The sequence below is a fragment of the Brucella cytisi genome, assembly GCF_038433355.1.
Lineage (GTDB): Bacteria > Pseudomonadota > Alphaproteobacteria > Rhizobiales > Rhizobiaceae > Brucella > Brucella cytisi.
Genome location: NZ_JBCAUP010000016.1, coordinates 57,672 through 115,024, shown reverse-complemented (window position 1 = coordinate 115,024; position 57,353 = coordinate 57,672). Strand labels below are relative to the sequence as shown.

The following is a 57,353-nucleotide window of genomic DNA, read 5'->3' as shown; positions in this document are numbered from 1 at the left end:
CGGCAGCGGTCGATGTTGATCGAACATCTCACCAATATCGGATGCCGCGCGGCGTTCGTCCGAACTGCGCATCTGTTTCTGGAGCTTTCCGACCGCGTGAAATCGAGCGGAATGGGCGATCCGAATTCGTTCTACTGCCCACTGACGCAATATCAGCTTGCCGATGCTCTTGGGCTAACACCGATACATCTCAATCGGATGCTGCGTGACCTGCGCGAAGAAGGACTGATCCTGTTCCGCTCGAATCGTGTGGAGATCTTGGACCGTAAACGCGTGGTCGCCCTCGCCCAGTATGATGGGGAGTTCATGCGCATGTCGGTTTTTGGGAGACAAGAGTAAGTCGGAATTTTCGGGAAAATGGTCGGAGTGAGAGGATTCGAACCTCCGACCCCCTCGTCCCGAACGAGGTGCGCTACCAGGCTGCGCTACACTCCGTGACCACGTGGTCTTGACCATTGAGGCGGCTTATAACGTCCCCAATTTCAAGCTGCAAGTGCATCGTGTCGTTTTTTTAAGTGCCTAACCCCAAAAGTTGGAAATGGTTTCAGACGAGTTGCATATGAGAGCAAGGCGGCGCTATCCGTTTGCTTCCAAAATCTATTAAAGCATAGCAAAAACAGGCTTCGTACCACCACCAAAAGCCACGAAATTGGGGTTTGCAAAACCCGCAACACCTTCATTGGCACGCTGGCCATAAGAGAGCGGCGTTCCCTCGAAAGTCGTGGTAAGGCCACCAGCGGCGCGTAACACGGCATCGCCCGCCGCCGTATCCCATTCCATCGTCGGGCCGAAACGTGGATAAATATCGGCCTCTCCACTGGCAATCAGGCAGAATTTCAGCGACGAACCGATGGAAACACAGCTGCTGATCCTGTTGTCGTTCAGGAACTTTTCCGTTTCCGGGTTCTTGTGTGACCGGCTGCAGACGGCCACCCGCTCTGGCCCGTGAACACGCGCCGCTATCCCACGCCTTGTTCCGATTGCATGATCTTTGGTTGTCGTTATTTCTTCAGCACCATTGCTGTTGCCAATAAACAAGCGATTACGAACTGGTGCATAAACGATGCCGAGAACCGGAGCGCCGTCCTCGATCAGGCCGATATTCACCGTAAAATCGCCGTTTCGCAACAGAAACTCACGGGTGCCGTCGAGAGGATCGACCAATAAAAATCGCCGCCCCAAATGTGAAGGCAAACGTCCCGCTGCCACTTCTTCTTCAGCCACAACCGGAATATCCGGAACAACGGAAGCGAGTGCCGCAAGAATGATGGCTTCCGCGTCACGGTCTGCTTCCGTGACCGGGGAAGAATCTTTCTTACTCTGAACAGCGCAACCATTGGCATAGTGCTTCATGATAACGCGCCCCGCCTCAAGTGCAGCTTCCTGCAGGACGGTCAGTATTGCATCGTCGTTCGGATCGGCTTTCGGGGAGGCTGAAATCTTCATTGCTCAGATTGACCAGGAATCGCTGCCATAACTGCCGATGATACCACGTTCGGCAAGATACTTTTCTACTTCTGCGACGAGTTCGTCAACGTCACGACCTGCCGTGCTAAGGCGTAATTCCGGTGAAACTGGCGCCTCATAGGGAGAATCGATCCCGGTGAAAGCCTTGATCTCGCCACGCAAAGCCTGCGCATAGAGCCCCTTCGGGTCACGCGCGATGCATTCCTCTATCGGTGTATCCACGAAAATCTCGACAAACTCGCCTTCAGGCAGGCGAGCGCGAATCCGATCACGCTCAGCTTGAAATGGCGAGATGAAGGAAACCAGCACCACCAGTCCGGCATCAGTCATCAATCGGGCGACTTCGCCGACACGGCGGATATTCTCCGCCCTATCCTCATCGGAGAAGCCCAGATCGCTGTTGAGGCCATGACGGACATTATCACCGTCTAGCAGATAGGTGTGCTTGCCAAGCGCGTGGAGCCGCTGTTCCAGCCGGTTCGCGATGGTGGATTTGCCGGAGCCTGACAGCCCCGTAAACCAGAGCACAGCCGGTTTCTGGAATTTCTGTGCTGCGCGTGTCTGCTTGTCGAGGTCGAAGGACTGCAGATGCACATTCGTCGCCTGACGAAGAGCACTATCGATCATCCCAGCGCCCACAGTCGCGTTGGTAAGCCGATCGATCAAGACGAACGAGCCCGTTACGCGATTATCGGCGTAAGGATCGAACGCAACCTGATCCACCGTCTGGAGATGGCAAAGTCCAATCTCGTTGAGGTCGAGGCGGGATGATTCCTGACGGGTGAAACTGTCAATATCGGTTCTGTATACGATCTCGTTGATCGTTACCGGCGTCTGATCGGTCTCGGTACGCAGGATATAGGAACGGCCGGGATGCAATGCCTCCTCGCCGAACCAGACTATATTGGCTGAAAACCGATCAGCAACTTCGGGCCGGACCTCCGTCCCGACCAGCATATTGCCGCGTGAAACCTCGATCTCGTCCTCCAGCACCAGTGTGACAGCCTGTCCTTCGGAAGCACGTGGCAGATCACCGTCATAGGTGGCGATGCGTTTTACGCGGGAGGTTTTGCCTGATTTGGCAACCACCACGGCATCACCAGCGCTGATCGAACCGGATGCCACTGTGCCGGAGAAGCCGCGAAAATCGAGATTGGGCCGGTTCACATACTGCACCGGAAAACGAAACGGCTTGGCCGCTGCCTCCGTGTCGATGCGCACCGTCTCCAGATGTTCGAGCAGATGCGGCCCTTCATACCAGTCCATGCGTGGCGACGGCAGGGTGACATTGTCGCCGAAACGCGCCGAAAGCGGGATCGGCTGGATGCTGACAAAGCCTAATTCATTGGCGAAACTCAAATAGTCGGCAACGATGTGCTCGAAAGCCTTTTGCGAAAAGTCGACCAGGTCGATCTTGTTCACGGCCAGAACGATGTGACGAATACCAAGTGCCGCGGCAATGAAGGAATGGCGTCGTGTCTGCGTCAGTACACCCTGACGGGCATCGATGAGCACGATAGCAAGATCGGCTGTCGAGGCACCAGTCGCCATGTTGCGCGTATATTGTGCATGACCGGGTGTATCAGCGACAATGAATTTACGACGTGGCGTCGAAAAGAACCGATAGGCGACATCGATGGTGATGCCCTGCTCCCTCTCGGCCTCCAGACCGTCAACCAGCAATGCGAAATCGAAATCGTCATCCGTGGTACCGAACTTGCGGCTATCGTTCTTCAACGATGCGAGCTGGTCCTCGAAGATCAGCTTCGTGTCATAGAGCAGGCGTCCGATGAGCGTTGACTTGCCGTCATCCACCGATCCACAAGTAAGGAAGCGCAAGAGTGTCTTGCGCTCCTGATCGGCCAGGAAGTCGCTGACTGCAGCATTGGTCGCAACAGGCTTGATTATCGCATTCATCAGAAATAGCCCTCGCGCTTCTTTTTTTCCATCGATCCGGCTTCGTCACGGTCAATGGCGCGGCCCTGCCGCTCGGATGTACGGGCAATCAGCATTTCTTCGACAATATCGGAGAGGTCAGCCGCACTGGATTCAATAGCGCCGGTCAACGGATAGCAGCCAAGTGTGCGGAACCGCACCAGCCGGTTTTCCACCGTTTCACCCGGACGCAACTTCATGCGGTCGTCGTCGAGCATGATCAGCATGCCGTCACGTTCGACCACCGGACGATGCGCTGCGAAATAAAGCGGGACGATGGGGATATTCTCTTGCAGGATATATTGCCAGATATCGAGCTCAGTCCAGTTCGACAACGGAAAGACGCGGATCGATTCCCCTGCAGAAACGCGGGTATTATAGATCTTCCACATTTCCGGACGCTGATTCTTGGGGTCCCATCCATGCTGTGCGTTACGGAAGGAAAAAATGCGCTCCTTGGCGCGCGATTTCTCCTCGTCGCGACGGGCGCCACCAAAAGCAGCATCGAACTTGTACTTGTCGAGCGCTTGCCGCAAGGCGACCGTCTTCATCACATGAGTATGGACATTCGATCCATGGCTAAAGGGGCCAACCCCCTCGCGCACGCCGTCCTCATTGATATGCACGAGCAGCTCAAACCCCTTTTCACGCGCCTGCGCATCGCGAAACTCAATCATCTCCCGAAACTTCCATGTCGTATCAACATGCAGAAAGGGAAAAGGCGGCGGAGCGGGATAGAATGCCTTCATCGCCAGATGCAGCATGACCGACGAATCCTTACCGACCGAATAAAGCATTACCGGGTTGGAAAAACTTGCCGCAACCTCGCGAAAAATATGGATAGCTTCCGCCTCAAGGCGCTGAAGATGCGTCAGGTTCTTGGTCAGGGATGCATGATGCACGACTACTTACTCCCGGCAACCGGATGGGGGCTCGATACTGGCGGGAGGGATGGCGAATGCCTTCATCCGGCGCAGGTGTGGCAAAAGCCACGGTGCGCGCATTGTCGTGAAATGATGCGGAAAAGTGAAAGAAACCTATCGCGTATTGCAACTCGCTTGCGCGAAAAACTTACCGTATTTGCACGCATGGCCGGAACAAACTTGCGCGTGCCGGGAAAAGCCGCTTTTTGGCCAAGTCACGGAAAATCATACAATTTTTGTGATATTTAACAGGGTTTTGCTCTGGAACTGCCCGTTATTCGGACAGCTCCAGAGCAAATTATTACCTGGTGAGGCTTGCCTGAACATCGTTCAGCGTCGCCTCGAGCGCGGACACCATCGTATCAACCTGCTGATCGTTGATGATGAGCGGCGGGCAGAAGGCAAGCGTATCGCCCATTGCGCGGGAAATGACGCCGCGCTCCTGAAGAACGGCGTTTGCCTTTGCGCCCAGAGCGCCGGTTGGTTCAAGGCCCGTCTTGGCCTGCTTGTCGGTGACAAGCTCGACACCGGCTATGAGACCAACGCCACGCACTTCGCCGACCAGAGGATGATCCTGCAACTCACGCAGGCGCTTCTGCATATAGGTGCCGCGGTCGCGCGCATTGGCGACCAGATCACGCTCTTCAATAATGGTGAGGTTTTCCAGCGCTACCGCTGCCGCCACCGGATGACCGGATGCCGTGAAGCCCGTGCCAAGCGTGCCGATCTTGTGGCTTTCTTCAGCAATCGGTGCGTATACGCGCTCATTGATGAGAAAGGCCGAAATCGGCAGATAGGATGACGAAAGCTGCTTCGACATAACCAGAATGTCCGGTTTCATATCGAAAGTCTGGCTGCCGAACAGATTGCCTGTCCGTCCGAAGCCGCAAATAACCTCGTCGGCGATCAGCAGAATATCGTAGCGCTTGAGAACAGCCTGCACTTTTTCCCAATAGGTTTTGGGCGGCACCACCACGCCACCGGCACCCATGACCGGCTCTCCGATAAAAGCGGCGATCGTGTGCGGGCCTTCTGCGATGATCAACTGTTCCAGCTCATCCGCGAGCCGCGTTGCGAATTGTTCCTCACTCTCGCCAGCCTGTCCTTCGCGATAATAATGCGGGCAGCCCGTATGCAGGATACGATCGATCGGCAGATCGAAAGAACGGTGATTGTTGGGCAAGCCGGTCAGGCTGGCAGAGGCAATCGTCACACCGTGATAGCCGCGCTTGCGTGAGATGATTTTCTTGCGCTCCGGTTCACCCAGCGCATTGGAGCGATACCAGATCAGCTTGACGACCGTATCGTTGGCTTCGGAACCTGAATTGGTGAAGTAGGCCTTGCTCATCGGAACAGGAGCCATTGAGACAAGCTTTTCAGCCAGATCAATGACAGGACCATGTGAACGGTAGGAGAATGTATGGTAGAAAGGCAGCTTCTTCATCTGTCGTGCAGCTGCTTCGGCCAGACGCGGTTCGGAAAAGCCCACGCCAACACTCCACAGTCCTGACATTGCTTCGATATAGCGCTTGCCCGATACATCTTCGACGTAAATACCATCGCCACGCTCGATGACGAGCGGACCTTCCGCTTCGAGGCGGACAGCATCGGTATAAGAATGGAGATGATAACGGATATCGCGAGCTTCAAGGGAGTTTGGCTGAGCAGTCATTCATTGATCCTCCGGGAAAGATAATGAATTTGTAGCCCGTTTCAGAAAAAGCGCAAACCGGAAAGCCGCTGAAAAATGCCCTTCGGATCAAACCGCCAAGGGACTTGGAAGATATTTACAGAAGACCGAAAGTGCGGGCCTTGGCGACGGTCTGAACCTTATTCACCGCAACAAGCTTTGTGAGCACGTTGCTGATATGGAAATTCACCGTGCGTGTCGAAATATTGAGGATCGTGCCGATGATCTCGGCAGTCTTTCCCTCACTCGTCCAGCGCAGGATTTCCCGCTCGCGCATTGTCAGGTTCACTTCAGAAACGCAGTTCATCGTCGGAACATCAAGATGTTCATACATGGACAAATGCAGCAGATTGGCTGCGATCTGCATCTGGCGCCGCAACATCGAAATCTCGCCGGAAGATAATGCCGGGCCAGTTCTCAGGAAAGACAGCATTCCGAACACGCCTTGAGCAGCCCAACACGGCTGGGAAATCCCAGCCTTGAGGCCGAAGCGCTGTGCATCCGCCCATATCTGTGGAGCTTCCGCAAAGAGCTTCGACGACCAGACCAATGGCTCTATGCTGTTCAGTGCCTTGCGAACCAATGGGTCAACATCCGCATATTTTCGGGCTGTATAGTGATCGGTCCATTCCTGCGGCAACGACCCAAAGCTGAGCCATTTGACCACGCCGTTCAACAAGGGAACGCGCATGACATAAGCCGTATGTGCAAATCCGCACTGCCTGGCATAGGTGCCTATATATTCAAGGAGCTGTCCGGCATCGTCAGCAGATTGCATGGATTCATAAATTTGTTCCCATTTCATTGCAGACTTCCCAACGAAAAATATAACTATTGATGATTATTGAAATTCGAAGCATTTAAATAAAACACCAACAAATCACTAACAAATCTATGTATTTTTCTCTATATTCCAATCAGAAATGCATACATCTACACAGGTTAAATATTACAGTGATATAAATTATAAATTACTTTAATAAATACTTCATTATTACATGAAACAAGACCAGCTCTAAAACGCCAAATAAATCAGCGGTTCTGGAACATGGAATGCCGAGCCGACGCAGTTACGTCTGCTGGTTTGTAGTCGACAAGCAACTACAAACCAGTCAAACGCGCCCAATACATCTGTCAGAAATACGAGTATATGAGATTAAGCTAATCGAGTTGCGGCATTTGTCACGCCGCAGCCTCTTCGGGAGTTGCACCTGGGGTATAATTAAGGATCGGTGCGAGCCAGCGCTCGACTTCCTCTATCGTCATTCCCTTGCGGCTCGCGTAATCCTCGACCTGATCCCGTTCGACTTTGGCCACGCCGAAATAATAGCTTTCCGGATGGCCGATATAGAGACCCGATACGGAAGAACCTGGCCACATCGCATAGCTTTCCGTCAATTCCACGCCCGTGTTCGCGGTCGCGTCCAGAAGGCGGAAAAGGGTCGTCTTTTCCGTGTGATCGGGCTGCGCCGGATAGCCAGGAGCCGGACGAATGCCCTTATATGGCTCACCAATCAGTTCTTCAGGCGTGTAAGTCTCGTCAGATGCATAAGCCCAGAACTCCTTGCGCACGCGCTCATGCATCAGTTCTGCAAAGGCTTCCGCGAAACGATCAGCCAGCGCTTTCACCAGAATGGCCGAGTAATCGTCATTGGCGCGTTCGAAACGTTCGGCTATGGCCACTTCACCAATACCTGCCGTCACAACGAAGCCGCCGACATAATCCTGCTTTCCGCTTTCGGCGGGTGCGACAAAGTCGGACATCGCCATATTCGGACGACCATCGCGCTTGCTCAATTGCTGGCGCAGTGTGAAGAAAGTGGCAAGTTCCTCGTTCCGGCTTTCATCGGTGAAAAGACGAATATCGTCGCCGACCGCATTGGCGGGCCAGAAACCGACAACAGCTTTCGGCGTGAACCACTTTTCGTCGATAATCTTTTTCAGCATCGCCTGAGCGTCGTCCCAGAGTTGCCGGGCTGCCTCGCCCTGCTTCTCGTCTTCAAGAATTGCCGGATAGCGGCCTTTCAACTCCCAGGTCTGGAAGAACGGCGTCCAGTCGATATAGCGGGCGATTTCGGCCAGATCGTAATCATCGAAGGTCTTCGTGCCGGTGAATGTCGGCTTTGCCGGAACAAAATTATCCCAGTCGAGCTTATGCGCATTGGCGCGGGCACGAGCGATCGACAGGCGCTGCTTTTCCGCTTCATTACGCGCATGGGCGGCTGCAACCTTGGCATATTCCCCGCGCAGACCGTCAACATAGGCCTGCTTGCCTTCCGGTGACAGCAGGCTCGAAACCACACCGACGGCACGGCTTGCATCGATGACGTAGACCGCCTGTCCGCGTTCATAGCGCGGATGAATCTTCACCGCCGTATGGACACGGCTCGTGGTCGCGCCGCCGATCAGAAGCGGAATATCGAAACCTTCGCGCTCCATTTCTGCTGCCACATGCGCCATCTCATCCAGCGAAGGCGTGATGAGGCCGGAAAGGCCAATGATATCCACCTTTTCGTCACGCGCTACCTGCAGAATCTTCTGCGATGGCACCATCACGCCAAGATCGATGATCTCGTAATTGTTACAGGCCAGCACAACGCCAACGATATTCTTGCCGATATCGTGCACATCGCCCTTCACGGTCGCCATCAGCACCTTGCCGGCGCTCTGACGTTCACCGCCGCCAATGCCTTTTTCAGCATTGAGGCGCTTTTCTTCTTCCATATATGGCAGGAGGACGGCCACGGCCTGCTTCATCACGCGGGCGGATTTGACCACCTGTGGCAGGAACATCTTGCCGGCGCCGAACAGGTCGCCAACCACATTCATGCCAGCCATCAGCGGGCCTTCGATGACATACAGCGGACGTTCGGCAGACTGGCGCGCCTCTTCCGTATCGGCTTCGATATATTCGGTAATGCCGTTGACCAGCGCATGTTCGAGGCGCTTTGCCACCGGCCATTCGCGCCAGGTCAGATCCTGCACCTTGGCTTCCTTGGAGCCGGAGTCGCGGAAACGTTCGGCGATTTCCAGCAAGCGCTCGGTCGCATCGGAGTGGCGGTTCAACACCACATCTTCGCAGGCTTCGCGCAGTTCCGGATCGATGGCATCGTAAACCGCCAGCTGACCGGCATTGACGATGCCCATATCCATACCCGCCTGAATGGCGTGGTAGAGGAAGACGGCATGCATCGCCTCGCGCACCGGCTCATTGCCGCGGAACGAGAAAGAAAGGTTCGACACGCCGCCCGAGACATGGACATGCGGCAAGGTCGCCATGATCTTGCGCGTCGCTTCAATGAAATCGACACCGTAATTATTGTGTTCTTCGATACCGGTCGCCACTGCAAAGATGTTCGGGTCAAAGATGATGTCTTCCGGCGCGAAACCGACCTGCTCGGTCAAGATCTTGTAGGCCCGGGTACAGATTTCGATCTTGCGCGCCTCGGTATCGGCCTGCCCGGTTTCATCGAAAGCCATGACGACAACCGCCGCACCATAAGCACGAACGAGCTTAGCGTGATGGATAAAGGCTTCCTCGCCTTCCTTCATCGAGATGGAATTGACCACCGCCTTGCCCTGAACGCATTTCAGGCCAGCCTCGATCACTTCCCATTTGGAGCTGTCAATCATGATCGGCACGCGAGCGATATCCGGCTCGGCAGCAATCAGATTGAGGAACTCGACCATTGCCTTTTCGGAATCGATCAGGCCTTCATCCATGTTGATGTCGATGATCTGGGCGCCGTTGACCACCTGATCGCGCGCGACGTCGAGCGCAGCAGCAAAATCGCCAGCCTTGATCAGCTTGCGGAAGCGTGCCGAGCCGGTCACGTTGGTGCGTTCGCCGACATTGACGAAAGGAATATCCTCTGTGAGCGTGAAGGGTTCGAGGCCCGACAAGCGCATTAGCGGCGCAACCTTTGCAGGCTTGCGCGGCGGATGTTTCGCGACAGCCTCGGCAATGGCGCGGATATGCTCCGGCGTCGAACCACAGCAGCCGCCGACCACATTGACCATACCGTCGCGGGCAAAGCCTTCGATCTGGGCAGCCATAGCTTCCGGCGTTTCGTCATACTGGCCAAACTCGTTCGGCAAACCGGCATTCGGATAGGCGCAGATGAAGGTGTCGGCAATGGTCGACAATTCGTCGAGATGCGCACGCATAGCGTTCGCGCCGAGCGCGCAATTGAGGCCGATGGTAAATGGTTTGGCGTGACGCAGCGAATGCCAGAATGCCGTTGGCGTCTGGCCGGACAGGGTGCGGCCGGAAAGATCGGTGATCGTGCCGGAAATCATCACCGGCAGGAAGATGCCCTTTTCCTCGAACACTTGTTCCGACGCGAAGACGGCAGCCTTGGCGTTGAGCGTATCGAAGATGGTTTCAATCAGGATGATGTCGGAACCGCCGTCGATCAGCCCCCGGATCTGCTCGGCATAGGCGATGCACAGATCGTCGAAGGTAACAGCGCGGTAGCCGGGATTGTTGACATCCGGCGAAAGGGAAGCGGTGCGGTTTGTCGGCCCCAGAGCGCCCGCAACGAAACGGCGGCGACCGTCCTTCTGCTCGGCGCGCAAGGCCGCGCGACGGGCCAGACGCGCACCGTCGCGGTTCAGTTCATAGACCTGCTCTTCCATGCCATAATCGGCCTGGGCAATTGTCGTGGATGAAAACGTATTGGTTTCGAGAATATCCGCGCCCGCAATGGCGTAGGCATAATGGATTTCCTCGATAGCCTTGGGCTGCGTCAGGGTCAGAAGGTCGTTATTGCCCTGAAGCTGGCAATCGCAAGCGCCGAAACGCTCGCCGCGGAAATGCTCTTCATGAAAACCAAGCCCCTGAATCTGGGTTCCCATCGCGCCGTCGAGGATCAGGATGCGCTCACGCGCTGCCTTGGTGAGAGCTGCGAGCACTTCTGAGCCATCCGGCTGCGCAGCCGTTGCACCAAAAAGACCATCGAGGGAAGAGGCCATAAAACACCGCCTATATTCAATCTGTTACCAGGCAGCAGGTCTGTTCGGACACATAAACCTGAATTGCCCTTTATACGCACATCACGAAAGTCGCTTAATGACATAAACATATCTTTATGTCAATTCTAGGCGACTAATTCCTACCCCAAAATCAGAGCATCACCCATCTGTTGCCGCAACGAAGAAATCGTGACTTCGCAGGGCCACTGCTCCGCCACAATGTCCGGCCAAAAATAACGGCAGGGACGATATGTGTTGTTTATTATTACGCGCATCTTATCCGAAAACCGTTTCACATTTTTCGGTATGCGCTGTGAGGAGAAACCGATGAAAAGGTTTGCTTATTCCCTGTTTGCCGCATGTTTGTCACTCGGCATGGGACTATCGGCTGCTGCCGGAACTGCAAATGCGGCGCCGCCGTCTTTGATGGCGACACCGTCCGCCCAGGCGCTAGCACCGAATGTTCAAAACGTTCAGTATTACGACTATCGTGGTGACCGCCGCTATTGGCGGGAGCATCGTCGACACTGGCGGCATGATCGTCCGCGTTACCGCCCATACTATCGCTATGATCGCCGTTACTGGGGGCCGCCGCCTGCTTATCGCTACCGTCCGGCGCCGGTCTATCGCGGCGGCAACCCGCATGTGCGGTGGTGCTACAACCGTTATCGTTCCTATCGAGCCTACGATAATACGTTCCAACCCAATTATGGGCCACGGCGCCAGTGCTATTCTCCATATCTCTAAAACGAAAAATCCCCGGAAAACCGGGGATTTTTTCTTAATCATACGGTTCAAAAATCAGGTGACATAAGCACCGATTGAAGCCGCAACCAGACCGATCGCAACCGCAATCATCACGCCATAAACGCGTGGCTTGTCAAACAGGACGGCAAAAGCCGCGAACCAGCTGACAACCGCAGCGCCCAGCGCGAATAAAAAGCCCGGCTTGTCGCCGTGGTACAGGTTAGCCGCCATGAGGCCGCCGATAATCAGCGCGCCAAAAACGATCATCAACCCTGTGGCATATCGCTCGTAATCGTCCATTTAAATTCCTTGGTTCCGCGCCCGCCGTGACAGGTGCCGGAAACTCTCGTCAATCCGTTTGGCCATTTAAGGGCATTGGCCGGTCGCCATCACACAATCATTATTCGTGTCGTTCTTCAACCATTTCGCTGCGCCATTTTTCGCAATTGTTACGACTTTTCACGTGAACGTTCCTATCGTTGCCCGATAACCGGCATTTGTCCCGTTCAAAACCATGTTAATATGACTTCCATGGAATCGTCAGGCGTCACCATTTTTGAAACAGAGATCGGACCGTGCGGCATTGCCTGGCGCGGCCAGAAGATTGTGGGCGTCGAGATCGGGGATGCTGACGAGAAGGAAACCCGCTATCGGCTCGGCGAGCGGTTCCCCGGCACCGAAGATATCAACGAGCCCTCCTTCGTCAGCAATGCAATCCAAAGTGTGCGCGCGCTTCTGGCAGGCGCCAATGTTGATTTTTCAGGTACACCGCTGGCGCTGGATGACCAACCCGATCTCAACCGGCAGGTCTATGAAATTATCCTTGAGCTGAAACCGGGCGAGACAACGACCTATGGTGCGATTGCCCGACGGATCGGTGACGTAAGTCTCTCGCAGGCTGTCGGTTATGCACTGGGCAAAAACCCGTTTCCAATCATTGTGCCCTGTCACCGGGTGCTCGGTGCCAATGGCAAGGTCGGCGGTTTTTCGGCAGCAGGCGGAACGGCAACAAAACTCAAGCTCCTCAATATCGAACGAGCGAGAACGTCCAGCGAGCCCGATCTTTTCGGCGGCCTGCCGCTACAGGAAAGACCACAGGCAGACTGGTAGTTATTTTTTCACATTTCCGAACGCAAAACCGCTTCGCAACTTTTGCTGGACATGCTTTAGCGCTTGTCTGTCACGACATCGGCTGAAAAGCGCAATTCGCGCATCGGACGTACCAGTCGCGTCGTCGCGTCATAGGTCAGATGCTTCTTGAAAGCGAAAAGCGCTTCCTCATCTTTGAACTCGGCATAGACCACGAGATCAATGCGGTCGCACATCGGATCGACCCTGGAATTCGGCAGAACTTCAAACAGGTCAGCATGAGGAATGGTGCCGAGTTGCTCCAATCCTTTTTTGACCGTCTCTATATCCTGACCTTCTTTGACGCTGAAGAAAACAATATGCCGGATCACGCCGCGACTCCCTGAAGTTGGTGAGGCGTGTCTAGCGCATCAAGGTTCGCAGAAAAATGGCAAATTTGAGCGATGTGCCTAACTTGCCTTGACCCGACGCCAGGCGAACCCAGCCTCTTCCGGCACAGAACCGCGTCCCGGCTGGTAATAGCCGGGCGTATCGACCAGACGATTTTCGCCAAGACGGCCCTGCGCCACCTTGTTGGTCACCTGAAGGCTGTCGAAACCGGTCCGCAGCATCAGGGCGGCCTGATCGATCAGCACGTCGCCAACGGCGCGCAACTCACCCGCAAAGCCTTCGCGGCGCAAAATCTCCGCCTTGGAATAGGAACGCCCGTCATTAAAGGCCGGAAACTGCAAGGCGATCAGCGGCACGCTGCCCAGATCATCCAGAAGCGGATCAATGGCTTCGCCCGGCGCCACCGAAATGCCGATCCGGCGATTGGAGGCGCGGCGGCGCTCCTCATCCAGTCCGAGCCAGACGGCCAGCGGAATGATGATTGCCGGGGCATCGCCCGCCGTTTCAAGATCGTCGGCAAAGACATAGTCGTCCTCGCGAAAGCCCTCGGTAAACCAGAGTTTGGTTTCGTTGATATCGCTCATTTCCGGTCACCTGCTCCCAAATTCTTCAAACTATCGGACAGACCCGACAGATGGATGCCGCATTCTGTCTTTTCCGATCCGGCCCAGCGTCCGGCTCGCTGATCCTCGCCCTCGCTCACGGGCCGTGTGCAGGGCATGCAGCCGATGGAACGATAGCCCTGCGCGATCAGCGGATGCGGCGACAGGTCGTGTTTTTCGGCATAGGCCTTGAGATCGGCTGCCTGCGAACGCGCCAGCGGATTGATACGAATGCGCGAACCGACCGATTCGAATACTGGCAGGCTTTCGCGGGTCGATGCCTGAAACTGCTTGCGGCCCGTCATCCAGGCCCGATAAGGGGTCACAGCGCGCGCCATCGGCTCGACCTTGCGGATGAAGCAGCAGCGATCCTTGTCGGTCATCGACAAAGCGCCAAACGGGTCTTCCGTCCTGACACTGTCTTCCAGCGGCAGAATATCCTGCACATCGGTCAATCCCAGCCGGTCCACCAGATCATGACGATAATCAAGTGTCGCCCGAAAATGCTTGCCCGTATCGAGAAACAGAACCGGCGTCGCCGGATCGATTTGCGAGATCATATGCAAAAGCACAGCCGATTCCGCGCCAAAGGAAGACACGACCGCGATCTGCCCCTCATAGAGTTCACGCGTGACGAGCGCGATCACATCCTGCGGGGAAGACGCACCGTGGCTTGCCTCCAAAAGGCGGGCTTCGGCGGCAGCGCTTTCTTCAGCATCAAGCTGCACGGCTTATTTCTCCATAAAGCGCGCGTTTGAACGGCTCCATGCCAACCCGGCGATAAGCGGCGAGGAAGTTTTCCTCCGGGCTTTCGCGCAAGCCCAGATAGGTATCCACGACCGTTTCGATGGCATCCACCACTTCTTCCGACGAGAAGCCGCGACCGGTGATTTCACCGATGGTCGAATGCTCGTCCGCCGATCCGCCAAGCGTGATCTGATAAAGCTCTTCGCCCTTCTTCTCGACGCCCAGAATGCCGATATGGCCGACATGGTGATGACCGCAGGCATTAATGCAGCCGGAAATCTTGATCTTGAGATCGCCGATCTCAAGTTGGCGCTGCTGGTCGCCGAAGCGCTCCGAAATGCGCTGCGCCACCGGAATGGAGCGTGCATTAGCAAGGGCGCAATAATCGAGACCGGGGCAGGCGATGATATCGGTGATGAGGCCGGCATTCGGCGTCACCAGACCGTCCGATTGCAGCAGATCGTAAACGGCTGCGAGATCGGCCTTGGCCACATGCGGCAGAACCAGATTCTGCTCGTGGCTGACGCGGATTTCATCAAAGGAATAGGTCTCGGCAATATCCGCCACCAGTTCCATCTGCTCGGCGCTCGCATCGCCCGGAATGCCACCAATAGGCTTGAGCGAAATGGTGACGACCGCATAATCCGGGTTCTTGTGCGGCGTGACATTGCGCGCCACCCAGCTTGCAAATTCCACATCGGCCTTCTGCGTGACGGCCAGCACTTCCCAGCCTTCCGGCCGTTGTGGCAGGTTCGGCATGCGGAAATAGCTTTCGATGGCGTCGATATCGCGCTGCGGCAGCTTCAATTCACCATTGCGGATTTCGTCCCACTCGGCATCGATCTCGCGGGTCAGCTCTTCAACGCCCGTTTCATGGACGAGAATCTTGATGCGCGCCTTGTATTTGTTGTCGCGACGGCCATGCAAATTGTAAACGCGCACGATGGCCGTCACATAGGTCAGCATGTCCTCGATGGGCAGGAAGTCGCGGATTTTCTTGGCCACCATCGGCGTGCGGCCCTGGCCGCCGCCAATATAGACAGCCAGCCCCAGATCGCCCGCCCCGTTCTTCTTCAACTGCAAGCCGATGTCATGCACCTGAATGGCGGCGCGGTCATGGTCCGAGCCGACGATGGCAATCTTGAACTTGCGCGGCAGATAGGAAAATTCCGGATGCAGCGACGACCACTGGCGCAAAATTTCGGCGAATGGGCGCGGATCGGCCACTTCGTCGGCGGCAGCGCCCGCGAAATGATCGGCGGTCACGTTGCGAATGCAATTGCCGGAGGTCTGGATGGCGTGCATCTCGACTTCCGCCAGCTCTTCCAGAATGCGCGGAACGTCCTTCAGGGCAGGCCAGTTGTACTGGATGTTCTGGCGCGTTGTGAAATGGCCGAAGCCGCGGTCATAGACGCGGGCAATGTGACCGAGCTTGCGTAGCTGACGGCTCGACAGCGTGCCATAGGGAATTGCCACGCGCAGCATATAGGCGTGCAGTTGCAGATAGAGACCGTTCATCAGACGCAGCGGCTTGAACTGGTCTTCCGTCAGCTCCCCGGTCAAACGGCGCTCGACCTGGTCCTTGAACTGGGCAACGCGGGCCGCAACAAAATCGCGGTCGAATTCATCGTAACGATACATAGGCTAGGTCCAAATCCACAATCAGGAGGCGCGCTTCAATTCAGACTTTTCGAGCGGAAAATCGCCGAAGGTCACGATGGTCGGGCCGGAAAGGCGGATGCGCTCGCGCAGGCGGATCGGGTAAAGCCCCTCCTCGCGCTCCTCAACATCGATCACGTTCACATCGACAACCAGATTGGCTTTCCCTGCAACCTTGCCCGCGTCTTCAAGCGCTTCAACGGCCTCCACGTGGCGAGCGACCAGCGCGCCGTCGATGGTCTCCTGCCACGAACCGTCTGCACCGAGCCACACAGCCTGCCCGTCGATCAGCCGGTTTGCAGTGAGAACTTTTACGACCATTTCCAAACTCCAAACTTTTGTTAACCGCGCATCGTGCGGATTTAGGCTGCGACGGAAACCGGCCTGAGGGCCAGCGCTTCGGCTTTGTCGATTGCGGCACCAGCGACAGCATCGCCAATGATCACCATGACCGGGCCGGAAAGTTCCTTGCGGTTTTCCAGATCCGGCAAATCCTTCAGCGTGCCGTGGAACAGGCGCTTGTCCTGTCGACTCGCATTTTCGACCACCGCCACGGCGGTATCTTCGTGCAGCCCCGCACCAATCAGGCGCGCAGCAACCGATGCCGCGACCGTGGAGCCCATATAGACGGCAATCGTTGCACCCGAGACGGCAAGCTTCACCCAGCCCGGCAGCACATCGCCCGTCATGTCATGGCCCGTGGTGAACACCAGCGACGAGGCGACACCGCGCAGCGTCAGCGGCAGTTCCATGTCGGCTGCGGCGGCAAAGGCAGAAGTGATGCCGGGCACGATTTCGAATCCGATACCGGCGGCACGCAGTGCGGCCATTTCTTCACCTGCGCGTCCGAATACCAGCGGATCGCCGGATTTCAGCCGCACAACGCGCTTGCCTTCCCGCCCCAGCGAAACCAGCAGGCGGTTGATTTCTTCCTGGCTTTTGGAATGGCAGCCCTTGCGCTTGCCGACGGCAAGGCGCTCGGCGTCACGACGGCCCATGGCAATGACGCCTTCCGGCACCAGCGCATCATGCACGATGACATCGGCTTCCATCAAAGCGCGATGGGCGCGCAGGGTCAGCAGGTCTTCGGCACCCGGACCGGCGCCGACCAGCCAGACATAGCCGGCGGCATTGTCACGTTGCTTGATCAGGTCGCTCGCAGCCTTGTAGGCTTCAACGCGATCGCCATTTTCGATGGCGCTGGCGACACGGCCCGAAAAGAACCCGCGCCAGAAGCTGCGGCGCGCCAGCCCCTTAGGCAGCGCGCGCTCGACCAGCGGACGCCAGCTTTCGGCAAAATGCGCAAGTTCGCCAAGGCGCGGCGAAAAGGCGGCATCAATCCGCGCGCGAACCATCTGTGCCAGAACGGGGGCCGTCCCTTCCGAACCAATCGCAATCGTCAGCGGCGCACGATTGACAATGGCGGGCGTCAGAAAATCGCAAAGTGCGGGACGATCAACCACATTGACCGGAATTTTTTGCGCCTTGACCACAGCGGCAATGGCGCGATCCTGCGCTTCATCGCCGGTTGCGACAAAAACCAGCTTTGCGCCATCAAGATGCTCAGGCGCGAAAGGTGCAGTCACATGCTCCGCGCCGTGGCCTGCGATGAAATCAGCCAGATGATGTTCTGTTTCTTCGGCAACGATGCGAAGTCGCGCCGAAGTCTGCGCCACGAGGCGCGCCTTGTTCAAAGCTTCCTCGCCGCCGCCAACGACGACAACCACCTCTTCCGAGACCCGGAAGAAGGCAGGAAAATCAGCCAGTAAACGCTTTTGCGATAGAGACACGGCGCCATCCTTGGAGGCATTTCCAGCGAAAGTGGATACTGGTTTCGCGTGCGGAAATGCGTCTTGTAAAAGTTGGTGCCATTATCCGTTGAGCGGCGTGATTTTATAAGAAATGGGCTTGCGCGTGAAAATGACGGCGAGCATCACTTTTCCTCAAAACAGAGGAATACGGGATTTTAATTTCCCGTAATACCGGAAATATACCCCACAATTTTTATAGGATTTACATAGACTTATCAGTAGTTGCCGCTCGTGAAGAATGCCGGAACATGTTTTGACCACCGTCGCGGCAGCAGGGCAATCAGATCGAAACGCAGCGACAGGCGGGCATGGTCGGGCTGGCGTTGTAGCCAGAGATCGGCTGCGGCTTCGATGCGGCGCATGGCCTGGCGTGACAGCGAGGTGCGCTGCTTCCAGACTGCTCCGCGCCTTGACCTCAACGATCAAAATCAGATTGCCACGCCGGGCGATCAGATCAATTTCGCCGAGCCTTGTCCGATAGCGCCGCGCGACAATCCGAAAACCTTTCAGAAGAAGCACCATGGCCGCAAAGCGTTCGGCGCTGTGTCCGCGAAAGAAAGCAGTTCGCTTTTTCTCGCGGAGGTCTGTCATCGCGGGTCCGATTTCAATTGCATGAGACGCTGATACAAAACCGATTTCTGTCCGCCGGTCATGCGCGCCGCCTCGCCTGCGGCCTTGGACGGCGGCAACTCTGCGGCAAGCGACAGCAGCAGCTTGTCGATGTCCTCTTCGCTTTGCGGAACGGCGTTGCCCGTTGGCGGCCCCACCAGCAGAACGACTTCACCGCGAATGCGATCTTCGCCGTCAAACTCGGCTGCAAGCTCGCCCAGCGGCGCAGTGCGAATGGTCTCATAGGCCTTGGTCAGTTCACGGCAGAGCGCGCCCATACGATCTGGCCCGAACACTTCAGCCATTTCCGCCAGCGTTGCCGCTGTCCGGTTTGGCGATTCATAGAACACCAGCGTTGCGTCGATACCCTTGAGGCTTTCGAGCTTCGACTGTTTTTGCCCATGCTTGGAGGGCAGAAAGCCGCAGAACATGAAGGCGTCGGTCGGCAGGCCCGAAGCGGCAAGTGCGGCCAGTACAGCGGAAGCACCCGGAATAGGCACGACACGAATGCCCGCCTCGCGCGCTTCGCCCACCAGACGGAACCCGGGATCGGAGACAAGCGGTGTTCCGGCATCGGACACCAGCGCAACACTTTTGCCCGCAGCCAGTGCCGCAATCAGCTTTTCACCGGCCTCGGCGGCGTTGTGTTCGTGATAGCTGATAGGGCGGCGCGCTATACCATAACGGTCGAGCAGAACGCGGGTTACGCGCGTATCTTCGCAAGCCAGAATATCGACAGACGCCAGCGTTTCGATACCGCGCAGCGTCATATCGCCGAGATTTCCGATGGGGGTCGAGACAATATAAAGAGCGGGCTCCAGTGGTCGAGCGCGCATCGTCGTGCCGCCAACCACATACTCCCGTCGCCCCTCGCCTGCTTCGTCCGTCATTATAAGTTCCTTATGCCGCCAAGTCGGCAACCAGCGCGTCGAGCACCAGCGCACCATCTGGCGTTGCGCGAATGATGCTGCCGCTCATCGGTTCGATCATGCCTTCCGCGATCAGTTTCGCAAGTCGCTTTTCATCAACCGCATGGCCAGAAAGCCGCTCATAACGGGCAAGATCTATGCCTTCGCGTAAACGCAAGCCCATCATCAGGAACTCGTCGCCTTCCTGCTCGCCATCGAGATATTCTTCCTCGATAATGCCGTGGCCGTTGCGTTCGACCTTATCCAGCCAGGTTTCCGGATGTTTTTCGGTCATGGTGACGGTACGAATATCATTTTCCACGAAACGCCCATGCGCGCCGGGACCAATCCCGACATATTGCCCGTAACGCCAATAGACGAGATTGTGCTGTGACTCGCGCCCCGGCACCGCGTGGTTGGAAATTTCATAGGCGGGAAGACCGTGCTCTGCCGTGACCCTTTGCGTTTCCTCATAAAGGGCTGCAGCGTGATCCGGCTCGGGCGTCGTCAGCTTGCCAGCCTTCCAGAGATTATAGAACTGCGTGCCTTCCTCGATCGTCAGTTGGTAGAGCGACAGATGATCGGCAGCGAGCCCGATGGCCTCTTTCAGTTCCTCCCGCCAGGCTTCGATTGTCTGGTTCGGGCGTGCATAGATCAGATCGAAGGACAGGCGCGGGAAAATCTCTCGCGCCAGCCGAATGGCCGCCTTGGCTTCCTCGACCGAATGCATGCGGCCAAGACGACGCAGATCAGGATCATTGAGCGCCTGAATGCCAAGCGACACACGATTGACGCCTGCAGCGCGATAGCCACGAAAGCGATCAGCCTCCACACTCGTGGGGTTCGCCTCCAGCGTTACCTCAATGTCCGGCGCCACCGACCAATGGGACGCGATTCCATCGAGAAGCGCGCCCACGGTTTCCGGCTGCATCAGCGACGGCGTGCCGCCGCCCAGGAATATGCTGGTGATCGTGCGTGGGCCGGTGCGCTCACGCAAGGTTTCCATCTCGCGAAGAAATGCTTCAGAAAAACGTGCCTGATCGACCGGCTTGTGACGAACATGGCTGTTGAAGTCACAATAAGGGCATTTGGCCAGACAGAATGGCCAATGCAGGTAAACGCCAAACGCATTTTCCCCATTTGCACGCGCGATCGGGATCGACCCGGCGGCATTTGCGCGAGCAGCATCGATTGCCTGCAAAGGGGGAAACAGCTTGTTCATTTTGCGGATGCCGGCTCCACATTAAGCGCTTTTTCGGCGAAAAGCTTGAAGGCACGAGCACGATGCGACAAGGCCGAAGCATCACCCGGCTTCCAGCCGTGCTTCTCATCGGCAGTCATTTCGCCGAAAGTCTTTTCATAGCCATCGGGGAGGAAAATCGGGTCGAAACCAAACCCCGTATTGCCACGCGGCGGCCAGACAATCGCGCCCTCGACTTCGCCACGGAAATATTCAGCCTGCCCATCGGGCCAGGCAAGGCAGATCACGGATACGAAACGCGCTTTTCGCTGCTGTGATGCGACGGCGCCCTTTTCTTGCAGCAGGTTCTCGACCTTCTGCATCGCCATGTCGAAATCGCGTGTACCGTCTTCAGTCTCGGCCCAGTTTGCCGTGTAGACTCCCGGATCGCCATCGAGCGCATCGACCATCATGCCGGAATCGTCCGAAAGCGCTGGCAGCCCCGTTGCTTCAGCCGCCGCAAGCGCCTTGATATAGGCGTTTTCCTCAAAAGTCGTACCGGTTTCATCCGGTTCTGGCAGGCCAAGAGCGGCAACCGAACTGACTTCAAAGCCGAACGGGCCGATCAGACCGTCGAACTCCTTCAGCTTGCCCGCATTGTGCGAAGCGACGATCAGCTTGCCCTGTTCCAGTTTTCTCATTTTCAGTTCCACAGTTTGGGTTCGGCAATCTCCAATGAATTGCCGGATGGATCACGGAAGTAGATCGAATGCGCACCATTCGGCCAGTCGAACTCGGCCTCGATTGCTATGCCATGTTTTGCCAGATGGTTGCGCCAGCTTTCCATCTCCTCGCGACTTGCAGCAAAACATACATGGCCGGGACCGCTTGTGCCATGGGACGGCACGGGCAAATGCTCTGGCAATGACGGCTTCAATGTCTCTTCGGCCTTGAAGAGAAGCAATATGCCGTCGCCGCACCGGAAAAATGCGTTACGCTCGCTGACTTTCCCGACTGGCTCCAGACCCATAATGCCGTGATAGAACTCTATCGCTTCCGCGACATCGCGGACATAGAGCGCCGTTTCAAGGATGCGTGCTGCGCGCATGGAAGAGGTCTCCTCGATATATGGAGCAGACCTCGTTCCTATCAGGCGACGGCCATCTTCTGCAAGGACACAAGGCGATCAATGCCGCCGCGAGCGAGCTTCATCAGGTTGGCAAACTCTTCTTCCGAGAAAGGTGCACCTTCCGCCGTTCCCTGAATTTCGACAATTCCGCCCTTGCCGGTCATCACGAAATTGCTGTCGGTCTCGGCGACAGAGTCTTCGGCATAGTCGAGATCAAGCACCGGCTCACCCTCGTAAATCCCGCAGGAAATCGCCGCAATATGATCTTTCAGAACCTTCTCGACGCGCACCATCTGGCGCGCTTCCATCCAGCGCAAGCATTCATGAAGCGCTACCCAGCCGCCGGTGATGGCTGCCGTGCGCGTACCGCCATCGGCCTGAATGACATCGCAATCCACCGTGATCTGTACTTCGCCAAGCGCCTGCATGTCCACGACAGCGCGCAAGGAGCGCCCGATCAGACGCTGGATTTCCTGCGTGCGTCCGCCCTGCTTACCGGCAGCGGCTTCGCGGCGCATACGATCACCGGTCGAACGCGGCAGCATGCCGTATTCCGCCGTGACCCAACCCTTGCCCGTATTGCGCATCCAGCCCGGCACCTTTTCCTCAAGGCTTGCGGTGCACAACACATGCGTATCGCCAAACTTGACAAGGCAGGAGCCCTCGGCATGTTTGGAGATGCCGCGTTCGAAAGAAACGGCACGCATTTCGTCAGCCGCACGCTTGGATGGACGCATAGAAAATTCCTCGATTCATTTTTCCGGTGCGGCTTTTTAGGCTTCCCGGTCGCAAATAGAAAGCCATTCCGCCCGAAAAACCGTCAGAGATGTTGAGAGGCCTGTCACTATAGCCTAAAGGCTTTGACGCTTTGACTTGCGACCTTATATTTGGCGTATGCTATTTCTAGTGTGGCGAATCCGAAATTCGCATCACTTGGGAACAGCACAGTGAACGAATTTCGGATTCAAAGCCACACTAGGGTTCGCGACCATATTATGATGAAAACGCCGGAACACCAGCTTTTGAGTTCGCTCGACCAGCGTTCGCGCGATATTTTCCGGCTGATTGTGGAAACCTATCTGAACGATGGCGATCCGCTTGGCTCGCGCAATCTCTCACGACTGCTGCCACACACGCTTTCACCTGCCACGATCCGCAATGTGATGAGCGATCTCGAGCATCTGGGTCTCATTTACGCACCGCATGTCTCAGCCGGACGCCTGCCGACCCAGATCGGGCTACGCTTCTTTGTCGACGCGTTTCTCGAAGTGGGCGATCTGCCGCCGGAGGAACGCTCCTCCATTGAGGCGCAGGTTCGTTCCGCCGGTATGAACAATTCTGTCGAAAGCGTTCTGACCGAAGCAAGTCAGGTTCTTTCAGGTCTGTCGCGCGGCGCGGGCCTCGTGCTTGCCACCAAGGCGGAAGGTGCGCTGAAACACATCGAATTCGTTCGTCTCGAACCGACACGGGCACTAGCTGTTCTTGTCATGCAGAACGGCGATGTCGAAAACCGCGTCGTCAGTCTGCCCGTCGGCATCAGCAATTCGCAGTTGGTCGAGGCATCGAACTTTCTCAACGCGCACATCCATGGCCACACGCTTTCCGAAGCCAAAGCCGAATTGAAAAAGCTGACGGAAGAAACACGGCAGGAACTCGATCAACTATCGCAGGAACTTGTTGCCCAAGGGCTGGCGGTCTGGAGCGGGGCTGGAACGGATCAACCGGCGCGGCTGATCGTTCGCGGTCGCGCCAATCTTCTGGAAAACATCCATGCGCAGGAAGATATCGAGCGCCTGCGCCATCTGTTCGATGATCTTGAGACCAAGGATGGCATGGTCCAGCTTCTCGATCTCGCCGAAGCCGGTTCGGGTGTCCGCATCTTCATTGGTTCGGAGAACAAGCTTTTCTCCCTTTCCGGCTCATCGCTGGTGGTCGCCCCCTATCGCGACAGCGAACAAAGGGTTATTGGTGCTCTAGGAGTCATTGGGCCCACACGGCTCAACTATGCGCGGATCGTTCCCATGGTGGACTACACCGCTCAGATCGTTTCCCGGCTCCTGCGGTAATTGTGAGATTTGCCGGGACAAACCAAGTCCCTGAAAATAGACCTTGATTTTACTGGCATGAAACTCGATATCCGCCCCAGAAGATATTCAAGACGGAAGTAGCATTATGGCTGACGAAAAAAACAAATCCCAGAAACCCGATCTTGAGCAGCGCGACATCAACAATCCCCGGGATCGTGAGGCGCTGAACCGAGCTGCCGACGATTTTCTGAAAGCGCGCAAGGCTGAAGCTCGTGCGGAAGTTGCCGAAGACGAAGCCGAAGCGGCAGTAGATGAAACCGCAAACCGGATCGCGATGCTCGAAGCTGACAATGGCGAGCTGAAGGATCAGCTCCTGCGTGCTGCAGCCGAGATGGAAAACCTTCGCAAGCGCACCCAGCGCGATGTACAGGATGCGCGCACCTATGCCGTGACCAACTTCGCTCGCGACATGCTGTCGGTCTCTGACAATCTCCGCCGCGCGCTCGACGCTATTCCTGCTGATGCTCTGGCGACCGATGCCAGCCTGAAGTCGCTCGCAGACGGCGTCGAAATGACCGAACGCGCCATGCTGCAGGCTCTGGAGCGTCACGGCGTCAAGAAACTTGAACCGGAAGGCGAGAAGTTCGATCCGAACTTCCATCAGGCCATGTTCGAAGTGCCTAATCCGGATTTGCCGAACAACACCGTCGTGCAGGTCGTGCAAGATGGTTACGCCATCGGCGACCGTGTTCTGCGCCCGGCCATGGTCGGTGTGTCCAAAGGCGGCCCGAAGGCGACTGCCGACAATGGCGCTTCCGAAGGCAATGGCTGATTATTTCAGCAATAACGGATGAGTATTGGAGCGGCGGCTTTGTCTGCCGCTCTTTTCATATCTGCAGTCCAGTTTGCGATAGAGCACATTTCGATCTGACTGGATCGGATCAGCGGTCTAACCTATTCTATTTTAATCATAATCTTATCGATCCTCGTTTCACTCCGGTCGGATTATGCTCTAATGTGCATATTGCTATTGGCGCGAACCGGTGAAAAATTGTCACCGGAAGTGTGGAGGAGAGCTGCAGCGTGACGATTCCTGAGTTTTTGAACTTCGCAGGCGTTTTCGTTTTCGCTGCGACCGGCGCTCTTGCAGCATCGCGACGCCAGCTCGATATCATCGGTTTTCTGTTCCTTGCCAATATCACCGGTATTGGCGGCGGAACGTTCCGCGATCTCGTCCTTGGTGCACCGGTTTTCTGGGTTGTCGAGCCGACTTATCTGCTGGCGGGTACGCTGGCGGCTATCTTTGTCTATTTCACCGCGCACATGGTCGAGTCGCGCTATCGCGTCCTGCTCTGGCTCGATGCCATTGGTATGGCCGCCTATACCGTAATAGGTGCAGCCAAGGGACTGGCGCTCGGTTTCGGACCATCCGTCGCCATTGTGACCGGCATTTCAACAGCCACTCTGGGCGGCATATTGCGCGATATGGTGGCGGGCGAGCCTTCCGTGTTAATGCGTCGCGAAATCTATGTCACGGCTTCGCTTGCCGGTGCGTGTCTCTATGTCCTGCTTGCCTGGTTGCAGGTCGAGCCAGCTATATGTGCGATTGCAGCGGCTCTGACCGCGTTTCTCATTCGCGGCGGCGCACTTTATTTCGGCTGGACATTGCCCGTCTATAAAAGCCGCCCCGGACGCACTGAAGAAGAGCTTCAGCGCGACCGGATCATCAGGCCGGAATAAATCTTAAACAAGGCCAGCCTGACCTGCAGCAGCCTGCAGGCTGAGCTGCGGACGCGGCCCCATCTGCTGGATAATAAGCCCCGCCGCCAATGAACCAAGACGGGCGCAATCTTCCAGTGAACGCTCGTTCGTATAACCGTAAAGGAAACCAGCTGCGTAGAGATCGCCTGCGCCGGTCGTATCGACCAGCGCGTCGATTTCAATGGCTGGGACAGTCAAGGTCTGGTCAGGTGTGACGACGACCGCACCTTTTTCCGAACGGGTGATGATCGAAAGCGCGCAGTCCATGCGCATGGAGGCAATCGCCGTTTCAAGCGACTTCGTCTTATAGAGCGACTTGGCCTCATCCTCATTGGCGAAAACGATATCGACAGTGCGTGAGCGCATGAGTTCCAGAAACTCTTCGCGATACCGATCGACACAAAACGGATCGGAAAGCGTCATCGCCATCTGGCGCTTCTTTTCGTGCGCGATCTTCGATGCCATGACGATGGCTTCCTTCGCGCGCGGCGGGTCCCACAGATAGCCTTCGAAATAGGTCACCTTCGCATCGGACACCTTGGAGGTTTCGACATCTTCCGGTCCGAGTTCCACGCAGGCACCGAGATAGGTGTTCATCGAGCGTTCGCCATCCGGCGTCACGAAAATCATAGAGCGAGCGGTCGGCGACCCTTTTTCCAGCGGGCGGGTGTCGAATGCAACGCCTTGCGCGCGGATATCATGCGCGAAAACACGGCCCAGGTGATCGGTCGCAACCTTGCCGAAATAGGCTGAGCGTCCACCAAGGCTCGCGACGCCGGCTGCCGTATTTCCGGCACTGCCACCCGACATTTCTGTTGCCGGACCTGCAATCCGGCCGTAGAGCAATTCAGCACGCTCTGCATCGATCAGGTTCATCGCGCCTTTGACGATTCCATTCGTTTCCAGAAAAGAGTCGTCAGTGCGCGAAAGAATATCGACAATGGCATTGCCGATGCAAAGAACGTCGAATGTGGCCATGAGCGCGAGAAGCTCCCCTTTTGATTAGTCTCCTATCCGGCAAAACAGATCGTCATCGGAAAAGTCGCTATGCACTTTTCCGCGACATGCGTCGGGCCGGATATGCGGCAGTCATGTGGGTGCCGGTTTAGCGGTTTGAAACCCCTTTGGCTACCCTGCAAGCCTCCCGCATTGTGGGTAGTACAGCTTGCGCCAAGATGAAGGCATACCTATTTCCATCTTCGTCCACAGTCGGAATTGGGTCGAAAATGATCTTAGATGCTGCATTGAAAGCTCTGAAACGCCTGACCACGCCAGAATTGCGTGCAGTTTTCTGGAAGACCCTCGGTTTGACGCTGTTGCTGCTGATCGGTCTTTGGGCGGCAGTTCGTCAAATCTTTTTTACTTTTGCCTGGCCGTGGATGGAGCAAATACTGCCCGGCATGCCGGAATGGGCGGGCTGGTTTGGTATCGTTGCCGCTATTGTCGCAGGCCTTGGTCTGGCGCTTGTTCTCGCATTGATGATCGCACCTGTCACTGCACTTGTGGCAGGTCTCTTTCTCGATGACGTCGCCGAAGTGGTCGAACGCGAAGACTATCCGAACGATCCACCCGGTACGCCTTTGCCGACCGGCCGCTCTATCGTTGTTTCGCTGAAATTCCTCGGTATCGTCATCCTCGGCAACATCGTCGCCCTGTTCATGCTGTTCATACCCGGCGTCAATCTGATCGCCTTCTTCGTCATCAATGCCTATCTGCTCGGGCGGGAATTCTTCGAGTTTGCCGCTATGCGTTATCATTCCGAAGCCGAGGCCAAGGCGCTACGGTCACTTTATAGCGTAACCGTCTTTCTGGCCGGGCTGCTGATTGCAGGCTTCATGGCTATCCCCATCGTCAATCTGCTGACACCGCTTTTCGCGGCAACGATGATGGTCCATCTGCACAAGGCTGTCTCGCAACGCGAAGCCCGGCTCACGCCTGCGGCGGCAAGGGGATAAGCGGCGCAGGAATGTCGCAGGTTTTCGCCGGATATTTGCAGATATCGGCAATCACACATTTCTCGCATTCCGGCTTGCGCGCTTTGCACACGTAACGCCCATGCAAGATCAGCCAGTGATGCGCATGAAGCATGTATTCTGTAGGGATAACCCGGACGAGAATGGCTTCCACGGCCTCTGGCGTTTTTCCCGGCGCAAGACCAATCCGATTGCCAATGCGCAGGATATGCGTGTCCACCGCCATTGTCGGCTGGCCGAAAGCCATATTCAGCACCACATTGGCCGTCTTGCGGCCAACACCCGGCAGCTTTACCAGCTCGTCCCGGTCCCCCGGCACTTCTCCGTCATGATCGCGGATCAAGGCTTCGGACAGGAGAATGACGTTCTTTGCCTTGTTCCGCCAAAGACCAATGGTGCGAATGTGGTCGCCGACTTTCTCTTCGCCCAGCGCCAGCATCTTCTGCGGCGTATCGGCAATTGTGAAGAGCCCGCGTGTCGCCTTGTTGACCCCGGCATCGGTGGCTTGTGCCGACAAGACCACCGCCACAAGAAGCGTAAAAGCATTCACATGCTCAAGCTCGCCCTTCGGCTCCGGCCGCTGAATCGAAAAACGGCGAAATATCTCATGAATTTCGTCTGCTGTATAAAGCGTACCACGTATCCGACGTTGAGGGCGGGCGGCGGGAGAAGCGTTCACAGGCGATTTGATTTTGGCCTTTTCCATTCCGCCTCTATAATAGTTTCTTGATCGACAAAACAATCAGCAGCTTGACGCAGGCCCATAAAGGCCGCCGACACAGCAGCCAGATGACCTGAATGCTATGCATCACCCAGACGGCGCAGAACCTGACCGGTTCGACAAACCCATTTTCGAAGCTCTCCTCACCCCCTATCGTTCGCTGGGACGCACGGGCTTCACCATATTGATGGGCGCTCTGATCGGCTGCTGGATGTTCGTCGGTATTCTTTTCTGGTCCATCGGCGCATGGCCGATCTTCGGATTTTTCGGTCTCGATGTACTGCTGATCTATCTGGCTTTTCGCTGGAATTACCGCGCAGCCCGTGCCCGCGAGGAAATTTCCATGTCGCGTTCCGCCCTGTATATTCGCAAATATGCAGCGTCCGGCAAGATGACTGCACATCGTTTCAATCCATTCTGGACGCGATTCAAGGTTGCCCGAAAGCCGGATATCGGAATTACCGGTATGAGCGTCGAAAGCCGTGAAGCGAGTGTCGTGATCGGAAACTTCCTCTCCCCGGATGATCGCGAAAGCTTTGCCACAGCTTTCGGCGCAGCGCTTTCAGAAGCACGACGATAGCAACACCCCCATATTGCCGGGTATCCTGCACCTCTCCTTCGTTTTAAGTTGAAACGAAGGAATCCGGATTGGCCCTTGAAGTCAGGCTTTTCACAAGCCATATCAGTTAGCGAGGAGATACGCCGTAAGGGTTCTCTTCATGACGGTCGCTTCTCATCGAGGACTGATGCAATGACAAGAATGACACCGTTTTCGAGCCCTTTGCTGCTCGGATTCGACACGATGGAAAAAACGCTGGAACGGATCGCAAAATCCGGCGACGGTTATCCGCCCTACAATATTGAACGCCTGCGCGGCGAGACGGGTTCCGAACGTCTGCGCATCACTTTGGCGGTGGCCGGTTTTGCCAGCGAAGACCTCGAAGTCATGACGGAAGACAATCAGCTTGTCATCCGCGGACGCCAGACCGACGATACCGAACGGGAATTTCTGCATCGTGGCATCGCTGCCCGACAGTTCCAGCGCGTTTTCGTCCTGGCAGACGGTATGCGGGTTCTCGGTTGCGACCTGAAAAACGGCCTTTTGGCCATCGATCTCGACCGTCCAGAACCCGAACGGCTGGTTAAACGAATCAGCATAGCGGTGAAAGACTGAGCTTGTTCAGTTTTTGTTCAGCACAGTACCGCTATATTGAGAATGTGAAGCTCTGATGCGGCATGGTCGCAAATGACATGCCGACGAAATGGAGGCTAAGACCATGAACAGACATATATTCACCGAAAATGAATTCGCCCATCTCGGCGAAGGTGAAGTTGCCTATGTGCGCAAGATCCGTTCAGATGACCTTGCCCGCAGCTTCCCTGCCCTCCCACCGATAGAGCCGGGCCTTGAACTCTGGGCGCTTTTTGGCGCCAGCGGTGAGCCAATCGTGCTCTCCGATGTCCGCGCCACCGCGCTACAAGGCGCGCAAGACCATGAACTGCGCACGGTAATGCTGCACTAAGGATAGACGCGATACCGGTCATCGTCGGTATCGCGCTTCCGTATGAAATCAGTAAGGAAGATCGTGGCGCATACAAATGCCGCAAGTCGTCTTGAGGCAAAAAAATATGCTTCTGCTCGGACTGTTTTCCCTTCCCTGCCAATTCGTTTCTGCGAGCAAACAAACAAAACCGCCGTTCAAGCCGAACGGCGGTTTTGTCTACGAGAAACTATTTGAACTCAGGCGGCGTTGGAAGCAGGCTGAGCTGTCAGGAATGAATAGAGCGCCTGCGCGTCATGTGTGCCGCGCAATTTGGCAACCGTATCGGCATCGCGCAGCATACGGGCGATGCGCGAGAGTGCCTTCAGGTGATCCGCGCCGGCATTCTCCGGCGCGAGAAGCAGAAAAACAAGATCGACGGGTTGATCGTCCAGCGCCTCGAAATCAACCGGGGTTTCCAGACGAGCGAAGATTCCGGCTATTTTGTTGATGTTCGCCAGCTTGCCGTGCGGAATGGCAACGCCATTGCCCACCCCGGTAGAACCGAGGCGCTCACGCTGGAGAATTGTTTCGAAAACTTCACGCTCAGGGAGACCGGTCAGTTCCGCAGCCTTTTCAGACAGAATCTGCAAAAGCTGTTTTTTGGAGCTGGCTTTCAGCGCCGGGATAATCGCCCCAGGCTGAATCAGATCACTAAGATCCATTCTCTCCGTTCCTTCTTCAATCAGGCCTTTGCGGCCCGGTTTTGGGAAGCGCACGCGGCCGCCTAATCGCGATCCGCTGCGTGCGCTTCAGGTTTGCCGTCAGGCGCGTGGCGCGGCCTGGCGGGTGACCATCGATGGATCGACCCAGCCGATATTGCCGTCCGCGCGACGGTAGACGATGTTAACTTCATCATTGCCGGCATTACGGAATACCAGAACCGGATTTTCGATCAGATCCAGTTCCACGACCGCCGACGCCACCGACATGGTGCGCAGGGCGACGGACGATTCCGCAACAATTGTCGGCGCGTAATCCGCCGGAAGATCCTCCTCTTCCTCCGACAGCGGTGCCATAACACGATATGCAACGTCATCATAGATCGCATCTGGCTGCGTAGCCGGGCGCGATTTCAGACGACGCTTATAGCGGCGAAGGCGGGTTTCGATCTTGTCCGCGGCCGCTTCAAAAGCCAGCTGCGGATCCTGCGCGTCGCCAGTGCTTTGCAGAGTTGCACCACTATCGAGGTGCAAGGTGCAATCCGCACTGTAACGCGAACCGGACTTGGTGACCGTAACCTGTCCGGAAAAGCCATGATCGAAATATTTGCCGACTGCTTCATTCACCCGATCAATGATCCGGGTTGTGAAAGCTTCACCGACGTCCATATGCTTTCCAGATACACGCAGAGTCATTTGGCACACCTCATTTGCGTTACACCACAGGACTCAGTCTAATCACAAGGCGAGCGAAGCGCAAAGCGAACCAGCATCAAAGATGCTTTTCGTCCTGTGCGTTTTCCAACTAAATTCATGGTGCATGCACACTTCCCAGGCGCACTTTGCGACGAGGCGTTGAAACACCTTCCGAAAAGCCGTCGAAATCGTGACTGCTCCAATCAATAGCCCCTTTACGGGATGGTTGCCGCACATTGCTCTTTTAAGTAACGCCCCAGTAGCTGGTCCGCTGCCCGGTTTTCCCGGCCCGGTTTTCCCGGAACGCCACATTGCCCTTCCTTCAAACATATGGACAACCGCAATTTCTTCCAGAAATTACAGCGATATTATCGGACGTTGTCTGCAAAACGCATTCGGCGGAAACATCCAACCCATGTCTTCATCCCCAAACCGGTTCTACTTTGAGGAGACATGCTTCAATTCTGCTTTGGCGTATTTTCGATCGTAGAAACACAAGCGCTTCTGCTGACATCTCGCCAATTCACGCTGACGATTTATCAGGAAGCCCTGGAAATGAGGGCGTCCAGATACGTGCCGCAACGCGAGCCGGGCTTCTATTGGGTGAAATGGCGCTTGTCAATTGGTCCTCCTGCCAGTTGGTCCTCTTGCAATGCTGATCTTTCCACAAATCGAGATCGAATTTTTCTGAAAGAGCAGCGCTACAGATCCAAAATTTTAGAGCATTCCTCCCTATTCGAATACGGGAATGAGGCCCTAGAGGTACAATCGGTAGTTTAAAGCGGTCCCTTCCCAGCGCAATCTGTGGAACCATTTTGGCTAGAGCGAAATGCGCTCACATTCGTTCGCGCTTCCGCTCTATGTGGTTTGTATTACCGCATTTATGCAACGTCAGGTGATTCCACCTGACTGCAAAATGCTTTAGGCAATCAGGAAGCTGACAATCTTGCCTTCTTTTCACGCCTGCGCTGAACCGATGAAGCAATATTCATCGATTCCCGATATTTTGCGACCGTTCTTCGCGCGATATCCACACCGTCCTTCTTCAGAGCATCGACGATAGCATCATCGGACAGCACGTCGTCGGGCTTTTCGGCGTCGATCATCTGCCGAATACGATGGCGCACGCTCTCCGACGAATGAGCGTCGCCGCCTTCGGAAGAAGCAATGGAGGCCGTAAAGAAATAGCGCAGTTCAAACACGCCACGCGGCGTGGCCATGAATTTATTCGCCGTCACTCGGCTGATGGTCGATTCATGCATACCGACCGCGTCGGCAACCGTGCGCAGGTTGAGCGGCTTCAAGTGGGTCACGCCGTGGCGCAGAAAGCCGTCCTGCTGCCGGACGATTTCCTGCGTTACCTTGAGAATGGTGCGCGCACGCTGGTCGAGACTGCGTACGAGCCAGTTCGCGGTCTGCATGCAATCCGAGAGAAATGCTTTTTCTTCGGCTTTGACCGAGATGCTTACCTCAGCATAATATTCATTGTTGACGATAAGACGTGGCATTGCGGCTGCGTTGAGTTCAATAGTCCAGCCACCGTCACGCGACGGTGTAACCAGCGCGTCCGGCACGATGGCATCGGCCACGGAGATTTCGAACAAAGCACCGGGCTTTGGATCGAGCATACGGATTTCGGTCAGCATATCGAGAATATCGGCCTGATCGACACCGCACAGCTTCTTGAGCGTCGCGAAATCCCGCCGTGCAAGAAGGTCGAGATTGTCGATCAACGCCTCCATGGCCGGATCGAACCGATCCTTGAGACGCAGCTGTATCGCTAGACACTCCCGCAGATCACGGGCAAAAAGGCCTGCCGGATCAAAGCCTTGCATCACTCCAAGAACACGCTCGATCTCGACGGTTTCCACGCCAAGATTCTGGGCCAGACCGACAATATCGACACGCAGATAGCCGCTCTCGTCCAGTGCATCGGCGAGCGCCGTCGCAATGAACCGGTCCGCCGCTTTGGAAAAAGTCAGCGCGATCTGTTCCGCCACGTGCTCGCTCAATGAAATCCGGCTGGCCGTAACCTGATCGATGTCGTAACTGCCACCTGAAACATATCCGTCACCGACGGACGATTTCCATTGCGCTGCAAGATCCGGACCGATCTCGTCGAAGCGACCCGGATCATCCGGAAAGATATTTTCAAGTGAACTGTCGAAGGTGGATGAGAGATTTTCGGCATTATCCGAAGCGCCTGTTTTGAACCAGTCGCCATCCGACAAGTCATCCGACGCCGCATCCTCTCCGCCGGTTTCAGCACTATCTCGTGCGGGTTCAACGCCCGAAAAATCATCATTCGCTGCCTCAATTCGATCCAACAGCGGATTTTTTTCAATTTCAATGTCGAGAAATTGTTCCAGCTCCACATGCGTCATCTGCAGCAGCTTGATCGACTGCATCAGCTGGGGGGTCATCACCAGCGATTGCGATTGACGGAAATCGAGCTTGGGCGACAGAGCCATGCGACGCGTTATTCTCCCCCGTTAAACCCTGTCAATAACCGCGGAACACATGGTCAACGCGTGAGATATCCTTGACAGCAATCTGGCCTTCAGACGGCACTCATCGACATGGGACCTGAGTCCATACAGAGGAATAAACCGTGCGCTCGCAGCCGTTTCAGGCTGAAAGCGTATTTGAATGAAAACTGGTATGAACCTTGCTTGTCAATTCAGAATGTGCGGTTTGGGGACAAAATGGGAAATAGTCGCGGTTCAGCGGCACTTTCTGTAACTTTGTGCAGAACATAACAGGCTCAAACCGATGACTGGTCAGAATGCAGGCATTTCCATAGGAGCCTGAGACGATATGAAAATGCCGAATATTAAAGTGTGAATTGGTCGCCGAGATAAAGCCGGCGCACGTCGGGATTGGCGACGATTTCGGCAGGACGACCATGTGTCAGCACCTGACCGGCGTGAATGATGTAGGCGCGATCGATAAGGCCCAGCGTTTCACGCACATTATGGTCGGTAATCAGAACGCCGATGCCGCGGCTTGTCAGATGGCGAACGAGTTGCTGGATATCCGAAACGGCAATCGGATCGACACCAGCAAAAGGCTCATCGAGCAGCATGAAGTTTGGGCGCGATGCCAGCGCACGCGCAATTTCGAGACGACGGCGTTCGCCGCCGGACAGCGAAATGGCAGGCGCCTTGCGCAGATGAGCGATGTGAAATTCTTCCAACAAGGCATCCAGCTCGGAAGCGCGTTTGGAGCGATCTTTCTCCACAACTTCCAGCACAGCCTTGATGTTGTTTTCCACCGAAAGGCCACGGAAAATGGATGCTTCCTGCGGCAGATAGCCGATGCCAAGACGGGAACGGCGATACATCGGCATAGACGTGACGTCGAAACCGTCGATCTCGATGGAACCGGCATCAGCCGGAACGAGGCCTGTCACCATATAGAAGCAAGTGGTCTTGCCTGCGCCGTTCGGCCCCAGAATACCGACAGCTTCGCCAGCACGCACACCGAACGACACGCCATTGACGACCTGCCGGCCGCGATAGCTCTTGCAGAGGCCGCGCGCCACGAGCGTCCCTTTGAGACGCGTCGACTTACCCGGCTGGCCGGGCATAGCGCCCGCGACATCGGATGGTGCGTTCACATTTTTCGATGCGTCTTGCGGCCCGTCGGCCTTCTTGTTCCAGAACAATCCCACGCCTGCTCCGGTCAGTTCTGCTTGGGCGCAGCACCGCCCTGCTGTTGATCTTTCGGGGCCATGATGATCGACACGCGACCCTTGGTCTGGCCCTTGCAGCTTTCGACATTGGCGCGGCCCGTATCGAGATGCGCCGTCAGCTTGCAACCGGTCACGACATTGTCGCCATCGGTCAGAACCACTTTCTGCCCCTGAAGAACCATAACCTGGTTTTTCGCATCATAACGCCCGGTATCACCAGTTGCGACCTGCGTCCCGGACTTGAGATAGACTTTCCCCGAAATGTCGATGTGATCGATGCTCGATGAATCGAGGCCGCCCACGCCAGCACTTGTCGGTTCCGGGGCCGGTGCTTCGCCGTCATTCTTGGCCTTATTGTAATAGACTGTCATCTGGCCTGCCTTCAGCAGGGCGTCGCCCTGCGAAACGGCAACATTACCGGTGAATATGGCAATGCCTTCCTTGTCGCGCATTTCCAGCTTGTCAGCGTCGATCTTGACGGGCGCCTTGCTGTTGGAAAGCTTCAGGCCGTTCACGGCTGCGCCTTCCTGCGCCAGTGAAACTGTCGGAGCCGCGACAATGCCGAGCGCCAGAACTGCAAATCCCATCCGCAAAGTGCGGGCCATCGTACCCTTGTTCATCTTGCCCGTCTCGCGTTCCATATAATTTCAGCTCCCCGAAGCATTCGACCATCCCTGGGTCGACATGCGGTCAGACGCAACATTAAGCACTTTGCGGCCAAATGGGAACATTCAGCATCGCAAAATGCGATCAAAAAAGCGGCTTAGAGCCTGTACCATTCCGATTGCATCAGAATCACGCTCTAACAATCTGTTTTCGAGCACATTTCGGTCCGAGGACCGGCTTCAGAATGTACTCAACCGCGTCGCACAGATATAAATCGGTCCGAACGCTTCCCCTGTCCTCAAATCAGGCGCCCTTTTCAGGGAGCCTTGTTGGGCGAAACAACGCTGCCGTCAACAGTCATTCGAACCTTGTTCTCGAAAATCAGAACCTTGCCGTTGTCCTTGACCTGCATGCTGTCGGCCAGAATATGCGTGCTGCCGCTGCGGATATCCACGGGCTTGTCAGTGGTGATCTGCCCGCTCTTGAGATTTACGTCCGCAGAGCGCAGCACCGCACGTAAACCGTCGTCTGTCGTAACAGTAAAGTCCTTATCAAGTTGCAAACGCCCATTGGCATTGTCGTAAACACCGGACGTTGCCTCGACCTTGGCCGTGCCCTTGTCACCAACCGGCAGCTCTGCGGAAATGCCTTCAAGCGAAATCGCACCGCTGTTCTTTGCATCCTGCGTCGCCTTGGAAGCAGTCATCGAATAGGGACGGTTATCCTTGGTATAACCATTCAGGTGCGGGCTCGTCATGACGAGCTTTCCGCTTTCGCCGCCATTGTTCACTTCGACCTTAACGGGCGCGTTCGGCGTCGCAAGGAACGTATACCAAGAGAATACCGCTCCTACGATGATTGCGGCGACAGGGAGAGCTGTCTTCAGAACGCGAACGCGGATCGAATGGCGCTGTGCAGCATGAAAAAGCGTCTCGGCCTTCTCCGACGCACCAAAATGCATGCCACCCGTGCCGCGACCTTGAGCGGTCGCGTTCTGCGGCGCATGGCTATCTGTGGTGTCGGCGGTCATGTGGCGTTCAATTCCTCAACGGCTTTCGTAAAACTCGATAATCAGCGCGTGTGTGTCGCGCTTTTTCATTTCAATAAGGTTTATTTGGGGTGAAATAATCGGTCGCTCAATAGCTTTATACCGCGCAAAATACCGCACCCGCCTCGCAAACAGCAAGCAGGAACGGCCTATGCCTTTGATAATTCAGCCCAATTGACACCCCACCGAATTAAGCAGGATGCTATTCAACTCTTTGATACCACAAAACTCGGTCAAATTACAGCTGTGCGTAATGCAACCGCCAAAGCTGATCTGGCAACGAACATAAGAATCTCGGGCAGCTTCATTACAATATGTATTTCAGGCACTATCTCTAACCAGACCTATTTTTCGAAGATACTTGCCGCGTGCCCTCATTCGGGGCACAAGGTGAACTGTCGAGCGCAAGCCGCGCGATTTGAACGAACGGATGGACGGGAATGGCTCAAGACGCCGAAGCAATTATCGAACGCCGGAAATTGCGCAGAAAGCTGACGATCTGGCGTGGGGCCTTCCTGCTTCTGATCGCCGCCCTGATTGCCGTCTTCGCTTCATGGTCCATGCGCGGCACCAACTTCAACCAGCCGCACATTGCCAAGGTTCGTATCGAAGGCACCATCTTCGAGAATGAGGAATTGCTGAAGCGTCTCGACAAGATCGCCAAGGATGACGCCGTCAAAGGTGTGATTCTAGTTCTCGATTCGCCCGGTGGAACGACGGTGGGCGGCGAAGCGATTTTCGAAGCCGTGCGCAAGATTGCCGAGAAAAAGCCGGTCGTCACGCAGGTAGGAACCCTTGCCGCTTCCGCCGGTTACATGATTGCCAGCGCTTCGGACCACATCGTGGCACGACAGACATCCATCGTCGGCTCGATTGGTGTCCTGTTCCAGTATCCAGATGTTTCGAAGCTTCTCGATACGATCGGTGTGAAGGTCGAAACCATCAAATCCTCACCACTCAAGGCGGAACCCAATTATTTCAGCCCGGCCAGCGAAGAAGCCAAGGGCATGATCCGCAATATGATCATGGATTCCTATGCGTGGTTCGTGGACATTGTCGAAAAACGCCGTTCGTTCACACATGAACAGGCACTGGCCCTCGCCAATGGCGCGGTTTTTACAGGGCGACAGGCACTCGATAAAAAATTGATCGACGGATTGGGCGGTGAAGAGGAAGCTGTCGCCTGGCTTGCGAGCAAGGGGCTTTCCAAAGATTTGCCGCGTCTGGAATGGAAGCCGGTCAGCAATGAAACGGGTTTCTCGCTGCGCGATCTTATCATTCATGCCGGTGCACGCCTTCTTGGCGTGCCGCAGGAAGCAGACGGCATGTTGAAGCAGATCGCCAAGGAACGCATCTTTCTTGACGGACTTCTCTCGGTTTGGCACGTTGACGGTACGCCTGAAGCGAATTGACGCCAGCCAGGTAAACTTACACAATATCCGGTAGATACCGGATGAAACAAACAGAAGAACAGGGGTTTAAAGCCGTGATCAAATCGGAACTCGTTCAGATTATCGCCAGCCGTAATCCGCATCTCTTTCAGCGCGATGTCGAAAACATCGTGGGCGCGGTATTCGACGAGATCACAAACGCCCTTGCAGAAGGCAATCGTGTTGAGCTGCGCGGCTTCGGCGCCTTTTCGGTGAAGAACCGCCCTGCCCGCAGCGGTCGCAATCCGCGCACCGGCGAAACGGTGGATGTGGAAGAAAAGTGGGTTCCCTTCTTCAAGACCGGCAAGGAACTGCGCGACCGTCTCAACGGCGCAGTCTGATAGACATCATGGCGGCAAAACGCATCATCGCCATCATCGTTCTCGTGCCGCTTGCAGTGGCTCTGATTGCGTTGTCGGTTGCCAATCGCGCATCGGTGCAGTTTACGATCGATCCGTTCAATCCGGGCAATCCCGCTCTGTCCTATAATGCGCCTCTATTCCTGTGGCTGTTCGGCGCGCTTCTTCTCGGCGTTGTCATCGGCTCACTGGTGACGTGGCTCACACAAGGCAAGCACCGCCGCAAGGAGCGCATGTACAAGCAGGAAGCTGCGCGCCTGCTTGAACGGAGCACCGCCGCCGAAAAGCGTAATATGCCGGTCGTGAACTCCTGAAACACCTGCTATTCTCAAACCCGGAGGCAAAACTTCCGGGTTTTCATGGTCGAAGCGCGATTGAACGTCGTTTTCCCCTTTCACACCGGCCCTGTTTATCTTACCTAGACCCCAATCACGATGATTGGAGTTTCGGGTGAAAGCGCCAAAGGGAAAAGGCAAAAAGCCGTCGGGCGGCAAACAGGACCGTGGCTTCGAGCGCGCAAGACATGATGCGCCGCGTTCAGAAAGCAAATTTGAAGGCCGATTTGATGGCAAGTCTGACAATAAAGGCTCGTCTTTCAAAAAGCCGCGTCCCCAATTCGCCAAGGCCGCACCCAAGCCCGTAGACGACAAGCCCGCTACTCCGCTTCGCGAAATCAAACCTTATGCCGGTGCACGCCCAGGAGAAAGACTGCCGCTCATTCTCGAAACGGAACCCTCGCCCGATTATGCGCTTCTCGACAGCGGCAACGGGTTGAAGCTCGAGCAATATGGTCCCTATCGGATCGTCCGCCCGGAAGGTCAGGCAATCTGGCTGCCAAGCCTGCCACAACGGGAATGGGATCAGGCCGACGCCGTTTTCACCGGGAATACCGACGAGGAAGGCATGGGACGCTGGGCCTTTCCGAAAGTGCCGCTCGGCGAAACATGGCCGATGCAGCACGACGGCATTTCCTTTCATGGCCGTTTCACCTCGTTCCGCCATGTCGGCGTGTTCCCAGAGCAGGCCGCGCATTGGTCCTATATGGATGGGCTTATCCGAGATGGGGTAAAGTCCGGACGCAGCGTTAAGGTGCTCAATCTTTTCGGCTATACGGGCGTCGCCTCGCTGGTAGCGGCACGTGCAGGTGCGGAAGTGACCCATGTGGATGCCTCCAAGAAGGCCATTCTCTGGGCGCGTGAAAATCAGGAAATGGCCGGGCTTTCGGACAAGCCAATCCGATGGATCTGTGAAGACGCGATGAAATTCGTTCAGCGTGAGGAACGGCGCGGCAGTTCCTATGACATCATCCTGCTTGATCCGCCTGCCTATGGGCGCGGGCCGAGCGGCGAGGTTTGGCAGTTGTTCGAGCATCTGCCCGGAATGGTCGATACATGCCGGTCCATCCTGACGCCAAAACCACTTGCCGTCATCCTGACTGCCTATTCGATCCGCGCATCCTTCTTCGCCATTCACGAACTGATGCGCGACCGTTTCACCGGCCTTGGTGGTACGGTCGAATCGGGCGAACTTATTCTGCGCGAACGTTCCGCCGATCAGTCGGGAGGACGTGCGCTTTCCACATCCATGTTCAGCCGCTGGGTAGCAAAATGAGCCGTGACGACGATTTTTCCAAAGGCGGCTCTCGTGCCGAATATTCCAAGGTAGGTCAGGTGAAGGAAGTCACCAGCCTCACCAACCCTATCGTGAAAGATCTCCGCTCGCTGGCGCTGAAAAAATTCCGCGACCAACAGGGCGTGTTTCTGGCCGAAGGGCTGAAGCTCGTCATCGACGCGCTCGAACAGGACTGGCGCATCAAGACGCTGGTCTTCGCCAAGTCCGGCAAGGGCAACAAGATGGTCGAGCAGGTTGCCGCCCGCACCTTCGCCAAGGGCGGACTGGTGCTGGAAGTGACTGAAAAGATCATGGCTGCCATTACCCGCCGCGATAATCCGCAAATGGTGGTTGGTGTTTTCGAACAGCAATATCGCCCGCTCGCAAACCTCAAGCCGAAGAACAACGATGTTTATATCGCGCTCGACCGCGTGCGCGATCCCGGCAATCTGGGCACTGTCATCCGTACCGCCGATGCGGTCGGCGCCAAGGGCATCATTTTGATCGGCGACACCACCGACCCCTATTCACTGGAAACCGTGCGCGCCACGATGGGCTCGGTCTTTTCCATGCCGCTCTATAAAGTGACGGAAGCCGACTTCCTCAACTGGCGCAAGGGCATTTCCGGCCTTGTCGTCGGCACCCATCTGAAAGGTGCGGTCGACTATCGCACCATTCCCTATGCCAACAAGCCGGTCGTACTGATGATGGGCAACGAACAGCAGGGCCTGCCGGACAGTCTGGCCGATACCTGCGACAAGCTTGCTCGCATTCCGCAGGCAGGCCGTGCAGATTCCCTCAATCTTGCAATTGCCACGGGCGTCATGCTCTACGAAATTCGTCGCGACGCACTCACGCTCGATGAAAGGGTTTCCGGATGAAGCGACACGCAGTCTGGTCCTCACTGTTCGTCGTTGTTCTCACCATACTGATCGATCAGGGCGTCAAACACCTGGTGGAAACACGGATGGGCTACGGCCAGCAGATCGACCTGCTACCGTTCCTTGCCTTGTTTCGTACGCACAATGAGGGCATCGCCTTTTCCATGCTGGCATGGCTGCATGATTGGGGACTGGTCGCAATCACCGCAGCAGTTATTTTGTTCGTACTTTATCTGTGGTGGACCAACGCGCCCGACCGCATCTTCGCACGCTACGGTTTTGCACTTGTCGTCGGCGGCGCCATCGGCAATCTTATCGACCGCGTGATGCACGGTTACGTGGTGGATTATATTCTGTTTCACCTGCCAACCTGGTCATTTGCAGTTTTCAACCTCGCCGACACCTTCATTACAATCGGTGCAGGTCTCATAATTCTGGAGGAATTCCTCGGCTGGCGGCGCGAACGGGCTGCCCGCTGACCCGCCGGGTTGAACAGTCCCTGCCTTTCGCATAATTTGATCTCTTAAAATTAAAAGCTTTTTGAAGAGGATAAGGTCCAGTCATCTGAATTGACACATTGGTGACATGCTTCTGTCATCGTCGCGTAGCACTGAATCTGTACTGCTTCGGCCGAACTGGACACCCTGTCCATGCAATCGGCTGAACAAGGATTGGAACTGGCTAGCTCTCGCTGAAATATCCGTGGGAAAGCCGTTCAGGAATACGTGAATAGACAAATCAGGAGCCATCATCATGACAGTACTGCTTGGAATGGACCAGCAAATCATTGATGATACGGTCATGTCAGGCTTAGAAGCACAACAGGCGCTGTTCGCGTCCAACGGCGATCCCATCGTTCTGGGACGCATCGGATCGCTGGAAGTACGGCTTGCAAATTCACGCGAGGCGGTAGAAGCCGCGCAGGAATTGCGTTTCCGCGTCTTCTTCGACGAAATGGGCGCGCGCAGGGAAAGCATCGAAGCGGTGGAGCTTCGAGACGCTGACCGTTTCGACGCTATTTGCGATCATCTGCTCGTTTACGACACCGCCCTGCCCGTGCCGGAGCATCAGCAGATTGTCGGCACCTATCGTCTGATGCGTAGCGAACAGGCGGAACAGGCGCTCGGCTTTTATTCTGCCGATGAATATGACGTGCAGCGTCTGGCCCTTTCACGCCCGAACCTCCGCCTGCTTGAACTGGGACGCTCCTGCGTGAAGGCGGAATACCGCTCCAAGCGCACTGTCGAGCTTCTTTGGCAAGGTGCCTGGGCCTATTGCCGCCGCCATTCCATCGATGTGATGTTCGGCTGTGCTTCATTCCACGGCGCTGTGCCTGCAGCACATGCGCTCGGCCTGTCGTTCCTCCATCATAACTGCCGTGCCACCGATGACTGGGACGTTCGTGCCCTGCCCAATCGCTATCAGGCCATGGACCTGATGCCGAAGGAGGCCATCAACAACAAGGTTGCGCTTTTCTCCATGCCGCCTCTGGTGAAGGGATATCTGCGTCTTGGCGCGATGATCGGAGACGGCGCAGTGATCGATGAGGCATTCGGCACAACCGATGTCTTCATCATCCTGCCGATTGAGCGCATTTCCAGCCGCTACATCACCTATTACGGCGCGGAAGCGAACCGTTTTGTTTAAGCAAAAAGGCGAAACATCTGTTTCGCCTTTTTAGTTTCACGCCCTGCCTGCCAGTTCCTTTAATTTGTAGATCAGGTCGAGCGCTTCTCGCGGAGTCAGTTCGTCTGGACTGATTGCAGAGACAGCCTTGGTCAGTTCACTATCTTTCCCCTGAACCTGCTGCTTCGGCTTTTCCTGCTGCAAGACGACAGAGAACAGCGGCAGATCATCGATCAGCTTGTCCGCCTTGCCGGAGGTTTCGCCCGCTTCCAGCTGGTGCAGCACATCGCGCGCGCGATTGACAACCGCTTCGGGCAGCCCCGCCAGACGCGCGACCTGCACGCCATAGGAACGATCGGCAGCCCCTTTCGCCACCTCATGCAGGAAGACGACATCATTGTCCCATTCCTTGACCCGCATGGTGACGTTGGAAAGCCGCTCAAGCTTTTCTGAAAGTGCGGTCATTTCATGGAAATGCGTGGCAAACAAAGCCCGGCAACGGTTCTTTTCATGCAGATATTCAACCGCTGCCCAGGCAATGGACAGTCCGTCGAAAGTGGCTGTACCGCGCCCGATCTCATCGAGGATCACCAGCGAACGCTCGCCTGCCTGATTGAGGATTGCAGCCGTTTCCACCATTTCAACCATGAAGGTAGACCGCCCGCGCGCCAGATCGTCGGAAGCACCGACGCGGCTGAAGAGCCGGTCCACGACCCCGATCTGCGCAGAACCCGCAGGCACGAAGGAGCCCATCTGTGCCATGATCGCAATCAGCGCATTCTGGCGCAGGAAGGTTGACTTACCGCCCATATTCGGGCCGGTCAGGAGCCAGATCGCGCCATTGCCGCCGTCTGCTTGCGGCGAGAGATCGCAATCATTGGCGACGAACGGATTGGCCGCCTGACGCCGGAGGGCCTGCTCGACAACCGGATGACGACCCGCAACAATGTTGAAGGACAGGCTGTCATCGACCTGCGGACGGCAATACCCCTGCTCTTCCGCCAGCACAGCAAGCGCTGCCGAGACGTCGAAAACCGCAAGCGCCGATGCAGCCGCGCGGATACTATCAGCATGGGAGACCGCTTCCGCCGTCAATTCCTCGAACACGGCAAGCTCGATTGACAATGCGCGGTCGGCAGCATTTGCGATCTTGCTTTCCAGTTCCGCCAGTTCGGTCGTGGTAAAGCGCATGGCATTGGCCATGGTCTGGCGATGGATGAAACGGCTCTTGGCTTCATCCGTATCCGTCATCGCCCCGGCATTGTTGGCCGTCACCTCGATAAAATAGCCAAGCACATTGTTATGCTTGATCTTCAGCGACTTGATACCTGTTTCTTCGATATAATTGGCCTGCAGACCGGCGATCACCCGGCGTGACTGGTCACGCAAAGCCCGCATTTCATCGAGTTCGGAATTATAGCCTCCGCGTACAAAACCACCATCGCGTTTCAGAAGCGGCAATTCATCAGCCAAGGCCCGGTCGAGATGGGCGGTAAAGATGGCGGGCATGGCACTGACGGCATCGCGGGCATGTGCCAGTTCGTCGGGCAGCAAAGCGCTTTCCAGCAGGCTCGCAATGACATGCGCAGCCTCGAAGCCTCGGGCAAGGCTGCCCAGATCACGCGGGCCACCGCGCCCGACGGCAAGGCGCGAAAGACCGCGCGGCATATCCGGCACGCCCTTCAGTTCTGCACGCATGGCTTCGCAGAGCGACTGCTCGCTCAGGAACCAGGAAACGGAATCGAGCCGTAGCGCGATTTCTTTTGGATTGGTGAGTGGTGCAGTCAGGCGCTCGGCAAGGAGTCGCGCACCGCCGCCCGTCACCGTGCGATCAACCGCCTTCAGCAAACTGCCGTCTCGATTGCCCGACATGGTGCGGGCAAGTTCAAGACTGGCGCGTGTGGCCGGGTCGATAAAAAGCGTGCCGCCCTCATGTTCGCGTTCGGGCCGCATCAAGGGTGGGCGCTCGGAAATCTGCGTCTTCTCGATATAGGCGATTGCCCCGGAAATAGCTGAAAGTTCAGGACGGCTGAACTGGCCGAAACCATCAAGCGTTGCCACATTGAAATAGCGCTGAATACGCGTCTCTGCGGCGGCACTGTCGAAGAGAGTTGCCGGTTGTGGCGTCACTGCCTTGCCGACCAGATCGAAGACAGGACGCAACTCCTCATCATGGAAGGCGCTGTCAGCCACGACCAGTTCGCGCGGGTCGACCCGCATCACATCGGCGAAAAGCCGGTCCGGTGTGGTTTCCGCCACTCGGAAAGTTCCGGTTGAAATGTCGATCCAGGCGAGCGCCAGCGCACCATCGCCGCGCGTACGCCCCATCGCCATCAGGAAATTGGCTTCGGACGGATCCAGCAGCTTTTCTTCGGTCAGCGTGCCCGGTGTGACGAGACGGATCACATCGCGCTTCACCACCGATTTGGAGCCACGCTTCTTCGCCTCTGCCGGGTCTTCCACCTGTTCGCAGACCGCGACACGATAGCCCTTGGCGATCAGCTTCTGCAGATAATCGTCGGCGGCATGGACAGGCACGCCGCACATGGGAATATCCTCGCCCAGATGCTTGCCGCGCTTGGTGAGCGTGATGCCGAGTGCCGCAGAGGCTTCCACTGCATCATCGAAGAACAGCTCGTAAAAATCGCCCATGCGATAGAAGAGCAACGAATCGACATTCGCCGCCTTGATCTCAATATATTGTTCCATCATGGGCGTCAGGCGAACGGGCGCTGCCTCGGCGGTGTTTTCTTCCGCTTCCGAGCCGTGTTCGTTAGCCGTCGTTTCCATCTAAAAACCTTCATTTATTGCTTAGCCGGAGAGGCTAAAGTTATAAAATTTCGTATTCCATCGTTTTTGGATGAATATCTATTCCTCGAAGCACTGTTTACACGATGCGTGACTGGCGCTATCGAGGTTCTCCCGCAGATGAAACCGGAGGGAACATGCCAGCCTCGACGCCGAAGGGCAACACATCAGAACGCGCACCCACAGCCAGTGAGAAGGAAGCGCTAGACTTTCACGCGCAGGGTCGCCCGGGCAAGCTGGAGATCAACCCCACCAAGCCCATGACCACGCAGCGCGATCTGTCGCTCGCCTATTCTCCGGGCGTTGCCGTGCCGGTGAAGGCAATCGCCGAAGACGCCGCCCGCGCCTATGACTATACGGCCAAGGGCAATCTGGTCGCTGTCATTTCGAACGGCACCGCCATTCTCGGGCTCGGCAATCTGGGTGCGCTCGCATCCAAGCCGGTGATGGAAGGCAAGGCTGTGCTGTTCAAGCGCTTCGCCGATGTCGATTCCATCGATCTTGAGGTCGATACGACCGATATCGATGCCTTCATCAATGCGGTGCGCTATCTCGGACCGTCGTTCGGCGGCATCAATCTGGAAGATATCAAGGCGCCCGACTGCTTTATTATCGAGCAGCGCCTGCGCGAGTTGATGGACATTCCGGTTTTCCATGACGACCAGCATGGAACGGCTATCATCGCCGCTGCCGGCCTCATCAATGCGCTGCATCTGACCGGCCGCGACATGAAGACGACGAAGCTCGTCTGCAATGGCGCAGGTTCGGCGGGTATTGCCTGTATCGAGCTTATCAAGGCGATGGGCTTTGCCTCGGAAAACGTCATCCTGTGCGACACCAAGGGCGTCGTCTATCAGGGCCGCGAAGAGGGCATGAACCAGTGGAAGTCCGCCCATGCGGTGAAGACCGACAAGCGGTCCCTCGCAGATGCCATGAGCGGCGCGGATGTCGTGTTCGGCCTTTCGGCCAAAGGCGCGTTCACCGAAGACATGGTCCGTTCCATGGCGCCGAACCCGATCATCTTCGCGATGGCCAATCCTGACCCGGAAGTAACGCCCGAAGAAGTGGCGCGCATCCGCGACGACGCCATCGTTGCCACCGGTCGTTCGGATTATCCGAACCAGGTCAACAATGTCCTTGGCTTTCCTTATATCTTCCGTGGCGCACTCGACGTACGTGCAACCACCATCAACGATGCGATGAAAATCGCAGCCGTCAACGCGTTGGCCGAACTTGCCCGCGAGGATGTGCCGGACGATGTGGTTGCCGCCTATCAGGGCAGCCGTCCGCGCTTCGGTTCAAGTTATATCATTCCGGTGCCATTCGATCCGCGTCTGCTTGCATCCGTCTCGGCTGCCGTCGCCAAGGCAGCGATGGAAACCGGCGTTGCCGGGCGTGCCATTGCCGACATCGAAGGCTACAAGCGCGAACTGTCAGCACGTCGCGATCCGATCGCCTCGACGCTGCGCGGCATCTATGAGCGCGTGCGTCGTCAGCCGAAGCGCATCGTCTTTGCCGAAGGTGAAGAAGAACAGGTGATGCGTGCCGCCGTTTCCTACGTCAATCAGGGCCTCGGCACCGCTATTCTGGTTGGCCGCGAGGAACGGGTGAGGGATACGGCCAAAGCTGCCGGTCTCGATCTCGACCGTCCCGGCATCGAAATCATCAATGCGCGCCTTTCGAGCCGCAATGCGGCCTATGCCGACTATCTCTACGAGAAACTGCAGCGCAAGGGCTATCTGACACGCGATTGCCACCGCCTCATCAATAATGACCGCAATCATTTTGCGGCCTGTATGGTGGCGCTCGGCGATGCCGACGGGATGGTAACGGGCGTGACCCGCAATTACGCGACAGGTCTCGACGATGTGCGTCGCGTGATCGATTCCAAGCCCGGCCACCGCATGGTTGGCGTCTCCATCGCACTTTGCCGTGGACGCACGGTGTTCATCGCCGATACCGCCGTTCATGAAATGCCGACCGCAGCGGAGCTTGCCGATATTGCGGTTGAAGCTGCAGGCATGGCGCGCCGCATGGGTTATGTACCACGTGTCGCACTGACCGCCTTCTCGACCTTCGGTCATATGGGCGGTGAACGCTCCGCGCGCATTCAGGAAGCCGTCCGCATTCTGGCAACGCGTCATGTCGATTTCGAATTCGACGGCGAAATGAGTGCCGATGTGGCGCTGAACCCGAAGCTGATGGAACAATATCCGTTCATCCGCCTGTCGGGCCCGGCCAATGTGATCGTCACGCCGGACAATCATTCGGCCTCGATTGCCGCCGACATGCTGCAGGAACTGGGTGGCGCAACGATTATCGGCCCGTTGCTCGTCGGTCTCGACAAGCCAGCGCAGATCGTCACCATCGGAGCAAAGGATTCCGACATCGTCAATATGGCGGCAATTACCGCCTATAACGCGACGAACTGAAAGATCAGCGAAGAGTAATACAAAGGCCGGGTTTTCCCGGCCTTTGCTTTTGGATATTCACCATCCATAAAAGCGGCTATAGGATAGCCATCGTCCACTATCCTTTTCTCCGCAAACCGGATCTACATGCCGCATGAGCGCACACGACCTTAAGCTGGAAGAGATCGTCAATCCCGAGACGCTACGCCGCAAGCTCAACGAACTGGCGGATTCCACGGACGAAAACTACACCAGTCCTACCGTGCGAAAAGTGGTGCTTCAGGCTCTGAAGGACGCTTTGGTGCGCGGTCGCGCCAATGCCGAAGGCATGCTGATGAAGGATGGTGGCGGCACGCTCTGCGCCAAACGCCTGTCCTTTCTCATGGATACGCTGATCGAGGCGCTGTTCGAATTCGCCACTACCAAAGCCTATCCGATGATCAACCCGTCGAAGGCCGAGAACATGGCTATCGTCGCAGTTGGCGGTTACGGGCGTGGTGGACTGGCGCCGGGGTCAGATATCGATCTTCTGTTTCTGCTGCCCTACAAGCAGACCCCTTGGGGCGAGCAGGTTGTCGAATACATGCTCTACATGCTGTGGGACATGGGACTGAAAGTCGGCCATTCCACGCGCAACATCGATGAGTGCATCCGGCTTTCGCGCGAAGACATGACGATCCGCACGGCAATTCTCGATGCGCGGTTTCTCACCGGCAATCGCGAGCTCTTCAAAACGCTTGTTACCCGCTTCGACGAGGAAATCGTCAAGGATACCGGCCCGGAATTCATCCAGGCCAAGCTTGCCGAGCGCGACCAGCGCCACCGCAAGGCAGGCGAAACCCGCTATCTGGTTGAGCCGAACGTGAAGGAAGGCAAGGGCGGCCAGCGCGACCTGCATACGCTGTTCTGGATCACCAAATATTTTTACCGTGTCAAAACGAAAGAAGAGCTGGTCAAGCTCGGCGTTCTGTCACGAGCCGAGCTGAAGCTGTTCAACAAGGCGGAAGATTTTCTTTGGGCGGTGCGGTGCCACATGCATTTCGCGACGTTGAAGGCAGAAGAACGCCTTTCCTTCGACATCCAACCGGAAATCGCCCAACGCCTTGGCTATACGGCGCATCCCGGCCAGAACTATGTCGAACGTTTCATGAAGCATTACTTCCTCGTGGCAAAGGATGTGGGCGATCTCACCCGCATCATCAGCGCAGCGCTGGAGGAGCAGCAGGCCAAGCATGTACCGGGCTTCAACCGCATTTTCCTTACGTTCTCGCGACGCAAGCGCAAGCTTTCCGCCGACGGCGACTTCGTTTCGGAAAATCACCGCATCAACATCGCACGGCCAGACGTTTTCAAGGAAGACCCGGTCAATATCATCCGCCTCTTCCATCTGGCCGACAAACACGGGCTGGAATTTCACCCCGAAGCAATGCAGAGCCTCACGCGCTCACTGAAACTCATCAATTCCGATCTGCGTGAAAATCCCGAAGCGAACAAGCTTTTCCTCGAAATCCTGACCTCGCCGCGCAATCCCGAACTCATCCTGCGCCGTATGAACGAATCCGGCGTGCTTGGAAAATTCATTCCTGACTTCGGCAAGATCGTCGCCATGATGCAGTTCAACATGTACCACCATTATACGGTGGACGAGCATTTGTTGCGTTGCATCGCCGTGCTGTCGGAAATCGAGCATGGTGAGCTTGAAAACGAGCACCCGCTTTCAAACCACCTCATCACGACAGTCAAGCGCGACCGCAACCTGCTTTATGTGGCGCTGCTCTTGCACGACATCGCCAAGGGGCGCCCGGAAGATCATTCCGTTGCTGGTGCACGCATCGCCCGCAGGCTGGGACCACGGCTGGGTCTTACCCCTACCGAAACGGAAACCGTCGAATGGCTTGTGCGCGAACATCTGACCATGAGCATGGTCGCGCAGTCACGTGATCTCAACGATCGCAAGACCATCATCGACTTCGCCGACACCGTGCAGACCATGGAGCGGTTGAAGCTCCTCCTGATCCTGACCGTCTGCGATATCAAGGCGGTTGGTCCCGGCGTGTGGAATGGCTGGAAGGGCCAGCTTCTGCGCACGCTCTTCTACGAAACCGAACTGGTCCTGACCGGTGGCTTTTCGGAATTGTCCCGTGCCGACCGCGACCATCAGGCGCGAGAGGCGCTGGCGGACCGGCTCTCTGATTGGCCGAAGGACAAGCGCGATGCATACCTGGCGCTTCATTACACCAACTATTTCCTGACTGTCAGCCTCGAGGATCAGGTCCGGCACGCCCATTTCATTCGCGAAGCCGACCGCAACGAGCGGGCGCTGGCCACCATGGCCAAGCCGCATACTTTCGAGGCGGTTACGGAAATCACGGTACTGGCGCCTGACCATCCGCGCCTGTTGTCGATCATCACCGGTGCCTGTGCAGCGGCTGGCGCCAACATTGTCGACGCGCAGATTTTCACCACTGGCGACGGGCGCGCACTGGATACCATTCTCATCAGCCGCGAGTTCGACACTGATGACGACGAACGCCGCCGTGCCGAACGTGTCGGCAAGGTCATTGAGGATGTTTTGTCCGGTAAGGCCCATCTGCCGGACGTGCTGGCCAAGCGCACCAAGCCGAAGAGGGCCGCCAAGGCGTTCAAGGTGGAACCGCGGGTCGAGATCAACAACACGCTTTCGAACAAGTTTACCGTCATTGAAGTGGAAGGTCTGGACCGGCCCGGTTTGCTTTCAGAACTGACTGGCCTTATTTCCGACCTTTCGCTGGATATTGCATCGGCTCATATCACCACCTTCGGCGAGAAAGTGATCGACAGTTTTTATGTGACTGACCTTGTGGGCCACAAGATTTCAAACGCCACCCGTCAGGGCAATATCAGGCGCAAGCTGCTTGGTGTTCTCAGTGGCGAAAATGGCAGCAAGACAAACGGCCGCTCATCTCAGGCCGCAGCATAGGTATTTCAGTCATATGAGTTTGGTCAAAAAGTTCGCCACGGTCGCGTCCGGAACGCTGATGAGCCGCATTTTCGGCTTCACGCGCGAGATGTTCATGGCGGCAGCGCTCGGCACCGGTCCAGTAGCCGACGCCTTCAATGCCGCTTTCCGTTTCCCGAACACCTTTCGCCGGCTCTTTGCCGAAGGCGCGTTCAATTCAGCCTTCGTGCCGCTTTTTGCCAAGGAAATCGAAAAGAACGGCATGGACGGCGCGCGCCGTTTTTCCGAAGAAGTGTTCGGCGTTCTCTTCACGGTGCTTCTGTTCCTGACCATCGTGATGGAACTTTCGATGCCCTTCATCGTACGGACGATAATTGCACCGGGTTTCACCGACGATCCGGTGAAGTTCGACAATACGGTGCGCCTCGCCGTCATCATGTTTCCCTATCTCGCCTGTATGTCTCTGGCGGCGATGATGGGCGGAATGCTGAATTCGCTGCACCGCTATTTTGCGGCGGCTATCGCACCGGTGTTCCTCAATATAATCCTGATCGGGGTTCTGGCTTTCGCGTGGTGGCGTGGCTATGACGCGCTTTCGGTCGGCTATGGCCTTTCGTGGGGCGTGATGGCTGCAGGTCTGGTCCAGCTTGCCATTGTGTGGATCGCCGTGCGCAATGCAGGCATCAAGATCGGCTTCCGCCGTCCACGCCTGACCTCGAATGTCAAACGGCTTCTCGTGCTGGCACTGCCCGCAGCGATCACCGGCGGCATCACGCAGATCAACCTGCTCATCAACACCAATATCGCATCCGGCATGGAAGGCGCGGTATCGTCGCTTGTCTATGCGGACCGCATCTATCAGCTTCCGCTCGGCGTCGTCGGCATCGCCGTCGCAACCGTGCTTCTCCCGGAATTGTCACGCGCGCTGCGTGGCGGGCACATGAAAGAAGCGTCAAACCTTCAGAACCGCTCTGTTGAGTTCACCTTGCTTCTAACCTTACCGGCCGCCGCCGCTCTTCTGGTCATGTCGGAACCTATCGTCCGGCTTTTGTTCGAGCGCGGCAAATTCAGCCCGGATTCCACGCTCGTCGTTTCCAATATTCTGGCCATCTACGGCCTCGGCCTGCCCGCGTTCGTGCTGATCAAGGCGTTCATTCCCGGTTTCTTTGCCCGCGAAGACACCCGCACACCGATGATCTTCGCTGCCATTTCGGTGGCGGTGAACGTCTCGCTTGCCATCACGCTTTTCCCACATTTCGGTCCGACCGGCATCGCCACGGCTGAAATCGTTGCCGGATGGGTCAACGCTATCCTGCTGTTCGCCATGCTCGTGAAGCGCGGCCATTGGGGGCGGGATATTCCGCTGCTCACCCGTATTCCGCGTCTCCTCATCGCTGCCGCGATCATGGCATTCGGAATCCACTATGCCATCGGCCATTTTGCCTACGAGCTTTCCTCCGCAGCGCCGCTTGCTCTGCGGGCGGGAACCGTCACCGCAATCGTTGTTGCGGCAATGGTGGTCTATTTCGGTTTGGCCTTCGGTCTGGGTGGCGCCAATACGGGAATGATCCGTCGCAACATCAAGCGCGGTGCGGCAAAGAAAGCCCCTGAAAGCGAGCAATAATTCAAGCTTGAAAGGCGGCTGCGTCTCTGCGAAAAGACCAGCATTCAAAATCCCCGCTCTCCACCGGCGGGGCTAACTTTTTTAGGATAGAGCCATGAGCACGTTCAAACCGCTTGTCTTCTCCGGCGTCCAACCGACCGGAAATCTTCACCTCGGCAATTACCTTGGGGCGATCAAGCGGTGGGTCGAGGTTCAGGAAACACAGGAATGCATCTATTGCGTCGTGGACATGCACGCGCTGACCATTTCGCCCGATCCGGCTGAACTGATGCAATCGACCCGTGAAGTCACCGCGGCTTTCCTTGCTGCTGGCATCGACCCGAAGAGAAGTATCGTCTTCAACCAGAGCCGCGTCATGCAGCACGCAGAGCTGGCATGGGTATTTAACTGCATCGCGCGCATCGGCTGGATGAGCCGCATGACCCAGTTCAAGGACAAGGCAGGCAAGGACCGCGAAAACGCTTCGCTGGGCCTGTTCGCTTATCCAAGTCTGATGGCCGCCGACATCCTGCTTTATCGCGCAACCGCGGTGCCGGTGGGTGAGGACCAGAAGCAGCATCTGGAATTGACCCGCGACATTGCGCAGAAATTCAACAACGATTATTCGGATCGCATCGCTTCGCTCGGCGTGGGCGTGGACATGCAGGTGGGTGACGAGCAGGTTTCCGGCTTCTTCCCGATGACGGAACCGATGATCTCCGGCCCTGCCATGCGCATTATGTCGCTGCGCGACGGCACCAAGAAGATGTCGAAGTCCGATCCGTCCGATCTGTCGCGCATCAACCTGATCGACGACGAAGAGACCATCACGAAAAAGATTCGCAAGGCAAAGACCGACTCGGACGGCCTGCCTACCGAGCTCGACGGTCTCGCCGGTCGTCCGGAAGCCGATAATCTGGTTGGCATCTATGCAGCACTTTCCTCTCAATCGAAGGAAGATGTGCTCAACGAATTCGGCGGACGCCAGTTCTCCGAATTCAAGGCATCACTTGCCGATCTCGCGGTAGCAAAGCTTTCGCCGATCACTCATGAGATGCGCCGTCTAGTCGCTGATCCAGCGCACATTGACAGCGTTCTGCGCGACGGTGGTGAGCGGGCTGGCGTGATTGCCGAACAGACCATGCGCCATGTTCGCGACATCGTCGGCTGGCTGCAGAACTAAACTTCTCAATGATTAAGCGAGCGGCAACATTTTTGCTGCCGCTGCTCTTCACTTGAAAATCATCATCCGATCTTCAAGTACCTACCAAATGTCAGCTTGCAGACGGTCAATCCCGATGGCAAATTGCGGCCATGGTATCAAAACGACTTAGCCGGGAAGCCGGTCACCGCCGCAAGTTTCTTGCCGTCATCGATGAGACGCCCGAATGCGGGCGCGCCGTTGCCTATGCCGCGCGCCGTGCAAAAAATACGGGCGGCTCTCTCATCCTGCTTTTCGTGATTGATGACTCTGATTTCCAGCAAATTCTGGGCGTCGGCGAAATCATGCGTTCCGAAGCGCAGGAACGTGCTCGCGCAGCGCTGGAAAAATTCGCCGCAACTGTGCGTGCAGCCCAGGGCATCGAGCCGGAAATCAACATCCGTGAGGGCGAAACCGCCTCGGAATTGATTAGCCTCATCGAAGAAGATCAGGACATCGCCATTCTGGTTCTGGCTGCCGGTTCGGGCAAGGAAGGCCCCGGCCCTCTCGTGCAATCGCTTGCCAGCCGCTCCCAGTTCCCGATCCCGGTTACGGTCATTCCGGCAGGTATGAGCGACGATGACATTGATGCGGTGACCTAATCACCCTATATTGATGACAACTGATACACGCAGCATCGGGACAGCACTTGCGTCCATGAGTATCTGCGCTTACGAGAATCGTTCCAAAATCTGAAAGCGGGACAACTGGCATGTTCATCCAGACTGAAACCACGCCCAACCCGGCGACCCTGAAGTTTCTTCCCGGCAAGGTCGTGATGCCGGAAGGTACCGCCGATTTCCGCGACGCCTCCACCGCGGGCAACACATCGCCGCTCGCAGCTAAGCTTTTTTCGGTCCCGGGCGTGACCGGTGTTTTCTTCGGTTATGACTTCATCACCGTCACCAAGGAAGACGGCGAGTGGCAGCATCTGAAGCCCGCCATTCTTGGCACGATCATGGAACATTTCATGTCGGGCGCACCTGCAATGGCTGGCAACAGCAATGCAGACGCTGCTTCCGCTCATGGCGAAGAAGAATTTTTCGATGAAGCCGATGCCGAAACCGTCGAGATCATCAAGGAACTGATCGAGACCCGCGTTCGTCCGGCAGTTGCACAGGATGGTGGCGACATCACATTCCGCGGTTTCGAGAACGGCACCGTGTTCCTGAACATGAAGGGTGCATGCTCTGGTTGCCCGTCGTCGACTGCAACGCTAAAGCACGGCATTCAGAACCTCCTGCGTCATTTCGTGCCGGAAGTGCAGCAGGTCGAACAGATCTGATCTTACTGAGACTTGTAAAGAAAAAGGCCGCTTGAAGCGGCCTTTTTCACATCTGTCATCATCTGGACTTACTGCTTCACGATGACCTTGGCACCCTGTTCCGTGCGGTCGTAAAGATCCATGATGTCCTGATTCATGAGGCGGATGCAGCCGGAAGACATTGCTTTGCCGATGGACCACCATTCCGGCGTTCCGTGCAGACGATAGCCCGTGTCGCCACCCTTGTTGTAGAGATATAGAGCACGCGCACCGAGTGGGTTGCGCAGGCCGGGGTCCATGCCGTTGCGATATTTTGCCAGTTCCGGTTGGCGCTTGATCATGGCGGAAGGCGGCGTCCAGGTCGGCCATTCCCGCTTCATAGCGACGCGCGCCGTACCGGACCATTCAAATCCTTCACGACCAACACCAATGCCGTAACGCATGGCCTTGCCTTCCGGCATAATGAGATAGAGGAACTTTTCCCGCGTATCGACGATGATCGTGCCGGGGGCTTCGTCCGTTGGATATTTGACGATCTGGCGGCGATATTGCGCCTGGATCTTTTCGCTCGGGATGGCCGGGACGACATAGCCGGCGTCGGTGACCGAAGAATAGGAGGCAGTATAGAAAGTGCCGCCTACGGTCGAGCAGCCTGCCAATGCACCTGCCAGAAAAAGAGCCGTCGTCAGTTTAAGGACGCGAGAATTCATGCATTCCCCCAGATTGGTTCATTCCGTCAATGGGACCACGATGGGCCGGAGATAGAAGCGAATCGCTCATTCTTGTCGAAGATGCGGTAGTATTGTTAACCAGGCGTTAACCGTAAATTGAAAATTCCTTGAATAGGACATTTTTTGGCCATGTTTGCCTTGGTAGCGCGGTTTTCGTACGGCTCGTCCCAGTTTTCTGATTGTTTCGATCTGAATCCACGCACAAAATGCGCCCATGCCAATCGTGATTCCCAACCAGACCCATCCTCTTTCCGACGGCCGACAGTCGGAGAACGCCATGCTGGTGCGGCGTGGCGTGCAGCGTCTTTTTCTGGAAATGGGGCTTGCAACATTGCCTGAACTGCCGCTGGCATCCGGCAGGCGCGCCGACCTGATTGCGGTCAACCGTAAGGGTGAAATCTGGATCGTGGAGATCAAATCGTCGATCGAGGATTGGAAAGCAGATCACAAATGGCCCGAATATCGCGCTTACTGCGACCGGCTGTTCTTCGCCACCCATCCGGCGGTGCCGCGCGAAATATTTCCGCAAGAATGCGGCTTCATTCTCTCTGATGGATATGGGGCGGAAATTATGCGTGATGCGCCAGAGCATAAATTGCCCGGCGCAACGCGAAAGGCGTTGATGCTGCGCTTTGCGCGGGCGGGCGCCGCCCGCCTGACAATCGCTGAACTTGCGGGTCTCGATGTGCCCGAGACAGAAATAGATTGATTTAGCTGTCTGATTTAACGAGGCGCGCGTTTGGCCAGAATGCGCTGCAATGTACGGCGATGCATGTTGAGACGGCGTGCGGTCTCGGAGACATTGCGTTCGCACATTTCATAGACGCGCTGGATATGTTCCCAGCGAACCCGGTCGGCTGACATCGGATTCTCCGGCGGCGCAACCTTTTCGCCGGGACGGCGGGTCAATGCTGCGAAGACCTCATCCGCATCGGCAGGCTTCGACAGATAGTCGATTGCGCCCAGCTTAACAGCGTTCACAGCAGTTGCGATATTGCCGTATCCGGTGAGAACGATGGCGCGCGTATCGGCACGGCGCGAGCGAATAGCTTCTATGATGTCGAGGCCGTTTCCATCGCCGAGCCGCATATCCACGACCGCATAGGCCGGGGCGGCGGCCTTGGCGGCAGCAATGCCTTCCTCAACCGATTCCGCAGTTGTCACCTGAAAACCCCGGCTCTCCATGGCGCGGGCAAGGCGCTGCAAAAAGGGCTTGTCGTCATCAACCAGAAGGAGGGTCGGATCGTTGCCTATGGCTTCGGTGTCTTCCTGCTTCAAGTCGTCCATCGGGTGCTTCCTGCCTGTATTTTTCTTTCCTTATTGATACCCCTGCGTCAAAAAGTCAAATAGCCATTGAATTGTTGAAGCAATTTCAGCATTCGCCCATACGCAGGAATAATGCAAGCCATTGTATTTTCAGAATATTTTTAAGAATAGACACAAGGAATTGATAGCAAAATCGTGCGTAAGCCGCAGTCCTTGGCTCAGATGGCCCAATATTGCCGGGCCTCGGCGGATAGCCCGGCCAGAAAGCTGTCCAGCTCCACTTGATCGATATGCGCACGCAGCGCTTTGGCAACATCGTAAATAGCTGAATCCGGTGCGAAATTATGATCTTTGCGCAAAGACTGCACTTCACGGGTCAATGCCTGTCGGCTCAGAAATGGCGGTTTCGCTTCACCAATATCCCAGTTTGCTACAAAAACAGCACGAAGAACGGGTGGCAGTATCGTGGCAAAGCGAATCGCTTGATCGACCTCCAATCGGTGGCGGAAGGTGAGCAGCACAGCTTCCACCATCGTATAGGCTTGATTGCGTGTAGCGAGCCCTGCCTCATCCCGAGCCATATGGAGAAACTTGTCGAACTCCTCCGTCGCCCTCTGGATTTCAAGCGGAATCGT

At 56.3% G+C, this 57,353-nt stretch carries 54 protein-coding genes, 1 tRNA gene and 1 pseudogene (2 of these 56 cut by a window edge); 24 read left to right on the top strand and 32 right to left on the bottom strand.

What is annotated here, in order from left to right:
* A protein-coding gene (locus tag AAE521_RS16560) for a Crp/Fnr family transcriptional regulator (RefSeq protein ID WP_071633185.1) crosses the window boundary here: on the top strand, positions 1–339 show its 3' portion. It extends 423 nt beyond the left edge of the window; 339 of the gene's 762 nt are visible here — the last part of the coding sequence; its start codon lies off the left edge, out of view; the stop codon is at positions 337–339.
* Between the two features lie 19 nt (positions 340–358).
* Here the strand turns inward: AAE521_RS16560 and AAE521_RS16555 are convergent.
* The 7 genes from AAE521_RS16555 to metH all read right to left on the bottom strand — a co-directional run bounded on the left by AAE521_RS16555 (position 359) and on the right by metH (position 10,989).
* Positions 359–435 (bottom strand) — tRNA-Pro (locus AAE521_RS16555).
* Between the two features lie 165 nt (positions 436–600).
* Positions 601–1,446, bottom strand: coding sequence for a 3'(2'),5'-bisphosphate nucleotidase CysQ (gene cysQ / locus AAE521_RS16550; RefSeq protein WP_071633184.1), 846 nt, complete (start codon positions 1,444–1,446; stop codon positions 601–603).
* A 3-nt stretch (positions 1,447–1,449) separates the two neighbouring features.
* Positions 1,450–3,384, bottom strand: coding sequence for a sulfate adenylyltransferase subunit CysN (gene cysN, locus AAE521_RS16545; protein WP_071633183.1), 1,935 nt, complete (start codon positions 3,382–3,384; stop codon positions 1,450–1,452).
* Positions 3,384–4,304 (bottom strand): sulfate adenylyltransferase subunit CysD, encoded by a 921-nt coding sequence (cysD, locus tag AAE521_RS16540; protein ID WP_071633182.1) that lies wholly within the window; start codon positions 4,302–4,304, stop codon positions 3,384–3,386. The genes cysN and cysD overlap by 1 nt, the downstream gene beginning before the upstream one ends.
* Positions 4,305–4,626: 322 nt before the next feature.
* Positions 4,627–5,997 carry an aspartate aminotransferase family protein gene (locus AAE521_RS16535; RefSeq protein WP_342061874.1) on the bottom strand — a complete coding sequence of 457 codons (1,371 nt, stop codon included), beginning with the start codon at positions 5,995–5,997 and terminating at the stop codon, positions 4,627–4,629.
* 115 nt (positions 5,998–6,112) lie between these two features.
* Positions 6,113–6,820 carry a LuxR family transcriptional regulator gene (locus AAE521_RS16530; protein WP_342061873.1) on the bottom strand — a complete coding sequence of 236 codons (708 nt, stop codon included), beginning with the start codon at positions 6,818–6,820 and terminating at the stop codon, positions 6,113–6,115.
* Positions 6,821–7,197: 377 nt separating this feature from the next.
* Positions 7,198–10,989: a methionine synthase gene (metH, locus tag AAE521_RS16525; protein WP_342061872.1), complete on the bottom strand. Its 3,792-nt coding sequence runs from the start codon at positions 10,987–10,989 to the stop codon at positions 7,198–7,200.
* 327 nt (positions 10,990–11,316) lie between these two features.
* Between metH and AAE521_RS16520 the strand changes: the two genes are divergently transcribed.
* Positions 11,317–11,736, top strand: a complete 420-nt coding sequence (locus AAE521_RS16520; RefSeq protein ID WP_071633178.1) for a BA14K family protein — start codon at positions 11,317–11,319, stop codon at positions 11,734–11,736.
* A gap of 54 nt (positions 11,737–11,790) precedes the next feature.
* Here AAE521_RS16520 and AAE521_RS16515 read toward each other — a convergent pair whose 3' ends face one another.
* A complete protein-coding gene (locus tag AAE521_RS16515) occupies positions 11,791–12,036 on the bottom strand; it encodes a hypothetical protein (RefSeq protein ID WP_010658028.1) in 246 nt (81 codons plus the stop codon).
* 231 nt (positions 12,037–12,267) lie between these two features.
* Between AAE521_RS16515 and AAE521_RS16510 the strand changes: the two genes are divergently transcribed.
* Positions 12,268–12,846: a methylated-DNA--[protein]-cysteine S-methyltransferase gene (locus AAE521_RS16510; RefSeq protein ID WP_342061879.1), complete on the top strand. Its 579-nt coding sequence runs from the start codon at positions 12,268–12,270 to the stop codon at positions 12,844–12,846.
* 56 nt (positions 12,847–12,902) lie between these two features.
* Here AAE521_RS16510 and AAE521_RS16505 read toward each other — a convergent pair whose 3' ends face one another.
* The 12 genes and pseudogenes from AAE521_RS16505 to rph all read right to left on the bottom strand — a co-directional run bounded on the left by AAE521_RS16505 (position 12,903) and on the right by rph (position 22,597).
* Positions 12,903–13,196 (bottom strand): Dabb family protein, encoded by a 294-nt coding sequence (locus tag AAE521_RS16505; protein WP_342061871.1) that lies wholly within the window; start codon positions 13,194–13,196, stop codon positions 12,903–12,905.
* Between the two features lie 78 nt (positions 13,197–13,274).
* Positions 13,275–13,799 (bottom strand): DUF934 domain-containing protein, encoded by a 525-nt coding sequence (locus tag AAE521_RS16500; RefSeq protein ID WP_342061870.1) that lies wholly within the window; start codon positions 13,797–13,799, stop codon positions 13,275–13,277.
* Positions 13,796–14,545: a phosphoadenylyl-sulfate reductase gene (locus AAE521_RS16495; RefSeq protein WP_071633175.1), complete on the bottom strand. Its 750-nt coding sequence runs from the start codon at positions 14,543–14,545 to the stop codon at positions 13,796–13,798. Before AAE521_RS16495 ends, AAE521_RS16500 begins: the two co-directional genes overlap by 4 nt.
* Complete coding sequence (locus tag AAE521_RS16490; RefSeq protein ID WP_342061869.1) at positions 14,535–16,205, bottom strand: nitrite/sulfite reductase; 1,671 nt, start codon at positions 16,203–16,205, stop codon at positions 14,535–14,537. The genes AAE521_RS16495 and AAE521_RS16490 overlap by 11 nt, the downstream gene beginning before the upstream one ends.
* A 21-nt stretch (positions 16,206–16,226) precedes the next feature.
* Positions 16,227–16,544 (bottom strand): DUF2849 domain-containing protein, encoded by a 318-nt coding sequence (locus AAE521_RS16485; RefSeq protein ID WP_071633173.1) that lies wholly within the window; start codon positions 16,542–16,544, stop codon positions 16,227–16,229.
* Positions 16,545–16,585: 41 nt separating this feature from the next.
* Entirely contained in the window at positions 16,586–18,013 is a 1,428-nt protein-coding gene (cysG, locus tag AAE521_RS16480; protein ID WP_342061868.1) for a siroheme synthase CysG, read from the bottom strand.
* A gap of 236 nt (positions 18,014–18,249) precedes the next feature.
* Positions 18,250–18,625: pseudogene (locus AAE521_RS16475) on the bottom strand (YraN family protein).
* Positions 18,622–19,533: a 16S rRNA (cytidine(1402)-2'-O)-methyltransferase gene (rsmI, locus tag AAE521_RS16470; RefSeq protein ID WP_342061867.1), complete on the bottom strand. Its 912-nt coding sequence runs from the start codon at positions 19,531–19,533 to the stop codon at positions 18,622–18,624. Before rsmI ends, AAE521_RS16475 begins: the two are co-directional and overlap by 4 nt.
* Before the next feature lie 10 nt (positions 19,534–19,543).
* Complete coding sequence (gene hemW, locus AAE521_RS16465; protein ID WP_342061866.1) at positions 19,544–20,773, bottom strand: radical SAM family heme chaperone HemW; 1,230 nt, start codon at positions 20,771–20,773, stop codon at positions 19,544–19,546.
* Positions 20,770–21,432: an RdgB/HAM1 family non-canonical purine NTP pyrophosphatase gene (rdgB, locus tag AAE521_RS16460; RefSeq protein ID WP_071633168.1), complete on the bottom strand. Its 663-nt coding sequence runs from the start codon at positions 21,430–21,432 to the stop codon at positions 20,770–20,772. The genes hemW and rdgB overlap by 4 nt, the downstream gene beginning before the upstream one ends.
* Before the next feature lie 2 nt (positions 21,433–21,434).
* Positions 21,435–21,839, bottom strand: coding sequence for a VOC family protein (locus AAE521_RS16455; RefSeq protein WP_342061865.1), 405 nt, complete (start codon positions 21,837–21,839; stop codon positions 21,435–21,437).
* Between the two features lie 41 nt (positions 21,840–21,880).
* A complete protein-coding gene (gene rph, locus AAE521_RS16450; RefSeq protein WP_010658015.1) occupies positions 21,881–22,597 on the bottom strand; it encodes a ribonuclease PH in 717 nt (238 codons plus the stop codon).
* A 258-nt stretch (positions 22,598–22,855) separates the two neighbouring features.
* Between rph and hrcA the strand changes: the two genes are divergently transcribed.
* From hrcA to AAE521_RS16435, 3 genes are all read left to right on the top strand, one after another.
* Positions 22,856–23,926: a heat-inducible transcriptional repressor HrcA gene (hrcA, locus tag AAE521_RS16445; protein WP_071633166.1), complete on the top strand. Its 1,071-nt coding sequence runs from the start codon at positions 22,856–22,858 to the stop codon at positions 23,924–23,926.
* Between the two features lie 106 nt (positions 23,927–24,032).
* Complete coding sequence (gene grpE / locus AAE521_RS16440) at positions 24,033–24,719, top strand: nucleotide exchange factor GrpE (RefSeq protein ID WP_071633165.1); 687 nt, start codon at positions 24,033–24,035, stop codon at positions 24,717–24,719.
* Between the two features lie 251 nt (positions 24,720–24,970).
* Positions 24,971–25,627 carry a trimeric intracellular cation channel family protein gene (locus tag AAE521_RS16435; RefSeq protein ID WP_010658012.1) on the top strand — a complete coding sequence of 219 codons (657 nt, stop codon included), beginning with the start codon at positions 24,971–24,973 and terminating at the stop codon, positions 25,625–25,627.
* A gap of 3 nt (positions 25,628–25,630) precedes the next feature.
* Here the strand turns inward: AAE521_RS16435 and AAE521_RS16430 are convergent, their stop codons facing one another.
* Positions 25,631–26,626 (bottom strand): adenosine kinase, encoded by a 996-nt coding sequence (locus AAE521_RS16430; RefSeq protein WP_010658011.1) that lies wholly within the window; start codon positions 26,624–26,626, stop codon positions 25,631–25,633.
* 248 nt (positions 26,627–26,874) lie between these two features.
* Between AAE521_RS16430 and AAE521_RS16425 the strand changes: the two genes are divergently transcribed.
* A complete protein-coding gene (locus AAE521_RS16425; RefSeq protein WP_342061864.1) occupies positions 26,875–27,603 on the top strand; it encodes a sulfate transporter family protein in 729 nt (242 codons plus the stop codon).
* Here the strand turns inward: AAE521_RS16425 and nth are convergent.
* Complete coding sequence (nth, locus tag AAE521_RS16420; protein ID WP_342061863.1) at positions 27,578–28,327, bottom strand: endonuclease III; 750 nt, start codon at positions 28,325–28,327, stop codon at positions 27,578–27,580. The genes AAE521_RS16425 and nth overlap by 26 nt on opposite strands.
* Positions 28,328–28,424: 97 nt before the next feature.
* Between nth and AAE521_RS16415 the strand changes: the two genes are divergently transcribed.
* The 3 genes from AAE521_RS16415 to AAE521_RS16405 all read left to right on the top strand — a co-directional run bounded on the left by AAE521_RS16415 (position 28,425) and on the right by AAE521_RS16405 (position 29,865).
* On the top strand, positions 28,425–28,922 hold the full coding sequence (locus tag AAE521_RS16415) for a DUF2244 domain-containing protein (protein ID WP_342061862.1): 498 nt from the start codon (positions 28,425–28,427) through the stop codon (positions 28,920–28,922).
* Positions 28,923–29,093: 171 nt separating this feature from the next.
* The gene (locus tag AAE521_RS16410; protein WP_010658007.1) at positions 29,094–29,516 is read left to right on the top strand and encodes an Hsp20 family protein; all 423 of its coding nucleotides are present in this window, start codon (positions 29,094–29,096) and stop codon (positions 29,514–29,516) included.
* Between the two features lie 103 nt (positions 29,517–29,619).
* The gene (locus AAE521_RS16405) at positions 29,620–29,865 is read left to right on the top strand and encodes a BQ00720 family protein (RefSeq protein ID WP_010658006.1); all 246 of its coding nucleotides are present in this window, start codon (positions 29,620–29,622) and stop codon (positions 29,863–29,865) included.
* A 218-nt stretch (positions 29,866–30,083) separates the two neighbouring features.
* Here the strand turns inward: AAE521_RS16405 and ptsN are convergent, their stop codons facing one another.
* From ptsN to lptC, 6 genes are all read right to left on the bottom strand, one after another.
* Positions 30,084–30,548: a PTS IIA-like nitrogen regulatory protein PtsN gene (ptsN, locus tag AAE521_RS16400; protein WP_006465889.1), complete on the bottom strand. Its 465-nt coding sequence runs from the start codon at positions 30,546–30,548 to the stop codon at positions 30,084–30,086.
* 99 nt (positions 30,549–30,647) lie between these two features.
* The gene (gene hpf, locus AAE521_RS16395; protein ID WP_010658005.1) at positions 30,648–31,241 is read right to left on the bottom strand and encodes a ribosome hibernation-promoting factor, HPF/YfiA family; all 594 of its coding nucleotides are present in this window, start codon (positions 31,239–31,241) and stop codon (positions 30,648–30,650) included.
* Between the two features lie 929 nt (positions 31,242–32,170).
* Positions 32,171–33,712: an RNA polymerase factor sigma-54 gene (gene rpoN, locus AAE521_RS16390; protein ID WP_342061861.1), complete on the bottom strand. Its 1,542-nt coding sequence runs from the start codon at positions 33,710–33,712 to the stop codon at positions 32,171–32,173.
* Positions 33,713–34,074: 362 nt separating this feature from the next.
* Positions 34,075–34,914 carry an LPS export ABC transporter ATP-binding protein gene (gene lptB / locus AAE521_RS16385; protein WP_374864420.1) on the bottom strand — a complete coding sequence of 280 codons (840 nt, stop codon included), beginning with the start codon at positions 34,912–34,914 and terminating at the stop codon, positions 34,075–34,077.
* A gap of 11 nt (positions 34,915–34,925) precedes the next feature.
* Complete coding sequence (locus AAE521_RS16380) at positions 34,926–35,576, bottom strand: LptA/OstA family protein (RefSeq protein ID WP_342061860.1); 651 nt, start codon at positions 35,574–35,576, stop codon at positions 34,926–34,928.
* 281 nt (positions 35,577–35,857) lie between these two features.
* Positions 35,858–36,571, bottom strand: a complete 714-nt coding sequence (lptC, locus tag AAE521_RS16375; RefSeq protein ID WP_342061859.1) for an LPS export ABC transporter periplasmic protein LptC — start codon at positions 36,569–36,571, stop codon at positions 35,858–35,860.
* A 458-nt stretch (positions 36,572–37,029) separates the two neighbouring features.
* Between lptC and sppA the strand changes: the two genes are divergently transcribed.
* The 7 genes from sppA to olsB all read left to right on the top strand — a co-directional run bounded on the left by sppA (position 37,030) and on the right by olsB (position 42,517).
* Positions 37,030–38,001: a signal peptide peptidase SppA gene (sppA, locus tag AAE521_RS16370; protein WP_071633159.1), complete on the top strand. Its 972-nt coding sequence runs from the start codon at positions 37,030–37,032 to the stop codon at positions 37,999–38,001.
* 74 nt (positions 38,002–38,075) lie between these two features.
* Complete coding sequence (locus tag AAE521_RS16365) at positions 38,076–38,360, top strand: integration host factor subunit beta (RefSeq protein WP_004687882.1); 285 nt, start codon at positions 38,076–38,078, stop codon at positions 38,358–38,360.
* Between the two features lie 8 nt (positions 38,361–38,368).
* The gene (locus AAE521_RS16360; protein ID WP_010657999.1) at positions 38,369–38,692 is read left to right on the top strand and encodes a lipopolysaccharide assembly protein LapA domain-containing protein; all 324 of its coding nucleotides are present in this window, start codon (positions 38,369–38,371) and stop codon (positions 38,690–38,692) included.
* A 136-nt stretch (positions 38,693–38,828) separates the two neighbouring features.
* Entirely contained in the window at positions 38,829–39,989 is a 1,161-nt protein-coding gene (locus AAE521_RS16355; RefSeq protein ID WP_342061858.1) for an RsmD family RNA methyltransferase, read from the top strand.
* Positions 39,986–40,870, top strand: coding sequence for a TrmH family RNA methyltransferase (locus tag AAE521_RS16350; RefSeq protein ID WP_094514682.1), 885 nt, complete (start codon positions 39,986–39,988; stop codon positions 40,868–40,870). The genes AAE521_RS16355 and AAE521_RS16350 overlap by 4 nt, the downstream gene beginning before the upstream one ends.
* On the top strand, positions 40,867–41,349 hold the full coding sequence (gene lspA, locus AAE521_RS16345; RefSeq protein WP_010657996.1) for a signal peptidase II: 483 nt from the start codon (positions 40,867–40,869) through the stop codon (positions 41,347–41,349). The genes AAE521_RS16350 and lspA overlap by 4 nt, the downstream gene beginning before the upstream one ends.
* A gap of 274 nt (positions 41,350–41,623) precedes the next feature.
* Entirely contained in the window at positions 41,624–42,517 is an 894-nt protein-coding gene (olsB, locus tag AAE521_RS16340; RefSeq protein ID WP_167375562.1) for a l-ornithine N(alpha)-acyltransferase, read from the top strand.
* 36 nt (positions 42,518–42,553) lie between these two features.
* Here olsB and mutS read toward each other — a convergent pair whose 3' ends face one another.
* Complete coding sequence (gene mutS, locus AAE521_RS16335; protein ID WP_071632910.1) at positions 42,554–45,286, bottom strand: DNA mismatch repair protein MutS; 2,733 nt, start codon at positions 45,284–45,286, stop codon at positions 42,554–42,556.
* 155 nt (positions 45,287–45,441) lie between these two features.
* Between mutS and AAE521_RS16330 the strand changes: the two genes are divergently transcribed.
* From AAE521_RS16330 to AAE521_RS16305, 6 genes are all read left to right on the top strand, one after another.
* Complete coding sequence (locus tag AAE521_RS16330) at positions 45,442–47,736, top strand: NADP-dependent malic enzyme (protein WP_071632909.1); 2,295 nt, start codon at positions 45,442–45,444, stop codon at positions 47,734–47,736.
* A 133-nt stretch (positions 47,737–47,869) separates the two neighbouring features.
* Entirely contained in the window at positions 47,870–50,674 is a 2,805-nt protein-coding gene (locus tag AAE521_RS16325) for a [protein-PII] uridylyltransferase (RefSeq protein ID WP_010657992.1), read from the top strand.
* A 13-nt stretch (positions 50,675–50,687) separates the two neighbouring features.
* Complete coding sequence (murJ, locus tag AAE521_RS16320) at positions 50,688–52,277, top strand: murein biosynthesis integral membrane protein MurJ (RefSeq protein ID WP_071632908.1); 1,590 nt, start codon at positions 50,688–50,690, stop codon at positions 52,275–52,277.
* A 94-nt stretch (positions 52,278–52,371) separates the two neighbouring features.
* Positions 52,372–53,439 carry a tryptophan--tRNA ligase gene (gene trpS / locus AAE521_RS16315; RefSeq protein WP_071632907.1) on the top strand — a complete coding sequence of 356 codons (1,068 nt, stop codon included), beginning with the start codon at positions 52,372–52,374 and terminating at the stop codon, positions 53,437–53,439.
* Between the two features lie 131 nt (positions 53,440–53,570).
* Positions 53,571–54,059: a universal stress protein gene (locus AAE521_RS16310; protein WP_010657989.1), complete on the top strand. Its 489-nt coding sequence runs from the start codon at positions 53,571–53,573 to the stop codon at positions 54,057–54,059.
* Between the two features lie 110 nt (positions 54,060–54,169).
* Positions 54,170–54,742 carry a NifU family protein gene (locus AAE521_RS16305; RefSeq protein ID WP_071632906.1) on the top strand — a complete coding sequence of 191 codons (573 nt, stop codon included), beginning with the start codon at positions 54,170–54,172 and terminating at the stop codon, positions 54,740–54,742.
* 68 nt (positions 54,743–54,810) lie between these two features.
* Here the strand turns inward: AAE521_RS16305 and AAE521_RS16300 are convergent, their stop codons facing one another.
* Positions 54,811–55,431 (bottom strand): L,D-transpeptidase, encoded by a 621-nt coding sequence (locus AAE521_RS16300; protein WP_010657987.1) that lies wholly within the window; start codon positions 55,429–55,431, stop codon positions 54,811–54,813.
* A gap of 235 nt (positions 55,432–55,666) precedes the next feature.
* Here AAE521_RS16300 and AAE521_RS16295 point away from each other — a divergent pair, with 235 nt between their 5' ends.
* Entirely contained in the window at positions 55,667–56,161 is a 495-nt protein-coding gene (locus AAE521_RS16295; RefSeq protein ID WP_071632905.1) for an MmcB family DNA repair protein, read from the top strand.
* Between the two features lie 14 nt (positions 56,162–56,175).
* Here the strand turns inward: AAE521_RS16295 and regA are convergent, their stop codons facing one another.
* Both regA and AAE521_RS16285 read right to left on the bottom strand, forming a co-directional pair.
* Complete coding sequence (gene regA, locus AAE521_RS16290) at positions 56,176–56,739, bottom strand: global response regulator transcription factor RegA (RefSeq protein ID WP_006465866.1); 564 nt, start codon at positions 56,737–56,739, stop codon at positions 56,176–56,178.
* A gap of 197 nt (positions 56,740–56,936) precedes the next feature.
* Positions 56,937–57,353 carry the 3' portion of a DUF2267 domain-containing protein gene (locus AAE521_RS16285; RefSeq protein WP_071632904.1) on the bottom strand. 3 nt of this gene lie beyond the right edge of the window, so the window shows 417 of its 420 coding nt (coding positions 4–420); its start codon lies beyond the right edge, outside the window; its stop codon occupies positions 56,937–56,939.

What these genes read in the sequence shown, in the direction of transcription:
- rdgB (WP_071633168.1), bottom strand. Translation starts at nt 21,432, where the DNA reads ATGAGAAAACTGGAACAGGGCAAGCTGATCGTCGCTTCGCACAATGCG.
- hpf (WP_010658005.1), bottom strand. Translation starts at nt 31,241, where the DNA reads ATGACTCTGCGTGTATCTGGAAAGCATATGGACGTCGGTGAAGCTTTC.
- AAE521_RS16490 (WP_342061869.1), bottom strand. Translation starts at nt 16,205, where the DNA reads ATGTATCGTTACGATGAATTCGACCGCGATTTTGTTGCGGCCCGCGTT.
- AAE521_RS16485 (WP_071633173.1), bottom strand. Translation starts at nt 16,544, where the DNA reads ATGGTCGTAAAAGTTCTCACTGCAAACCGGCTGATCGACGGGCAGGCT.
- AAE521_RS16380 (WP_342061860.1), bottom strand. Translation starts at nt 35,576, where the DNA reads ATGGAACGCGAGACGGGCAAGATGAACAAGGGTACGATGGCCCGCACT.
- murJ (WP_071632908.1), top strand. Translation starts at nt 50,688, where the DNA reads ATGAGTTTGGTCAAAAAGTTCGCCACGGTCGCGTCCGGAACGCTGATG.
- AAE521_RS16415 (WP_342061862.1), top strand. Translation starts at nt 28,425, where the DNA reads ATGCATCACCCAGACGGCGCAGAACCTGACCGGTTCGACAAACCCATT.
- AAE521_RS16520 (WP_071633178.1), top strand. Translation starts at nt 11,317, where the DNA reads ATGAAAAGGTTTGCTTATTCCCTGTTTGCCGCATGTTTGTCACTCGGC.
- AAE521_RS16405 (WP_010658006.1), top strand. Translation starts at nt 29,620, where the DNA reads ATGAACAGACATATATTCACCGAAAATGAATTCGCCCATCTCGGCGAA.
- olsB (WP_167375562.1), top strand. Translation starts at nt 41,624, where the DNA reads ATGACAGTACTGCTTGGAATGGACCAGCAAATCATTGATGATACGGTC.
- lspA (WP_010657996.1), top strand. Translation starts at nt 40,867, where the DNA reads ATGAAGCGACACGCAGTCTGGTCCTCACTGTTCGTCGTTGTTCTCACC.
- hemW (WP_342061866.1), bottom strand. Translation starts at nt 20,773, where the DNA reads ATGAACAAGCTGTTTCCCCCTTTGCAGGCAATCGATGCTGCTCGCGCA.
- trpS (WP_071632907.1), top strand. Translation starts at nt 52,372, where the DNA reads ATGAGCACGTTCAAACCGCTTGTCTTCTCCGGCGTCCAACCGACCGGA.
- nth (WP_342061863.1), bottom strand. Translation starts at nt 28,327, where the DNA reads ATGGAAAAGGCCAAAATCAAATCGCCTGTGAACGCTTCTCCCGCCGCC.
- AAE521_RS16305 (WP_071632906.1), top strand. Translation starts at nt 54,170, where the DNA reads ATGTTCATCCAGACTGAAACCACGCCCAACCCGGCGACCCTGAAGTTT.
- lptC (WP_342061859.1), bottom strand. Translation starts at nt 36,571, where the DNA reads ATGACCGCCGACACCACAGATAGCCATGCGCCGCAGAACGCGACCGCT.
- AAE521_RS16510 (WP_342061879.1), top strand. Translation starts at nt 12,268, where the DNA reads ATGGAATCGTCAGGCGTCACCATTTTTGAAACAGAGATCGGACCGTGC.
- AAE521_RS16425 (WP_342061864.1), top strand. Translation starts at nt 26,875, where the DNA reads ATGATCTTAGATGCTGCATTGAAAGCTCTGAAACGCCTGACCACGCCA.
- AAE521_RS16330 (WP_071632909.1), top strand. Translation starts at nt 45,442, where the DNA reads ATGCCAGCCTCGACGCCGAAGGGCAACACATCAGAACGCGCACCCACA.
- regA (WP_006465866.1), bottom strand. Translation starts at nt 56,739, where the DNA reads ATGGACGACTTGAAGCAGGAAGACACCGAAGCCATAGGCAACGATCCG.
- AAE521_RS16430 (WP_010658011.1), bottom strand. Translation starts at nt 26,626, where the DNA reads ATGGCCACATTCGACGTTCTTTGCATCGGCAATGCCATTGTCGATATT.
- grpE (WP_071633165.1), top strand. Translation starts at nt 24,033, where the DNA reads ATGGCTGACGAAAAAAACAAATCCCAGAAACCCGATCTTGAGCAGCGC.
- cysQ (WP_071633184.1), bottom strand. Translation starts at nt 1,446, where the DNA reads ATGAAGATTTCAGCCTCCCCGAAAGCCGATCCGAACGACGATGCAATA.
- rph (WP_010658015.1), bottom strand. Translation starts at nt 22,597, where the DNA reads ATGCGTCCATCCAAGCGTGCGGCTGACGAAATGCGTGCCGTTTCTTTC.
- AAE521_RS16310 (WP_010657989.1), top strand. Translation starts at nt 53,571, where the DNA reads ATGGTATCAAAACGACTTAGCCGGGAAGCCGGTCACCGCCGCAAGTTT.
- mutS (WP_071632910.1), bottom strand. Translation starts at nt 45,286, where the DNA reads ATGGAAACGACGGCTAACGAACACGGCTCGGAAGCGGAAGAAAACACC.
- AAE521_RS16515 (WP_010658028.1), bottom strand. Translation starts at nt 12,036, where the DNA reads ATGGACGATTACGAGCGATATGCCACAGGGTTGATGATCGTTTTTGGC.
- AAE521_RS16535 (WP_342061874.1), bottom strand. Translation starts at nt 5,997, where the DNA reads ATGACTGCTCAGCCAAACTCCCTTGAAGCTCGCGATATCCGTTATCAT.
- metH (WP_342061872.1), bottom strand. Translation starts at nt 10,989, where the DNA reads ATGGCCTCTTCCCTCGATGGTCTTTTTGGTGCAACGGCTGCGCAGCCG.
- rsmI (WP_342061867.1), bottom strand. Translation starts at nt 19,533, where the DNA reads ATGACGGACGAAGCAGGCGAGGGGCGACGGGAGTATGTGGTTGGCGGC.
- AAE521_RS16325 (WP_010657992.1), top strand. Translation starts at nt 47,870, where the DNA reads ATGAGCGCACACGACCTTAAGCTGGAAGAGATCGTCAATCCCGAGACG.
- AAE521_RS16530 (WP_342061873.1), bottom strand. Translation starts at nt 6,820, where the DNA reads ATGAAATGGGAACAAATTTATGAATCCATGCAATCTGCTGACGATGCC.
- rpoN (WP_342061861.1), bottom strand. Translation starts at nt 33,712, where the DNA reads ATGGCTCTGTCGCCCAAGCTCGATTTCCGTCAATCGCAATCGCTGGTG.
- AAE521_RS16350 (WP_094514682.1), top strand. Translation starts at nt 39,986, where the DNA reads ATGAGCCGTGACGACGATTTTTCCAAAGGCGGCTCTCGTGCCGAATAT.
- AAE521_RS16500 (WP_342061870.1), bottom strand. Translation starts at nt 13,799, where the DNA reads ATGAGCGATATCAACGAAACCAAACTCTGGTTTACCGAGGGCTTTCGC.
- hrcA (WP_071633166.1), top strand. Translation starts at nt 22,856, where the DNA reads ATGATGAAAACGCCGGAACACCAGCTTTTGAGTTCGCTCGACCAGCGT.
- cysN (WP_071633183.1), bottom strand. Translation starts at nt 3,384, where the DNA reads ATGAATGCGATAATCAAGCCTGTTGCGACCAATGCTGCAGTCAGCGAC.
- sppA (WP_071633159.1), top strand. Translation starts at nt 37,030, where the DNA reads ATGGCTCAAGACGCCGAAGCAATTATCGAACGCCGGAAATTGCGCAGA.
- AAE521_RS16295 (WP_071632905.1), top strand. Translation starts at nt 55,667, where the DNA reads ATGCCAATCGTGATTCCCAACCAGACCCATCCTCTTTCCGACGGCCGA.
- ptsN (WP_006465889.1), bottom strand. Translation starts at nt 30,548, where the DNA reads ATGGATCTTAGTGATCTGATTCAGCCTGGGGCGATTATCCCGGCGCTG.
- AAE521_RS16300 (WP_010657987.1), bottom strand. Translation starts at nt 55,431, where the DNA reads ATGAATTCTCGCGTCCTTAAACTGACGACGGCTCTTTTTCTGGCAGGT.
- AAE521_RS16410 (WP_010658007.1), top strand. Translation starts at nt 29,094, where the DNA reads ATGACAAGAATGACACCGTTTTCGAGCCCTTTGCTGCTCGGATTCGAC.
- AAE521_RS16455 (WP_342061865.1), bottom strand. Translation starts at nt 21,839, where the DNA reads ATGCGCGCAGCACGCATCCTTGAAACGGCGCTCTATGTCCGCGATGTC.
- AAE521_RS16360 (WP_010657999.1), top strand. Translation starts at nt 38,369, where the DNA reads ATGGCGGCAAAACGCATCATCGCCATCATCGTTCTCGTGCCGCTTGCA.